This is a genomic window from Lysinibacillus telephonicus (assembly GCF_003966145.1).
Lineage (GTDB): Bacteria > Bacillota > Bacilli > Bacillales_A > Planococcaceae > Ureibacillus > Ureibacillus telephonicus.
Genome location: NZ_RXNR01000005.1, coordinates 1 through 57,671 on the forward strand (window position 1 = coordinate 1; position 57,671 = coordinate 57,671).

59 protein-coding genes and 1 pseudogene are annotated in these 57,671 nt (G+C 35.8%); 3 read left to right on the plus strand and 57 right to left on the minus strand.

The features are described from left to right. Positions 1 to 274: 274 nt before the first annotated feature. The 4 genes from rpoD to ccpN all read right to left on the minus strand — a co-directional run bounded on the left by rpoD (position 275) and on the right by ccpN (position 5,034). Positions 275 to 1,402, minus strand: a complete 1,128-nt coding sequence (gene rpoD, locus EKG35_RS02465) for an RNA polymerase sigma factor RpoD (RefSeq protein ID WP_126292736.1) — start codon at positions 1,400 to 1,402, stop codon at positions 275 to 277. Positions 1,403 to 1,433: 31 nt separating this feature from the next. Then, positions 1,434 to 3,254 (minus strand): DNA primase, encoded by a 1,821-nt coding sequence (gene dnaG / locus EKG35_RS02470; RefSeq protein ID WP_126292832.1) that lies wholly within the window; start codon positions 3,252 to 3,254, stop codon positions 1,434 to 1,436. Positions 3,255 to 3,571: 317 nt separating this feature from the next. Further along, positions 3,572 to 4,384 (minus strand): pyruvate, water dikinase regulatory protein, encoded by an 813-nt coding sequence (locus EKG35_RS02475; protein ID WP_126292737.1) that lies wholly within the window; start codon positions 4,382 to 4,384, stop codon positions 3,572 to 3,574. 11 nt (positions 4,385 to 4,395) lie between these two features. Beyond that, positions 4,396 to 5,034 carry a transcriptional regulator CcpN gene (gene ccpN / locus EKG35_RS02480; RefSeq protein WP_126292833.1) on the minus strand — a complete coding sequence of 213 codons (639 nt, stop codon included), beginning with the start codon at positions 5,032 to 5,034 and terminating at the stop codon, positions 4,396 to 4,398. Positions 5,035 to 5,441: 407 nt separating this feature from the next. Here ccpN and EKG35_RS02485 point away from each other — a divergent pair, with 407 nt between their 5' ends. Beyond that, the gene (locus EKG35_RS02485) at positions 5,442 to 6,830 is read left to right on the plus strand and encodes a glycine--tRNA ligase (RefSeq protein WP_126292738.1); all 1,389 of its coding nucleotides are present in this window, start codon (positions 5,442 to 5,444) and stop codon (positions 6,828 to 6,830) included. A gap of 263 nt (positions 6,831 to 7,093) precedes the next feature. Then, positions 7,094 to 7,573: a hypothetical protein gene (locus EKG35_RS02490; RefSeq protein WP_126292739.1), complete on the plus strand. Its 480-nt coding sequence runs from the start codon at positions 7,094 to 7,096 to the stop codon at positions 7,571 to 7,573. Positions 7,574 to 7,658: 85 nt separating this feature from the next. Here the strand turns inward: EKG35_RS02490 and EKG35_RS02495 are convergent, their stop codons facing one another. The 44 genes and pseudogenes from EKG35_RS02495 to EKG35_RS02705 all read right to left on the minus strand — a co-directional run bounded on the left by EKG35_RS02495 (position 7,659) and on the right by EKG35_RS02705 (position 45,263). Then, positions 7,659 to 8,429, minus strand: a complete 771-nt coding sequence (locus EKG35_RS02495; protein ID WP_126292740.1) for an IclR family transcriptional regulator — start codon at positions 8,427 to 8,429, stop codon at positions 7,659 to 7,661. A gap of 52 nt (positions 8,430 to 8,481) precedes the next feature. Then, positions 8,482 to 9,635, minus strand: a pseudogene (locus EKG35_RS02500) (CaiB/BaiF CoA transferase family protein). A gap of 21 nt (positions 9,636 to 9,656) precedes the next feature. Continuing rightward, positions 9,657 to 10,463, minus strand: coding sequence for an enoyl-CoA hydratase/isomerase family protein (locus EKG35_RS02505; protein WP_126292741.1), 807 nt, complete (start codon positions 10,461 to 10,463; stop codon positions 9,657 to 9,659). Beyond that, positions 10,456 to 11,532: an acyl-CoA dehydrogenase family protein gene (locus EKG35_RS02510; protein ID WP_126292742.1), complete on the minus strand. Its 1,077-nt coding sequence runs from the start codon at positions 11,530 to 11,532 to the stop codon at positions 10,456 to 10,458. The genes EKG35_RS02505 and EKG35_RS02510 overlap by 8 nt, the downstream gene beginning before the upstream one ends. Then, entirely contained in the window at positions 11,529 to 12,674 is a 1,146-nt protein-coding gene (locus EKG35_RS02515) for an acyl-CoA dehydrogenase family protein (RefSeq protein WP_126292743.1), read from the minus strand. The genes EKG35_RS02510 and EKG35_RS02515 overlap by 4 nt, the downstream gene beginning before the upstream one ends. 260 nt (positions 12,675 to 12,934) lie before the next feature. Then, positions 12,935 to 13,705 (minus strand): DNA repair protein RecO, encoded by a 771-nt coding sequence (gene recO / locus EKG35_RS02520; protein ID WP_126292744.1) that lies wholly within the window; start codon positions 13,703 to 13,705, stop codon positions 12,935 to 12,937. 97 nt (positions 13,706 to 13,802) lie between these two features. Continuing rightward, positions 13,803 to 14,888, minus strand: coding sequence for a zinc-binding dehydrogenase (locus EKG35_RS02525; RefSeq protein WP_126292745.1), 1,086 nt, complete (start codon positions 14,886 to 14,888; stop codon positions 13,803 to 13,805). A 146-nt stretch (positions 14,889 to 15,034) separates the two neighbouring features. Then, positions 15,035 to 15,949: a GTPase Era gene (gene era / locus EKG35_RS02530; protein ID WP_126292746.1), complete on the minus strand. Its 915-nt coding sequence runs from the start codon at positions 15,947 to 15,949 to the stop codon at positions 15,035 to 15,037. After that, complete coding sequence (locus tag EKG35_RS02535; RefSeq protein ID WP_185807617.1) at positions 15,927 to 16,349, minus strand: cytidine deaminase; 423 nt, start codon at positions 16,347 to 16,349, stop codon at positions 15,927 to 15,929. The genes era and EKG35_RS02535 overlap by 23 nt, the downstream gene beginning before the upstream one ends. A 181-nt stretch (positions 16,350 to 16,530) precedes the next feature. Then, positions 16,531 to 16,881, minus strand: coding sequence for a diacylglycerol kinase family protein (locus EKG35_RS02540; protein WP_126292747.1), 351 nt, complete (start codon positions 16,879 to 16,881; stop codon positions 16,531 to 16,533). After that, complete coding sequence (ybeY, locus tag EKG35_RS02545) at positions 16,868 to 17,353, minus strand: rRNA maturation RNase YbeY (RefSeq protein ID WP_126292748.1); 486 nt, start codon at positions 17,351 to 17,353, stop codon at positions 16,868 to 16,870. Before ybeY ends, EKG35_RS02540 begins: the two co-directional genes overlap by 14 nt. Before the next feature lie 14 nt (positions 17,354 to 17,367). Further along, positions 17,368 to 19,485, minus strand: a complete 2,118-nt coding sequence (locus tag EKG35_RS02550; protein ID WP_126292749.1) for an HD family phosphohydrolase — start codon at positions 19,483 to 19,485, stop codon at positions 17,368 to 17,370. Positions 19,486 to 19,800: 315 nt separating this feature from the next. Next, entirely contained in the window at positions 19,801 to 20,757 is a 957-nt protein-coding gene (locus EKG35_RS02555; protein ID WP_126292750.1) for a PhoH family protein, read from the minus strand. A 3-nt stretch (positions 20,758 to 20,760) separates the two neighbouring features. Then, positions 20,761 to 21,885 carry a sporulation protein YqfD gene (locus EKG35_RS02560; RefSeq protein WP_126292751.1) on the minus strand — a complete coding sequence of 375 codons (1,125 nt, stop codon included), beginning with the start codon at positions 21,883 to 21,885 and terminating at the stop codon, positions 20,761 to 20,763. Next, the gene (locus EKG35_RS02565) at positions 21,869 to 22,123 is read right to left on the minus strand and encodes a hypothetical protein (protein ID WP_126292752.1); all 255 of its coding nucleotides are present in this window, start codon (positions 22,121 to 22,123) and stop codon (positions 21,869 to 21,871) included. The genes EKG35_RS02560 and EKG35_RS02565 overlap by 17 nt, the downstream gene beginning before the upstream one ends. 90 nt (positions 22,124 to 22,213) lie before the next feature. After that, positions 22,214 to 22,708 carry a hypothetical protein gene (locus EKG35_RS02570; protein WP_126292753.1) on the minus strand — a complete coding sequence of 165 codons (495 nt, stop codon included), beginning with the start codon at positions 22,706 to 22,708 and terminating at the stop codon, positions 22,214 to 22,216. A 36-nt stretch (positions 22,709 to 22,744) separates the two neighbouring features. Continuing rightward, the gene (gene floA, locus EKG35_RS02575) at positions 22,745 to 23,743 is read right to left on the minus strand and encodes a flotillin-like protein FloA (RefSeq protein WP_126292754.1); all 999 of its coding nucleotides are present in this window, start codon (positions 23,741 to 23,743) and stop codon (positions 22,745 to 22,747) included. Continuing rightward, positions 23,740 to 25,071: an NfeD family protein gene (locus EKG35_RS02580; protein WP_126292755.1), complete on the minus strand. Its 1,332-nt coding sequence runs from the start codon at positions 25,069 to 25,071 to the stop codon at positions 23,740 to 23,742. The genes floA and EKG35_RS02580 overlap by 4 nt, the downstream gene beginning before the upstream one ends. A 274-nt stretch (positions 25,072 to 25,345) precedes the next feature. Next, positions 25,346 to 25,519, minus strand: coding sequence for a 30S ribosomal protein S21 (gene rpsU / locus EKG35_RS02585; RefSeq protein ID WP_004227078.1), 174 nt, complete (start codon positions 25,517 to 25,519; stop codon positions 25,346 to 25,348). Positions 25,520 to 25,629: 110 nt separating this feature from the next. After that, positions 25,630 to 26,298: a deoxyribose-phosphate aldolase gene (gene deoC, locus EKG35_RS02590; protein WP_126292756.1), complete on the minus strand. Its 669-nt coding sequence runs from the start codon at positions 26,296 to 26,298 to the stop codon at positions 25,630 to 25,632. Between the two features lie 250 nt (positions 26,299 to 26,548). Next, positions 26,549 to 27,898 (minus strand): tRNA (N(6)-L-threonylcarbamoyladenosine(37)-C(2))-methylthiotransferase MtaB, encoded by a 1,350-nt coding sequence (mtaB, locus tag EKG35_RS02595; RefSeq protein ID WP_126292757.1) that lies wholly within the window; start codon positions 27,896 to 27,898, stop codon positions 26,549 to 26,551. 200 nt (positions 27,899 to 28,098) lie between these two features. After that, entirely contained in the window at positions 28,099 to 29,238 is a 1,140-nt protein-coding gene (locus EKG35_RS02600) for a Ger(x)C family spore germination protein (RefSeq protein WP_185807618.1), read from the minus strand. Beyond that, positions 29,231 to 30,694, minus strand: a complete 1,464-nt coding sequence (locus EKG35_RS02605; RefSeq protein WP_126292759.1) for a spore germination protein — start codon at positions 30,692 to 30,694, stop codon at positions 29,231 to 29,233. Before EKG35_RS02605 ends, EKG35_RS02600 begins: the two co-directional genes overlap by 8 nt. Positions 30,695 to 30,704: 10 nt before the next feature. After that, positions 30,705 to 31,826, minus strand: a complete 1,122-nt coding sequence (locus EKG35_RS02610; RefSeq protein ID WP_126292760.1) for a GerAB/ArcD/ProY family transporter — start codon at positions 31,824 to 31,826, stop codon at positions 30,705 to 30,707. A 397-nt stretch (positions 31,827 to 32,223) separates the two neighbouring features. Further along, positions 32,224 to 32,982, minus strand: coding sequence for an N-acetylmuramoyl-L-alanine amidase (locus EKG35_RS02615; RefSeq protein WP_126292761.1), 759 nt, complete (start codon positions 32,980 to 32,982; stop codon positions 32,224 to 32,226). Beyond that, entirely contained in the window at positions 32,979 to 33,413 is a 435-nt protein-coding gene (locus EKG35_RS02620; RefSeq protein ID WP_126292762.1) for a phage holin family protein, read from the minus strand. Before EKG35_RS02620 ends, EKG35_RS02615 begins: the two co-directional genes overlap by 4 nt. A 105-nt stretch (positions 33,414 to 33,518) precedes the next feature. Next, positions 33,519 to 33,806 carry a hypothetical protein gene (locus EKG35_RS02625; protein ID WP_126292763.1) on the minus strand — a complete coding sequence of 96 codons (288 nt, stop codon included), beginning with the start codon at positions 33,804 to 33,806 and terminating at the stop codon, positions 33,519 to 33,521. Between the two features lie 77 nt (positions 33,807 to 33,883). Next, on the minus strand, positions 33,884 to 34,051 hold the full coding sequence (locus tag EKG35_RS20805) for a hypothetical protein (protein WP_185807619.1): 168 nt from the start codon (positions 34,049 to 34,051) through the stop codon (positions 33,884 to 33,886). Position 34,052: 1 nt separating this feature from the next. Next, positions 34,053 to 34,325 (minus strand): hypothetical protein, encoded by a 273-nt coding sequence (locus EKG35_RS02630; RefSeq protein WP_126292764.1) that lies wholly within the window; start codon positions 34,323 to 34,325, stop codon positions 34,053 to 34,055. A gap of 19 nt (positions 34,326 to 34,344) precedes the next feature. Then, positions 34,345 to 34,842: a hypothetical protein gene (locus EKG35_RS02635; protein WP_126292765.1), complete on the minus strand. Its 498-nt coding sequence runs from the start codon at positions 34,840 to 34,842 to the stop codon at positions 34,345 to 34,347. Beyond that, on the minus strand, positions 34,842 to 35,468 hold the full coding sequence (locus tag EKG35_RS02640) for a phage tail-collar fiber domain-containing protein (RefSeq protein WP_126292766.1): 627 nt from the start codon (positions 35,466 to 35,468) through the stop codon (positions 34,842 to 34,844). The genes EKG35_RS02635 and EKG35_RS02640 overlap by 1 nt, the downstream gene beginning before the upstream one ends. Positions 35,469 to 35,470: 2 nt before the next feature. Then, on the minus strand, positions 35,471 to 36,037 hold the full coding sequence (locus EKG35_RS02645) for a phage tail protein I (RefSeq protein WP_126292767.1): 567 nt from the start codon (positions 36,035 to 36,037) through the stop codon (positions 35,471 to 35,473). Then, positions 36,030 to 37,199, minus strand: a complete 1,170-nt coding sequence (locus EKG35_RS02650; protein ID WP_126292768.1) for a baseplate assembly protein — start codon at positions 37,197 to 37,199, stop codon at positions 36,030 to 36,032. Before EKG35_RS02650 ends, EKG35_RS02645 begins: the two co-directional genes overlap by 8 nt. After that, positions 37,189 to 37,488, minus strand: coding sequence for a GPW/gp25 family protein (locus EKG35_RS02655; RefSeq protein ID WP_126292769.1), 300 nt, complete (start codon positions 37,486 to 37,488; stop codon positions 37,189 to 37,191). The genes EKG35_RS02650 and EKG35_RS02655 overlap by 11 nt, the downstream gene beginning before the upstream one ends. Then, positions 37,488 to 37,886, minus strand: a complete 399-nt coding sequence (locus EKG35_RS02660) for a phage tail protein (RefSeq protein WP_126292770.1) — start codon at positions 37,884 to 37,886, stop codon at positions 37,488 to 37,490. The genes EKG35_RS02655 and EKG35_RS02660 overlap by 1 nt, the downstream gene beginning before the upstream one ends. Before the next feature lie 8 nt (positions 37,887 to 37,894). After that, a complete protein-coding gene (locus EKG35_RS02665; protein ID WP_126292771.1) occupies positions 37,895 to 38,329 on the minus strand; it encodes a phage baseplate assembly protein V in 435 nt (144 codons plus the stop codon). After that, positions 38,330 to 39,352: a phage late control D family protein gene (locus tag EKG35_RS02670; protein WP_126292772.1), complete on the minus strand. Its 1,023-nt coding sequence runs from the start codon at positions 39,350 to 39,352 to the stop codon at positions 38,330 to 38,332. It abuts the gene before it with no gap. Continuing rightward, the gene (locus EKG35_RS02675) at positions 39,352 to 39,561 is read right to left on the minus strand and encodes a tail protein X (protein ID WP_126292773.1); all 210 of its coding nucleotides are present in this window, start codon (positions 39,559 to 39,561) and stop codon (positions 39,352 to 39,354) included. The genes EKG35_RS02670 and EKG35_RS02675 overlap by 1 nt, the downstream gene beginning before the upstream one ends. Before the next feature lie 12 nt (positions 39,562 to 39,573). Then, complete coding sequence (locus EKG35_RS02680) at positions 39,574 to 42,234, minus strand: phage tail tape measure protein (protein WP_126292774.1); 2,661 nt, start codon at positions 42,232 to 42,234, stop codon at positions 39,574 to 39,576. 175 nt (positions 42,235 to 42,409) lie between these two features. Beyond that, positions 42,410 to 42,709 carry a phage tail assembly protein gene (locus EKG35_RS02685; RefSeq protein WP_126292775.1) on the minus strand — a complete coding sequence of 100 codons (300 nt, stop codon included), beginning with the start codon at positions 42,707 to 42,709 and terminating at the stop codon, positions 42,410 to 42,412. Between the two features lie 19 nt (positions 42,710 to 42,728). Then, the gene (locus tag EKG35_RS02690) at positions 42,729 to 43,247 is read right to left on the minus strand and encodes a phage major tail tube protein (protein WP_126292776.1); all 519 of its coding nucleotides are present in this window, start codon (positions 43,245 to 43,247) and stop codon (positions 42,729 to 42,731) included. 2 nt (positions 43,248 to 43,249) lie between these two features. Beyond that, positions 43,250 to 44,716: a phage tail sheath family protein gene (locus EKG35_RS02695; protein WP_126292777.1), complete on the minus strand. Its 1,467-nt coding sequence runs from the start codon at positions 44,714 to 44,716 to the stop codon at positions 43,250 to 43,252. Further along, entirely contained in the window at positions 44,716 to 45,030 is a 315-nt protein-coding gene (locus EKG35_RS02700) for a hypothetical protein (protein WP_126292778.1), read from the minus strand. Before EKG35_RS02700 ends, EKG35_RS02695 begins: the two co-directional genes overlap by 1 nt. Next, entirely contained in the window at positions 45,027 to 45,263 is a 237-nt protein-coding gene (locus EKG35_RS02705; protein ID WP_126292779.1) for a hypothetical protein, read from the minus strand. Before EKG35_RS02705 ends, EKG35_RS02700 begins: the two co-directional genes overlap by 4 nt. A gap of 327 nt (positions 45,264 to 45,590) precedes the next feature. Between EKG35_RS02705 and EKG35_RS02710 the strand changes: the two genes are divergently transcribed. Next, positions 45,591 to 47,519, plus strand: coding sequence for a recombinase family protein (locus EKG35_RS02710; protein WP_185807620.1), 1,929 nt, complete (start codon positions 45,591 to 45,593; stop codon positions 47,517 to 47,519). A gap of 20 nt (positions 47,520 to 47,539) precedes the next feature. On the opposite strand, the gene EKG35_RS02715 is transcribed toward EKG35_RS02710, so the two are convergent. The 9 genes from EKG35_RS02715 to hemW all read right to left on the minus strand — a co-directional run bounded on the left by EKG35_RS02715 (position 47,540) and on the right by hemW (position 57,324). Further along, positions 47,540 to 48,154 carry a GNAT family acetyltransferase gene (locus tag EKG35_RS02715; protein WP_126292781.1) on the minus strand — a complete coding sequence of 205 codons (615 nt, stop codon included), beginning with the start codon at positions 48,152 to 48,154 and terminating at the stop codon, positions 47,540 to 47,542. Positions 48,155 to 48,165: 11 nt separating this feature from the next. Then, positions 48,166 to 48,348, minus strand: a complete 183-nt coding sequence (locus tag EKG35_RS02720) for a hypothetical protein (RefSeq protein WP_126292782.1) — start codon at positions 48,346 to 48,348, stop codon at positions 48,166 to 48,168. 274 nt (positions 48,349 to 48,622) lie between these two features. Then, positions 48,623 to 49,366, minus strand: coding sequence for a 16S rRNA (uracil(1498)-N(3))-methyltransferase (locus tag EKG35_RS02725; RefSeq protein ID WP_126292783.1), 744 nt, complete (start codon positions 49,364 to 49,366; stop codon positions 48,623 to 48,625). A gap of 82 nt (positions 49,367 to 49,448) precedes the next feature. After that, a complete protein-coding gene (gene prmA / locus EKG35_RS02730; RefSeq protein WP_126292835.1) occupies positions 49,449 to 50,387 on the minus strand; it encodes a 50S ribosomal protein L11 methyltransferase in 939 nt (312 codons plus the stop codon). A gap of 54 nt (positions 50,388 to 50,441) precedes the next feature. Then, positions 50,442 to 51,563: a molecular chaperone DnaJ gene (gene dnaJ / locus EKG35_RS02735; RefSeq protein ID WP_126292784.1), complete on the minus strand. Its 1,122-nt coding sequence runs from the start codon at positions 51,561 to 51,563 to the stop codon at positions 50,442 to 50,444. Positions 51,564 to 52,547: 984 nt separating this feature from the next. Next, the gene (dnaK, locus tag EKG35_RS02740) at positions 52,548 to 54,383 is read right to left on the minus strand and encodes a molecular chaperone DnaK (RefSeq protein ID WP_126292785.1); all 1,836 of its coding nucleotides are present in this window, start codon (positions 54,381 to 54,383) and stop codon (positions 52,548 to 52,550) included. An 86-nt stretch (positions 54,384 to 54,469) separates the two neighbouring features. Then, entirely contained in the window at positions 54,470 to 55,042 is a 573-nt protein-coding gene (grpE, locus tag EKG35_RS02745) for a nucleotide exchange factor GrpE (protein WP_126292786.1), read from the minus strand. A gap of 13 nt (positions 55,043 to 55,055) precedes the next feature. Next, positions 55,056 to 56,090 (minus strand): heat-inducible transcriptional repressor HrcA, encoded by a 1,035-nt coding sequence (gene hrcA / locus EKG35_RS02750; protein WP_126292836.1) that lies wholly within the window; start codon positions 56,088 to 56,090, stop codon positions 55,056 to 55,058. A gap of 94 nt (positions 56,091 to 56,184) precedes the next feature. After that, the gene (hemW, locus tag EKG35_RS02755; protein ID WP_126292787.1) at positions 56,185 to 57,324 is read right to left on the minus strand and encodes a radical SAM family heme chaperone HemW; all 1,140 of its coding nucleotides are present in this window, start codon (positions 57,322 to 57,324) and stop codon (positions 56,185 to 56,187) included. Positions 57,325 to 57,671 lie beyond the last annotated feature (347 nt).

Below are 57,671 nucleotides of genomic sequence, written 5' to 3' on the forward strand. Positions count from 1 at the left end.
GGAAACGTGTAGAACAATACGTTCCCCCATCTCCTCCACCTTATGAACAGTTACACCTTTTAATCCTGGAATATTCATGTTAAAATTCATTTGCACGTATCACCTTTCATTGCTTGTTTCTAGACAATTCAAGTATATAGAAATCGGTGATTACGTGCTTTTTTATTTATGAAATTTTTTCAAACCCCAACAAATATTATAGAGCCATAATTTTAAGTAAATAAGGCACCCTTCAAAAGGATGCCTTAGCTTTATTAATAATTCAATTTTAGTTTTATTCTAAGAAATCTTTTAAACGTTTACTACGAGACGGATGGCGTAGTTTTCTTAGGGCTTTGGCTTCGATTTGGCGAATACGTTCACGTGTTACCCCAAATACTTTCCCAACCTCTTCCAAAGTACGAGTACGACCATCATCTAAACCGAAACGAAGGCGAAGTACATTTTCTTCACGGTCTGTTAATGTGTCTAAAACATCCTCTAATTGTTCTTTCAACAATTCATAAGCAGCGTGGTCAGATGGTGATTGCGCCTCATGGTCTTCAATGAAATCACCTAAGTGAGAATCATCTTCTTCCCCTATTGGCGTTTCAAGAGATACTGGTTCTTGTGCTATTTTTAAAATCTCACGCACTTTTTCAGGTGTTAAATCCATTTCTTCCCCAATTTCTTCTGGAGATGGCTCACGACCTAAATCTTGTAATAATTGTCTTTGAACACGTATTAATTTATTAATTGTTTCCACCATGTGTACTGGAATACGAATTGTACGTGCTTGGTCAGCTATTGCACGAGTAATAGCTTGACGAATCCACCAAGTAGCGTATGTTGAAAATTTAAAGCCTTTACGATAATCAAATTTTTCAACAGCTTTAATAAGCCCCATATTTCCTTCTTGAATTAAATCCAAGAATAACATCCCTCTACCTACATACCGTTTTGCAATGGATACAACAAGTCGTAGGTTGGCTTCTGCCAAACGTTTACGTGCTTCTTCATCACCTTGTTCAATACGTTCAGCTAGTTGAATTTCTTCATCAGCAGTGAGTAAATCTACCCGACCAATCTCTTTCAAATACATTCGAACAGGGTCATTAATTTTTACTCCAGGAGGAACACTTAAGTCGTTTAAATCAAATGCTTCTTCGCTCTCTTCTTGCTTAGATAACACTTCATCTTCAAACTCTTCTTTGCCTTCCACTTGAATACCGAAGCTTTTCTCGATATCTTCTGCAAAATGAAAAATTTCTTCATTTTCCAACTCGAATGGAGCAAGTTTGTTTGAAATTTCATTCATTGAAATTTCATTATCTTTTTTTGCTTTTTGTTGTAGAAGTGTTTTTACTTCTTCAACTGATTGCTCATTTAATACATCTTTTGACTGTTCTGACTTGTCCGCCATAAAACTTCCTCCTTCTAACAACCGAATCGGGTTAAATCGCCGATAATGATTTTCTTAATTGAATGATTTGTTGGGCGATTGCAAGTGCACGTTTATGCTCATGCATTTTTTCCGCTTCCTGTGAATCATGAAGCAATTTTTTTATTTCAGCTTCAATGCGATATTTTTTTAATTGTTTCAGACAGTCCGCGATTTCAGCTTCGGCATGATCTGGATCACTTTCTACTAACGCAGCTTCCATCACAATTTTTCTTAATTCCTGATCCTCGAGTATTTCTAAAAATCGGTGATAATCAGGAGAAGCGTGTTCCTCATAAAAACCGATTAAACGCACAAATACTGCTGCGTATTCGTCGCGGGCAAATGGTTGAGGTTCATCACTTTTCAATACTCTATCTACAATTTCGAAATTGTTTAGCATATGTGATAATAGTAATCGTTCTGCTCTTTCAGTTGCAGATAAAGTTTTTTTCGGTTGAAGATCAATTTGTTTTGTTTGATTTCTTTGTTCTACTCGGTTAAAATTCTTGGCATTATTAGCTTCGAATTTTCGAAACTGTGCATAAATTGCTTCCTCAGAAATATTCGTCTCACTTGCAAGCTGTTTAATATATAAATCCCGTTCTATTGGTGAAGATCTGCCAACAAGTTGTTCAAGTACTTCCTGGATATATTGCAACACATCATTTTCAAATTGAAAATTTTTATTGCGTCTCGCATGCATCATCATAAAAGTGATATATGCATGTGGCTTGTCTAAAATTTGCTGAACAAAAGATTCCGATCCGTATTTACGAATGTATTCATCGGGATCTAATTTTTCTGGCAAAAGAGCGACTTCAACTTTTAACCGCTCCACATATAACATTTCAGCTGCACGTTTTGCTGCTTCCCAACCAGCATTATCACCGTCATAACAAATTATAATTTGCTCACTCAAGCGCTTTAACTTTGTGATGTGCTGGGTTGTTAAAGAAGTACCCATTGTTGCAACTGCGTTATATACACCAGCTTGATTGGCTGCAAGAACATCCATAAATCCTTCCATCAGAATAACCTGACGATTTTTTCGGATTGAAGTTCTTGCCTTGTCCAAATTAAAAAGTACCTGGCTTTTATGAAAAATTGGCGACTCTGGACTGTTTAAATATTTAGCCTCATCCGCTGAATCGATAATACGACCTGAAAATGCAATCACCTTTCCATTTTCATCTCGTATTGGAAACATGATTCTTCCTCTAAAGCGATCATAATAAGTATGGTCACTTTCCCTATGGATGATGAGTCCGCACTCAGCCATTTCCTCTAGTGAAAAGCCTTTTCTCTTTAACAAAACAGACAGAGTATCCCATGCTGGCATAGACCAACCTATACCATTCGTTTCGATATGTTCCTTTGTAAATCCTCTTTTTAGAAGATAATTTAAAGCAAGTTCACCATCTTCCGTATTCACCAACAAATGATGATAAAAATCGGCAGCAAATTCGTGTGCCTCAAGCATTTTTTCTTCTTTTTTTGAATAAGATGGGCCAGAGTTTTGCATACTATTGCTTTGGATATCTAAATGTATACCGACACGTTCGCCTAACTTAGCAACAGCATCTGGAAATGGTATATTTTCAATATCCATGACAAAAGTAATAGCATTACCACCAGCACCACATCCAAAGCAATGGAAAATTTGCTTATCTTGAGACACTGAAAAAGAAGGTGTATTTTCACCGTGAAATGGGCATAATCCAAACCAGTTTCGCCCTCGTTTAGTTAATTGAATATACTCGCTAATACAGTCGACTATATCTACTTGAGAACGAATTTGTTCGATCGTTTCTTCAGGTATTTTCTGGTTCACTTTATCACCAACTTCAATTGCTAAATAACACAATTCGAGATAAATAAAAAAAATCCTTTAAATTACGACAAAAAAATAATGATTTTTATCATATTTAACTCTTAAAAATATTTTTACCACAATTTTTTTATTATAAAACAACTAGATGAAAATTTCCACTTTTTTTAAAAAAATATAAAAAAGTTCTTTCATAGTACACAGTTACTAGTTAGGAATAATTAAGGCTCCCATGAAAATTTATTTTTGATAGTATTTTCTTACGAACGTACTATAGGGGCAGTGTAGAAATTTCACTTTTCTAGACAGCCCCTTCAAGTTTATTTATTTTGTTCTATTTTTTCAATAATATCATTTGCCGTTTCTTCTACGGCCTTGTTTGTTACATCTATTACTGTACAACCAATTTGTTCAACTATTTTATAAAAATTAGCTATTTCTTGTTCAATGCGAGATTTTTTTGCATAGCTTGCATCATCACTTAAACCTAATGCGATTAATCGTTCTTTTCGAATGATATTTAACTTTTCTGGTGAAATGACTAATCCAAAGCATTTTTTAGGATTTACTAAAAATAATTCTTCAGGCGGATTAATCTCTGGAACAAGCGGAACGTTTGCTACTTTATATCGTTTATGGGCTAAATACTGAGATAAAGGTGTTTTTGATGTTCTTGATACACCAATTAAAACGACATCAGCTAATAATAGTCCTCTAGGATCACGCCCATCGTCATATTTAACTGCAAACTCAACGGCTTCGATCTTTTTAAAATAGTCCTCATCCAATTTATGAACGATTCCCGCTTCCTCTAGCGCCTTTTGTTCGAGCTTTTCCTCAAAAAGCTCAATGATTGGACCTAATAAATCAATATATGAAACATTTTGTTGATGACAATAGTCTATTAGTAATCGTCTCTTCTTTTCTTCAACTAAAGTAAACACAATTATTGCATCTTGTACTTTGGCTATTTCTACAATTTTTTCAATATGGTCATTATTTTCGATATGAGGAAATCTTCGAATAATTGTGTTATCGAAATCTGGACGGAATTGTGATACAGCAGCTTTTACAACTTGCTCACCAGTTTCTCCAACTGAATCGGAAACAACAAATATTTTTAAATTTTTCAAATTAGCACTCCTTATAAATCATGCGTTTCTGCTAAAGAAATAAATGCTTTTGTAATATTCGTTTTAGTTAATCGACCAATTATTTCAAGGCCTTTTTCTGTTTCATTAACAACAGGCAATGAATCTACTTGTCTGTCAATCAACTTTTTGGCAGCCATAATTAATGAATCTGTTTTATGACAATACACAATATTAGGCATTCGCGTCATAATAATATGAACAGGAATTGTAGTTAATGCTTGCGTTCCAATACTTGTTCTTAACAAGTCTTTACGTGATAATACACCTTGTAAAAAAGAATTATCATCAACTACAAAAAGTGTACCGACGTCTTCTAAAAACATATGAACAATTGCATCATAAACTGTCATATTTTCGGATACAACAACAGGCAATGATTGGAAATCTTTTACTTTTAAATTTAACATTGACTCTGTTAGTGATGTCATCGATTTTTTACCAGAATAAAAGTAGCCAACACGCGGCCTAGCATCTAAAAACCCTGCCATAGTTAATATTGCTAAATCTGGTCGTAGAGTAGCCCTGGTCAAATTTAGACGTTCTGCAATTTGCTCACCTGTAATTGGACCATTCTCCTTAACGATTTGCAGAATCGTGTCCTGACGTTTATTGAGTTCTATTGGACTCACCCGCTTCAAATAGTGTTATACTGAATACTAAAATATTATATACTATTTTAAAGCTCATTGCGAAGAAATAAACTACATGCTACAATATTGACACACTTATGGTGCTTACCATAAAATATCATATAGAACTTCATATAAGGCAATGACAGGACAATAAGTATCTTTTCAACACCAGCGAGTAGGAATTGGTGAAAGCCTACATGAAAAGTGAAACGGCACCCTTGAGCCATTTTAGATAAAAGAGGATTGTTTGGCAAATGATATGTTTCGCAGATTGCGAGCGCTTAACTTCAACCAAACAATCAAGCGGGGTGGAACCGCGGGTGTACATACGCACTCGTCCCCGGGCGTTCAAAAGCCCGGAGACGGGTGCTTTATTATTTTATACAAAACTAGGAGGCATTTTCATGGCACAAAAATCAATGGAAACAATCGTTAACTTAGCGAAACATCGAGGCTTTGTTTTCCCTGGATCTGAAATTTATGGCGGTCTTGCAAACACTTGGGATTACGGTCCATTAGGTGTTGAACTTAAAAACAATGTAAAAAAAGCATGGTGGCAAAAATTCGTTCAAGAATCTGAATATAACGTTGGATTAGATGCTGCAATATTAATGAACCCTCGAGCTTGGGTTGCATCAGGCCACGTTGGTAACTTCAACGACCCAATGATCGACTGTAAATCATGTAAAGCTCGTCACCGCGCTGATAAATTAATCGAGGAAGCATCACTTGAAAAAACAGGTAAAGAAATCATTGTAGATGGAATGAGTTTCGACCAAATGAAAGCGAAAATGGAAGAACTTTCTGTTACTTGTCCTGAATGTGGAGCTAGCGACTTTACAGATATACGTCAATTCAATTTAATGTTCAAAACATTCCAAGGTGTAACTGAAAGCTCAACAAATGAAATTTACTTACGTCCTGAAACTGCACAAGGAATTTTCGTAAACTTCAAAAACGTACAACGTTCTATGCGTAAACGTACACCATTTGGTATCGCCCAAATCGGTAAATCATTCCGCAACGAAATTACACCAGGTAACTTTACTTTCCGTACTCGTGAATTCGAACAAATGGAACTTGAATTCTTCTGTAAGCCTGGAGAAGATCTAGAATGGCAAAACTACTGGAAAGAATTCTGTAAAAACTGGTTATTAAATTTAGGAATGAAAGAAGACAGCATTCGTCTTCGCGACCACGAGCAAGACGAATTATCTCATTACTCTAATGCAACTACTGATATTGAATTCCGCTTCCCATTCGGATGGGGTGAATTGTGGGGTATTGCAGACCGTACAGATTACGACTTAAAACAGCATATGGAACATTCTGGTGAAGATTTCACTTATATCGATACAGTAACGAATGAGCGTTACGTACCATACTGCATCGAGCCATCACTTGGAGCAGACCGCGTTACATTAGCATTCTTATGTGATGCATATGATGAAGAAGAGCTAGAAGGCGGCGACTCACGTACAGTACTTCGCTTCCACCCTGCTCTAGCACCATTCAAAGCAGCTGTATTGCCATTATCTAAAAAACTAGCTGATGAAGCAGGCGAAGTTTGGGCTGAATTACGTAAATCATTCCCTGTGGATTATGATGAATCACAATCAATCGGTAAACGTTACCGACGTCAAGATGAAATCGGTACACCATTCTGTATCACATACGACTTCGACTCAAAAGAAGACGGGCAAGTAACAGTACGCCACCGCGACAGCATGGAACAAACTCGCATGCCGATTTCGGAAGTTAAAGCGTATATTGAAAAACATCTTCAATTCTAAAAGTTATAATTTTTAATATAGCTATGCGAGTTCTGCACCGAAAGTGAAGCGACAGGTGCAAATCCCGCTTTATCCGAATCTATTTCATTTACAGAAAAACACTTACAATTTTAGTATGACTTGGAGCTTATTTCGCTGTGCGAGGTAAGCTCTTTTTTTATTGTGACCGAAAATTCTAGTCTCCATTCTATTCCTTTAATGATTACTTTTTTTCAATTTTGTATACTACTGGTAGGGGGATCATAAAAAAGGGGGATAAAGAGATGTTCTTTCAATCGGCTTCAAAACTTAAAAAAGAAAATAAAAAAAGTTGCGATTCATTTGAGAAATTACAAACAATCGTCAACATTCTACTCAAACGTGAAGTTCCATCTTCAAATACAATGCATCATTTGTTATATCATGCAAATATGAAACTCGAACAGCTAAGAATCACCTATTCATACCATCGCAAACATATCACTCTTACAACAGCAGTAGGTGTTTACCATAAAGAGGCTTATGAAGAAACGTTCAAATATTTTAATCAGCTACAGCTTTTAGTTGATGCTTATATTTCTCTAAATATAGAAGAAAATCGGCAGCAAATAAACCACCGATTATCGTTTAAAGAACATTTTATAGAAAAACTTTCGAAAGAAATAACAGAGTTTAATAACCAACATATACTACCATTTTTAGAGGAAAAATTTTGGTATGCAATAAAAGAAGATATAATGCCAATTTTAGCTGAATTGAGATAACAAGTATTCATTACACAACAAATAAAATAAGGTATTTGCTATGAAAACGTAACACCTAAAGATTGATCATAGGTGTTACGCTTTTTTATAACTGTCGTTCAATTTGTAATTTTGCACTTAAAATCAAATCAATTAATTGTCTCTCTGAATATTGTTCAACCCGAGCTTCTGGAATAACAATTGAAATCGAAGCAAGAGGCCTGTTTGTTGGCAGCAAAATTGCTGTACTTACAGAATACGCTCCTACAACACGTTCACTGCGGGATAATGCATACCCTTGACTACGTATGGCTGTCAGCTCTTTTTTTAATGCATCCACATCAATAATTGTTTGATTGGTAATCGGAATTAATTGAACGCGTTCAAAGTATTCGTTCAACTCTTGGTCTGTTAAACATGCTAATAAGCATTTTGCAGAAGCGCCTGCATATAGAGGAGATGTATGGCCAACAAATGTTTTTGCACTTAATGGATGTGTAGTGTCAAGGTTGAATATACACCTACGTTCATCACCATCAATAATATTTATGCAAACACTCTCCCCGGTCTCATCATTGATTCTCTGTAAAATCGGCTTAGAAATTGTTAGTAAACTGGATTCCTGCTCTACTAAGTAACCTAAATACAATAGTGAAAGGCCCAGTTGATATTCTTTTGTTTTTTCGTCTTTATGCAAAAAACCTTCGTAAACTAAAGTTGAAACAAACCGCTGTAAACTTGAAATACCAATACCTGTTTTTTTATGCAATTCAGTTAAGGACAGTCTTGGTTGCTCTTTGCTAAATGCACGCAGCACATGTATCGCCTTATGAACTGATTGCATTGTATAGTTCTTTTGGAAGGTTATTTGATCCATCTTCTCACCCTGTCTATTTACCAGCTTTTTATTTCCATAAAAAAGTTTTAAGTTAATTACTATCTTTGTTTAGATAGCAAGCTAAAAAATCTTCCGTATCTTCTCCAAGTAATGGAGCAGCTCGATTATACTGGATGTTTAGGTCTGAATATTGTAATGGATTTTTTATAAACCTCATTTTTTCATATTGTGAATGCTCAATTACACCTATTAAATTTCGGTCTTCAACTTGTTGCTGTGCAAGAGCCTCTTCAATTGTATTGACTCGACCAGCCGGAATTTTATGATCCCTCAGCAGCTCAATCCACTCATCTCGTGTTTTTTGCTTCATTATTTCTGAAATATAACCTATGAGTTCACCTTCATTTTCCTTCCGTGCTAGATTGGTGTAAAATCGTTTATCTTCTATCCAATCTGTTCGATCAATCATGTTGCAAAACTGAACAAATTGTCGATTTGTACCTACACATACCATTAACGGTCCGTCAGCACACTCAAATACTTGGTATGGCGCCACATTATTATGACTGTTGCCGAGTCTTTTAGAAATAAATCCACCATTTAGATAACTGCTTGCGACATTCGCTAAACTACTAATTTGTACATCTAGCAACGATATATCGATAAATTGACCTTTACCTGTAATATCTCTCATCCTAAGTGCAGATAAAATACCAATCACTACATAGAGAGAGGTTAAAATATCTGCGATTGGAATACCTACTTTCATCGGCTCTCCGTCCTTATCACCTGTGACAGACATAAGCCCACTCATTGCCTGAATAACAGGATCAAATCCCGGTTCCTTTGAAAGTGCTCCTGATTGTCCGAATCCCGTAACAGCACAATGAATGATGCGCGGATTTATCGATTTTAACACTTCGTATCCTAAACCCATTTTTCCATATCGCCTGCTTTAAAATTTTCCAAAACGACATCCGCGTCTTTTATAAGTTCTAGGAATATATGAACATCTTTCTCATCTTTTAAATTCAGCAAAATTGATTTCTTATTTCGATTTGCGCATAAATAATACGTACTTTGACCATTCATATATGGGCCCCAGTCACGCATGCTGTCTGATCCATCTGGATGCTCTATCCGAATCACTTCAGCACCCAAGTCACCTAAAATCATTGAGCCAGCAGGTGCTGCGTAAATTCTTGATAAATCCAAAATACGAATATCCTCTATTGGTTGTGGCATCGTATCACTACCTTTTCTATTCTAATTAAATTCCGCCTTTCTTTTCTCAAGTACAGCCTGAACACCTTCCTTATAATCCGGCAATTCTGTAACTAACCCCATGTTTGAAGAAATATAATCTAGAGAAGAACGCAGTGACATCGTTTGACTCTGATAAACTGCACGTTTAATCATTTGAATAGCAGTTTGTGGACCTTGAACTAATTTTTTTACATACTCTTGTGTGAAATGCTCGAGATCACCATCTGGAACGACGAATGTAACCAAGCCTTTTTCTTTCGCCTCTGCGGCTGTTATTACCCGTGCTGTCCAAAGCATATCGAGAGCCTGGTCAATACCAACGAGCTTCGGTAAAAAGTAGGCAGCACCATCTCCAGGTACAATACCTACTTTGATATAGCTTTCCGAAAACTTGGTAGACTCTGCTGCAATCCGAATGTCACACATAAGCGCCATATCGAGTCCTGCCCCAAATGCAAATCCGTGTACTTGAGCTATAACCGGCTTATCAATCTCTTCAAGTAAAAGGGGTACACGTTGAACTTTTTTCCACAATGAATTTTTGCGTGCAAGAGCAGTAGATGCAATGTCTTCTGAACTTTCGTAAAAACCTTTCCCGGCAGCCATTGCTTTTACATCTCCCCCAGCGCAAAAGCATTTGCCGTTACCCTTTACAATCAGTGCTCGAATTTCGTCAGAATCTCGCACAGCTTCCAACGCTTTAATCCAGCTTATAATCATTTCTTCGCTAAATGCATTCATACTTTCCGGTCTATTTAATGTTATCGTGGCAACATAATCCTTAATTTCAAATAATAAATCAGCCATTTGTTTCTCCTCCTATTGGTTGAATCACATTATTGGACTTTGTAATGAATTCCCATAAATCCATCTCTGATTGCAATAGAGTTTGAGCTAAGACTTTTTTCCAATAGTATGATGTATAGCCTTCTTCACGCCATGACCACAATCTTCGTGTATAGTGATGTAAGTTATGCTCATGTGTAACACCAATCGCTGCATGTACTTGATGTGCGGAAGTTGCAACAATTCTACTGGATTCATCAATACGTAAGCGCGCTAAAGCAACCTCGTATTCTTCTCTACCTTCTGCTAACGCACTAATCATATTATCTACGGAAGTATTTGTGATAGCTGTTTCTCCTGCTAGAATCGCAATATGCTGTTGAATTAATTGAAAGCGATGTATTGGACGTCCAAACTGCTGTCTTTCTTTTGAGTATTGCACGGTTAATTCATTTGCTTTTTCAAGGGCACCGCTCATTTTCGCAATGTTTGCTGCTGTATTAATTTTCTTTAAGCTTTGAATGAGCTCATATGGCACAACAATTTTTTGAATAACTGCAGCATTATTAAATGTAATGCTATCTCTAGGTTCAGCTGCAAGGTTGATTTGTTTAGTTATGGCTGCATTTTCTAAAGGTATTTGAACGATATAGTAATCGTCTTGTTGTTTCGCGGCAGTAACAAGTTGCTGCATATGCCTAGCCCATGGTACATTGTGCAGCAGACCTGATAGACGATCTTCTTGCAATTCTAACATCTGCTCTTCATCGATTAGTATCGTAGCTCTTTCAGTAATAGGTGATAACCCGCTAGTTTCAAGTGTGAAATTAGCTAATGTATGTTCAACAAATGGTATAGGAACTGCATACCTTCCTACTAATCTATAAACATTAAAAATGCAATCGAGGTCCCCTCCAACCCCTCCATGCTCTTCTAAAAGAGCGAAATTCAGCATTTCATTTTCAGCCAATAGCTCCCATAAATTTTCTGCCCATTTTCCTTCTTCAAGTAAATCAACTGTTTCCTTATCAGCACAATCTTTAAAAATTTTATCAATTACTTCAATAAGCATATCTTTCATTTCACTCATCCAGCGACAACTCCCTTCGCTACTATGCCATATAAAACTTCAGAAGTACCTCCACGAATTGTAAATCCAGGCGAATGTAAAATTGCTTCAGCCATATATCGGTCAAAATTTTTATGTGCTTCTAAACATGGCATTGTTTGAACTAGCAAACGTGCCACTTCAGGAACTTTTTGCTCAAATTTAGTGCCAATACTTTTAACAAGTGCTGCTGGAATTGCAACCTCGCCGCCTTCCTCTAACATCTTTGCAACACCAATTGATAAATTTCGTAATCCCCACATTTCAGCAATTAGTTTTGATGCTTCCCCTAGCCCAATCAAATCTCCTTGCTTTTTTAGCTCTTCTACTAATTCATTTAATAGAGGGAAAGTACTTAAAATTCGTTCAGGACCGCTTCGTTCATAGGCAAGCTCCGCTAAACCCTGCACCCACCCGTTTCCTAAGGTTCCAACAACCATATTATCTGGCACAAAAACGTTTTCAAAGAATACATCATTGAAATGGTTTTCGCCAGTTAAATAACGAATCGGTTTTATTTCTACCCCGTCTGCATGTAAGTCAATTATAAGTTGGCTAAGCCCCTTATGCTTTTTCTCTGGATCAAGAGGTTCCGTACGAACGAGCGTCACCATGTAGTGTGCATCATGTGCGTTACTCGTCCATGTTTTTGCACCATTTACAAGCCAACCACCTTCTACTTTTGTTGCGCGAGTACTGACTGATGCTAAATCAGAGCCGCTATTTGGTTCACTAAGACCAATGGCAAAGAAACATTCACCCTTTACGATTTTTGGCAGGAAAAACTTTCGCTGCTCTTCTGTTCCAAATCGCAATAAAAGTGGCCCTGTTTGACGATCTGCAAACCAATGCGCCGCTACTGGTGCACCAACTGCTAAAAATTCCTCTGTCAAAATATAGCGGTCAATTGAACTTCTCCCCCCTCCACCATATTCCTCCGGCCATGTCATTCCAATCCAGCCCTGTTTAGCAATTATTTTGGAGAAAGAAGGATCACTTCCACTTAACCATGAATCACATTTTGTATTAAATGTTCCCAGCTCGATTTGCTTTTTTAAAAAAGATCGAACCTCTAAACGAAATTTCTCTTGTTGTTCAGTAAACTGAACTGTCGGTAACTTCATTTCCACATCCCCTTTACACGATTACGGTAATTATTATTATATATGCGTATATTTTTGATTTATGTCACCAAAGTAAATTTTCAGTTTTATGAGAATCATTTACAAAATAAAAAAACAATTCAGTATGTATCTGAATTGCTTTTTTCCTTCTTAATTGAGATGTGGGCGATTACTTCACAAATGAGGGCGATATTGCCACAAATCAGGGCGATAACCTCACAAAAGTGAGTGATGTTTTGGTTGTTTTATAAATTTTTTTACTAATTATCATTCTTCTTATTTTGTAATTCCGGTGTGCGTTCCAGCTGTTCAATAAAGGAGCGGGACTTTAATCGAATTCCGGTTTGCTCTTCATAAATTGTTGTAACAATTTTTTTAATAAAATGCTTCGTTCCTTTTTTTAAATCTAATTTGCCAACCTGTTCAATTGGTACAGTATAAAACATTCGGATTAATTTTAATTGTGTTGGGGTTAATCGAATAATATATGGATCTAAGTGAAAGCATCGATGGCATAAAAAACCGCCTTGAGAAAACGAAAAGGCAAATTCACCTTCTACTTGTCCACATGAAGCACATGCATGCAAAACTGGTTGAACACCTGTGTAGGGCAACAGTTTCCAATCTACAAAAAGAGCGATTGCTTCTGGATCATAACCTTCTTCAATAGCATGTAGTGCTTGCTGTAATACTTCAAAAGCAAAAGGCTGCGGACTTCCCTCATCTACTAGTCTATCCATAAGTTCTACAATATAACTCGCATAGGCGGTTGCCATAATTTCTGTTTGTATATTGCGCATGGAGCTAATATGTTCCCCCTGCTGCAACGTCCCCATACCACTAGTTCTCTGAACGACAAACATTCCATGCATAAAGGTTTGCGTTATACCAGCTAACCTACTTGTCGGCTTTTTTGCTCCGCGCGCCATTACTGCAACTTTGCCCGCCTCTCTCGTCATCAGCGTAACGATTTTATTTGATTCCCCATAGGAACGGGATTTTAATACAATGCCTTCCCATTTGTTTAGCATTGGCGGCACTTCCTTCAATTGAATTTCTACTTTCTATTATACATAAAAAAGAACACCTGCAAGAAATTCAGGTATTCATATTTATTAATTATTTTTGTTATTGTATTTCAATTGAGGCGCGAGTTACTCCTCTATTGAAAGATGCCTCTAATGCTTCTGAAATATCATCCAAGGTAAAATTGCAATTTAAAATATTACTAAATGGATATTGGTTTATATTGTTACTCAAAAATTGCAATGATTTATATAAATACCATGGCTGATATCGAATAATTCCTTTTATTTCTACGCCTTTTCTAGTCATAAGACCCGGATCAAATTCAGTTAATTTCCCAGGAGATATATTCCCTATAGAAATATATTTACCACCAGATTTAATTAAATGGATTCCCTCTGCAAAAGCAGCAGGTACACCTGTGAGCTCCATGACTACATCCGCACCAATGTTATTTGTATATGCTAATACCTTTTCGACACGTTCTTCCAATGAAGAGTAATCTGTCATGGATAAAGTTATATCCGCACCGAATTTTTTCGCCAATTCTAGTCTGTTCTCGACTGCATCAATTACAATAACATTTGCTCCAAAAGTCTTTGCTACTGCGGTTGCGTTCAACCCTAATCCGCCTGCCCCTTGGATGACAATTGTATCTCCATATTTCAACCCGGATTGTTCAATTCCATAATATACTTGAGACAGCGCACAATTGGCACTAGCTGCTACTTCATTTGGAATATTATCCGGTACTTTGTAAAAATATTGGTATGGATGGATATAGTAATGTGTTGCAAAAGATCCATGGAAATGAGGATATTCATGAGCTTCTTTGCTCCAATATTCATATGCATTGTCACAAATATTAAAATATCCCTGCAGACAATTTTTGCATTTTTTACATGTTAAAAAATAAGCGGCTGCTATTCGATCTCCCACTTTAATAGGTTGTCCAGCATAATCAGTCGTTACATCTTCACCTAATTCTATAATTTCGCCAACCATTTCATGACCCATTACACCTGATTTTTTTGTCGGATGAAACCCTTTCCAAATATGAAGCTCTGAACCGCATACATTTGTTCTAATTACTTTCACTAAAACAGAACCTTTTGAAGCTTTTGGCAGATCATACTCCTCAAAAATCATTTTTTCCGGCTCAGTCATTACTGCAACTTTCCCTTTCATTCCCATACCCCCATGCAATAGTCTTTCTTCTAACATATGAATGAAATGAAACAATTATTTTTCAAAGTAGATATACTTCAAGATTTGTTCAACAAAAAAAGCCTCAAAAGTATACATTCCAAACTTTTGAGACTTTCTTTTAATTTTTAGTATTCATCTTCTCTATAGCCAAAGTCGCGTAAAAACGTAGATTTATTGCGCCAATCTTTTTGAACCTTTACCCAAAGTTCCAAATATACTTTTGAGCCGAGAAGCATCTCTATATCTTTACGTGCAAGTGTACCTACTTCTTTTAATAGTGCACCACGTTTTCCAATAACAATTCCTTTTTGGGAGTCCCGTTCTACCATGATTGTTGCCTGTACTCGGATCTTGTTGTCATTTTCTTCATCACGTTTAATTTTATCAATAACAACAGCAATCGAATGTGGAATCTCCTCACGTGTTAAATGGAGAACCTTTTCACGAATTAACTCCGAAATAATAAAACGTTCGGGATGATCTGTTACTTGGTCTGATGGGTAATATTGAGGCCCTTCAGGCAAATATTTCTCAATTGTTTCTAATAAGTTTTCCACATTATTTCCTTGTAGTGCAGAAATAGGGATAATTTCTGCAAAAGGAAGCTTTTCTTTATATGTTTCAATGATGCGAATAATCTCATCAGGGTGAATTTGGTCGATTTTATTTATTATGAGAAAAACAGGTGTTTCAGTTCCCTGTAGTAATTCAAGAATGAACTCATCACCTTTTCCAAGTTCCTCTTCAGCATTAACCATAAACATAATTAAGTCAACTTCTCTTAAAGTATCCTTTGATACTTTAATCATGAATTCACCCAGTTTATGCTTTGGTTTATGAATCCCAGGTGTATCAATGAATATCATTTGAGAATGTTCACGTGTAAGAACACCTTGAATTTTATTTCTTGTTGTTTGAGGTTTATCTGACATTATGGCAATTTTTTGGCCAATAACTCGATTTAAAAAAGTTGATTTACCGACATTCGGTCTACCAATAATGGAAATAAACCCTGATTTAAAGCTTTTGTTTTCCTGCATTATCTAAATCCTCCGGTGTAAAGGCGCCTGGTAATAACTCGCCCACTGTCGTTTGTTGTAAGTCTCCTTTTAAGTTCGTTAAGTAAACCGGCATATCTGGTGAACAAAACTCTGAAATCACTTGTCGGCATGCACCACATGGGGAACATGGACGGTCAGTATCTGCTACGACTGCAAGCCCAGTAAATTTAGTTACTCCCTCGGAAACTGCTTTAAAGATAGCTGTTCTTTCTGCACAGTTTGCTAAACCATAACTAGAGTTTTCAATATTACAGCCAAGATAAACTTGTCCATCCTCAGTTAATAAAGCTGCTCCTACCGGAAACTTTGAATACGGTACATAAGCTTTTTGTCGTGCTATTTTAGATTGCTCAATTAATGATTTCATATCCACTGTCATAATAATGGATACCCCCTCTTTATAAACTCTTTATTTTTAGATGTTAGCGCAAGAACCCAGCCATCTCGGGTGGAAAGCTTATCGATTCGGGCTTTTATCCGCACATGGATGTGCATGTACCAACAACGGCACACGTGACACTTGCACCAACTTATTGCTAATCAGACGCTTCCCGCTTTTCTTAGAACCATTTAGGAAGAAAGATAAGTAAACCGATTATAACACTTGCAAGCGCAAATACAAGTACAGCGCCTGCCGCAATATCTTTTGCTTGTTTTGCAAGTGGGTGAATTTCAGGTGAAGCTAAATCGACTATACTCTCAATAGCAGTATTCATCATCTCAGCGCCAATAACTAAGACAATGATAATAATTAATACTAGCCACTCTAAATAGCTTAACCCAGTAACTAACCCTGCTGCTACAACAATAAATGCACTTAAAATATGAATGCGCATATTCTGTTCTTTCATTGCTGAAAAAATGCCATAAAGTGCATAACCAAAAGACTTAAAAAGTTTACGAACGTCCATTAAAATCACGGCCTAAACCAAATGAAGATAAAATTTCATCCTGTTTGCCAAACATAACTTTCTCATCTTCTGGTGTCATATGGTCGTACCCTAAAAGGTGGAGAAAACCATGAACTGCTAGGAAGCCTAGTTCTCGTTCAAAAGAATGTCCATACTCGTTTGCCTGTTCTTTTGTGCGATCAGTCGAAATAATGATATCTCCTAATATTCTCGGAATATCCTCTCCAACGATTTCCACTTCACCCTCCCCTAATTCTTCTAAAGCAAATGAAATAACATCTGTTGGCTGATCTTTATCCCGATATTGACGGTTGATTTCATGAATCGCTTCATTCGTTACAAATGTAATTGATACTTCACTTCCATCCTCAATATTTAAAGTGTCTGCTGCATGTTGAAGAAGTTTTTCAACCAGTTCGAGATGTTCTTCTTTTACTTCATTTGTTTCATCTAAAAAATCAATATTTAACATGACTTCCTCCTAATTTAATCCTCTTTCGGATACTCAATTCGAGAATGGAAAATTCCATTTAATGTTTCACATAGTACTTTTTCAATAATCTTCAGTTCTTTTATTGATACATCACATTCATCAAATTGATGTTCCTGTACACGACTTTGAATGATGGAGTGTACAAGTTCCTGAATTTTTTCGATATTTGGCTGTTTCATAGATCGAACTGCCGCTTCAACACTATCAGCAATATTAATTACAGCTGCTTCTTTCGTTTGAGGCTTTGGTCCTGGATAGCTAAATTTACTTTCGTCTATCTCTTTACCCTGTTCTTTTGCTTTAAATAAAAAATACTTTAATGTACTTGTTCCATGATGTTGCAATGCAATATCTACAATTTCTTTAGGCATTTTATATTTTTGTAATAGCGCAGCCCCATCTGTAGTATGAGATATAATGATTTCTGCACTTCTTTCCGGCGGTAAAGAATCATGCGGATTTATGCCAGACATTTGGTTTTCAATGAAAAACGCAGGTCTTCTCGTTTTTCCAATATCATGATAGTAGCAGCCTACCCGAGCAAGTAAACCGTCAGCTCCGATCGCTTCACAAGCAGCTTCTGCGAGGTTTGCAACCATGACACTATGATGGTAAGTTCCTGGAGTTTCCGTTAATAATTTTTTTAGTAACGGGTGATTTGGATTCGATAATTCGATTAACTTCATTGTCGACAATAATCCAAATGCTGATTCAAAAAATGGCAATAATCCCATTGTTAAGGCGCCAGATAATATACCAGACGTAATACCCGCAATGCCATAAAATAGCAGTTCAAATACTTCGAAATCTGATTGTGCCATTAAAAGATAAAATGCAATAAATGATGTGTTAACAATGGATACTATAATGCAGGCTTTTAATAAATCCGATCTTTTCTCAATACTTCTCATAAAGAAAATGCTTGCCAACCCACCAAAAATAATATAAAGTGCAATATCCATCTGCAGTACCGCAGCGTAACCTTGATGGAAAATAACACCTGCTGAAGCAGCTGTTAATATCGTCACTAATATTGCGACTTTTTCATTTGCTAAAAGTCGTAAAAGCATCGTTGCTAATGCAGTCGGATATAAAAATGCAATCGTAGTATCGAATTCGTTGGACAACATGCTTAATATCTTCATAAGAATAATGGACATAGAATACACTATAGCTGTAACAAACAAGGCATTTCTTCTTTTCGTAATATCCATTTCCGAACGATCAAATAAAATATACAAAAAGATCATTTGTAAAATAATGAATATTACTAGCCCTATAAGTGGTTCATTTGTCGTATTGTTATTAAGCAATCCTAATAATTCAAGCTGTCGATATACTTCACGGTCAATTAATTCCCCTTCTTGAACAATAATTTGCCCCTGTAAAATACGAGTTGGTTCAACTTCTTCACGGGTTTGTTGTATTAATTCATCCGTTTTTACCTTATCTAAAACCTCTGTTTCAGTAATTGCAGCTCGTCCTATAACAATTACAGAATTTAAAATATGTTCATCAATCGATGTATTTTGACGGATTTTTGTTTCTATTTCATTTCGTTTTTGTGTTACTTCATCAGCCCTAATAGATTCTGATAATAACGTATCTACAAGATTAACAAGAATACTTTTTGTACTAGTTAAACTTGATTCATCTGCAGTTAATAATGATTGTAATTGGCTTTTTGTAAAAATAAGTTGTGATTGGCTATCTGTAATATCTTTTAATTTTTCTTGCAATAGTTTGACTTGCTCTTCCAGTGTCGGTTCTTTTTCTTTAGATTTTATATCTTCTCGAACATCGGTTACTATATCAAAAAGTGATTCAACAAGTGAAACTCGATGCCCTGCTGTTTCTTCATTGAACACGTAAACAGGCTCCACTGCATTTTCAGCTTGTTTCCGTTCTTCTTCTGTTTTCACAGTATCTTCTACTGTTTTTACTGCTCGTATTGTTTCAGGTGCAAGCTGAAATGGTTGAATATCATATGTAGTACTCCGCACATTTCCTAGCATTAAAAAGAATTGCAGTAATCCAGTCAATAAAAGAACGATTATTATTAAAGTTCTAAAACTGAACATATTCATTAATTTATTAAAGTGCCTGTTCATTGTGCACCCCCACCAAGTCTATATGTACTAGTTTACCAATTTATGAGGATAATTTCATGGATAGTTGACAGAAAGTGAAAAGAGACTTATATAAATTGTACTTTTTTGCTTTTTGAATTTTTGTTTTAATATCACATTTACTTAAATTGAAAGGTACTGTCATGTAAATTCGCTGCATTTTATTAACAATAATTAAAAATCTGCTCATTTCTCCATAATTAGAATGAGCAGATTCTTATTAACGAGTTTGTAATTTTTTTGAACTGGACTTATTTGATTACCCATTTCAAAATCTTGGATTGCTTCATTTTAATTTTATAGTTCCTGCTCTGTGTAGGCTTGGATTACTTTTGCTACGAGTGGGTGACGAACAACGTCTCCAGCTTCGAGAGTTTGAAAATGTATATCCTTTACATATTTCAATGTACGTTCCGCAACAATTAGGCCTGATTCGGTATTCTTTGGTAAATCAATTTGTGATTTATCTCCCGTAATGACCATCTTTGAGCCAAAACCTAAACGTGTTAAAAACATTTTCATTTGCATATGTGTTGTATTTTGTGCCTCATCTAAAATAACAAATGCATCGTCCAACGTACGGCCGCGCATATAAGCAAGTGGTGCAATTTCAATTGTTCCACGTTCTATTAGCCGTTGTGTTTGTTCTGACCCATATATATCATGCAGCGCATCATATAGGGGACGTAAATAAGGATCCACTTTTTCCTTTAAATCACCTGGTAAAAATCCTAGTGATTCCCCTGCTTCTACAGCAGGTCGTGTTAAAATAATTCGTTTAACATGGCCATTTTTCAAACTTTGTGTTGCCATTACAACAGCTAAATACGTTTTTCCTGTACCTGCTGGACCGATACCAAAAACTAGGTCATTATGACGAATCGCTTTTATGTACTCGCGCTGACCAATTGTTTTTGCTCGAATTGGCTTTCCTTTATGATTTCTTGCTATTTCTTCCTCATATAATTCAGCAAAATATTCAATTGTCCCTTTATTCACCATTTCAATTGCGGTTGCAACGTCACGCAAATCTATATTAATTCCTTTTCGAATTACTTTAAGCAGTGCCAGCATAAGTTCGGTAACCTGCTGCTTATGAGCTTCTTCTCCAGCTATTTGAATTACTTCACCACGAGTAATAATTTGAACATGAAATGTTTCTTCAATTAGTTTTAAATTCGCATCAGACATACCAAGTAACATTACTGCTTCATTTGGGTTTTCAACTTGTAATTCCGATAATTGTTCTGACATAAATCAATCTCCTTGGTCAATTGGGTAATTTCTCGCAATATTTTCATTTACCAAAAATAGGACTTTCCCTTTAACTTTATCATCATCGAATGTAACGTGCAAAATGTTTTCTTTTTTTATAACCGTTTTCGGTGGTAAAGATTTTAAAATTTTTTCGTGCAATAGTGGCAAGATAAACGATTCGATTTGTTCTTCTGTTATCTCTTCCGTAACAGCAATATACTTTTGAGTCCTTTTGATTTCGATAAATCTTGAAAGCCATTCTGGTAAATCGACTTTTTGAAACGATTTTCCCTGCTCCTTTTCATTATTAATTTTGAAATCAAATGTCCACTCTCTATTACTAGCTGAAATGAATTTTACAGTTCTAGGAATCGTAAATTCTGTTTCTAGCCAGTAATCAGCATACACTTCACCTTCAGCACCAACTACTATAGATTTATCTCCAACTGTAATTACCCCTGAAACAAGTGTATCCCCTTCATATACAGTTGTATTCGGTGAAACGCGACGTTCTCCACTAGAAATTTCGAAATGTGTAATAACACCGCTTTTTGCAGCCACTAAATGATTTTTCTTATTGCTTATATTATCTTTATTATCAGTTATTGGTGCGAGCTGTGGTGCTATCGTCATGCTGCTGCCATTTTTTAGAATATGCACCCAAGATAGATCTCTAATCTCTTCCATAATAGTTTGTCTAATTTCAAAATCCGACTTCACTTGATGTTTAAAAATAGGCCCTTTTAAAGCTAGCTTCTCTTCAATAACCTCTTCAACCGCAACTCTCATTTCAGGTGTTTCTGCCTCAACACTTATTTTCCAAACAATTTGTGAACAAATAATCGGAATACTAATTAACAATAATAATCCAATTACTGTCCAGCTATTTTTTTGAAAAATTCGAGATACTTGTAAATAACGAATTTTAACCTTAAGTTCATACTTTTTTCTTGAAGCACGTACGATTGAAAGATCCTTTCTCGCAATTTCAAATTTTATCTCATTCTCTAGATGTGTTATATTTTTAATTTTAACTTTTTTTGAATGTAGATGCTGTATAAAAGCATTTGCTGCTCCTTTTCTTGTAACACTTATTTCAACAGGACGATTATCGTATTTTTTCATATGGACTCACCTGTCGTTTCATTTCAATATTTAACAGCTCTTCTACATGTATTATAAATTCTTCTTCTTTTAACACATCTATATGTACACGTTTTGCTTTTATTAACACAGAAAAATCCTCATAAAGAAATGAACAATGTTTTTCTGAAGCCTCCAGAAATTTATATGTTCCAATTATTCGCAATTGGCGACAATTTATCATTTCAATTAATGGATCAGTTTGAAATAACTTTTTCAATTAAAATGCCCCCTTTCGCAAAGTATATGCTTTGAAAAAGGGGGGCATGAATTTAATAATGTAAATAATAGTTTCGAAACCTCTTCATCATTACCGCTGCTTTGCCTTTGGAGGACCTAATATTTCTGTAGTAATAATTGCTTGCACCAATGCTTCTCTTGTAGTTGGGACAATGCTTCCAATTTCTTTCTGTTTAATCTTATCCAATGAATGATTTGAAGGTGCTTCTTTCGTTGACCGAACCGAACGATTAACATCAAGTGTTGGTCTAGTAACAGATCTAGTTTGATTCGATTCTACTTCATTGAAGGAATTATGAGATTTTGCATCCTCCAGTTTTTCTTTTGCTTTTCCAGAAGTTTGTGTATTTGTCGTATCACTTAGCTTCTGAAAAATTTCACTGGCAAAATCCTCGAGCGACTTTGTTGTCGTTCGACCGGTCTCTTTTTGTTTCGGTTGATCGAACATTTGGGTATTTGGTTTATTATTAAATGGAGGCATAGGCTTTTGCTGTTTCGTCTTTTTATTTCCACTTAATAAAGAGCTAATGACAAAAAGCGCCACCATTAACAATATAGTTCCCATCTCGCTAAACACTCCCTTCAAAGGTGTGTATTGTGATTATTTTTCAGGTGCATCAGGTTTATCGTTCGTTACCTTTGCAATTGAATCTCTCATGGAAGTATCTGCTTGAATATTTTTATAATTCATGTAATCCATAATTCCAAAATTACCAGAACGCAATGCCTCTGCCATCGCCATTGGAACCTCAGCTTCAGCTTCGACTACTTTTGCTTTCATTTCCTGAACTTTTGCAACCATCTCTTGCTCTTTTGCAACAGCCATTGCTCGGCGTTCTTCAGCTTTTGCTTGTGCAATGTTTTTATCTGCTTGCGCTTGTTCTATTTGTAATTCTGCACCAATATTTTTGCCGACATCAACATCTGCAATATCAATGGATAAAATTTCAAAAGCTGTTCCAGAATCTAAACCTTTCGATAGAACAGTTTGTGAAATTAAATCTGGGTTTTCTAATACTTTGGAATGACTTTCAGATGACCCGATTGTACTAACAATACCTTCACCAACACGAGCAATAATTGTATCTTCACCAGCACCACCAACTAATCGGTCAAGATTTGCACGTACTGTAATACGAGCCTTAGCTTTTACCTCAATCCCGTTAATTGCTACACCAGCAATAAAAGGTGTTTCAATTACTTTTGGGTTTACTGACATTTGAACAGCTTCTAATACATCACGTCCAGCTAAATCTATAGCTGCACAACGCTCAAAGGATAATTCAATATTAGCACGCTGAGCTGCTATTAAAGCGTTAATTACGCGGTCTACATTACCACCAGCTAAATAATGTGATTCTAATTGGTTTATTGTAACATTTAAACCTGCTTTATGTGCTTTGATTAATGGGTTAATTATACGTGCTGGAATTACACGACGTAATCTCATCCCAATTAATGTGAAAATACTAACTCGCACACCAGCTGCAAGAGCACTAATCCATAGTGCAATTGGAACAAATGTTAGGATTACAGATAATACAATGATAATTAAAACGATTGTTATAATTAAACTAATTGCTGCTGCATCGATAATCATTCTTCTTCAACTCCCTTATTTATTTCTCTTACTACAATGCGTGAACCTTCTACTTGAATCACTTCAACTTTTTTATTGGAACCGATAAAGCTTCCTTCTGACACTGCATCGATTCTTTCATTATCAACTACAATCGTTCCCGCTGGGCGAAGAGGTGTTATTGTTGTGCCTGCTTTTCCTAGCAAGTCGATACGATTCACATTGGAAACATATCCTTCCTCAGTAGTTGTAGCATCCCTCAAAATGAGCTTATTAAAGACATGTAAGTTTTTCCCTAAAAACTTCATTATTATCACCATCCCTATTACTGCAATAAACAGTGCGATTAAAATTGAATACGCCATATGAACCACACTTTCACCTGCAAATAATAAACTAATAATCATAAGCGCCCCGCCAATTATACCAATAATTCCTCCTGGTACGAATAATTCAGCAATAAGCAATATAAACCCAATAACAAATATTAAAATAGATTCATATCCTGCAAACCCAGCAACTGTATGACCAAAAAAGAATGCAGCGAAAGACAAAAGTCCAATTAGTCCGGGTATACCGAACCCTGGAGAAAACAATTCAATTACTAAACAAAGGCTCGCAATTGATAATAGAACTGTTACAACAATAGGGTTTGTTATAAATCTTGCCAATTTTTCTGCAAAGGTCGGTTCAATGGACACAATTTCACTATTAGAATGCCCTATTTTTTCAAGAAGCTCATCAAAATTTGCAACAGTTGCTTTTGAATATTCTACTTTAAATGCTTCTTCTGCTGATAATGTCAAAAGTTTTCCTGAAGGAGCACGATATTCAGGCAAATGCACTGACTTATCAGCCATTGCTTGAGCATATCTAGTATCTTTCCCTGAGGATTCTGCTGCTGCTACCATTGCACTAATCCATGCACTATTCGCCTTTTCATGTGCAGTATTTCCTTGTCCATCAATAATTGCAGCTGCACCAATTGTTCCATTTGGCACCATATAAATTTCATCAGCATGAAGAGCTAAGAAGGCACCTGCTGAATACGCTTTCGAATTAATAAATGCAATAGTTTCAATATCAGCTTCATCGATTAATTTTGCAATGTCTTCTGCAGCATCAACATAGCCGCCAGGGGTATGTATTTCTAAAACAATTGTTTCTGCATTCGAATCAATCGCTTCCTTATAAGCTCTTTCTAAAAAAGCTTTTAAACCTTTTTCAACTTCATTCTCAATTTTAACATGACAAACTTTTCCATCTGCATGAGCAGTTAAGGTTGGTGATAATAATAAAAAAGAAATAAATAATAATATAATCCAATGTATGCCTTTTGAATGTCTCATTTCCACCCTCCTTCCATAGAAACCCGCTGATAGTTTATTTACGGATTAAAATTGAAAAGGTTTCAAAAAGTATTTATCTTACTTTATTTTATACATTTTTCAATATAAATTCTAAAATTATCTATAATATATCTATAAAAAGATCAATCATTTAATTTTTCCATAAATGTAAAATACCCTAGTATCTGTAGATCTACAAATACTAGGGTATATCATTTTTTTCCTTAGTGAATCATAAAATTGCGTGTTATGAACGTAGGGATTGTCTAGGAAATTACCACTTACGTTTACGTGCAGCTTCTGATTTCTTTTTACGTTTTACGCTCGGTTTTTCATAAAATTCGCGTTTTCTTACCTCTTGAATTGTACCACTTTTAGATACAGTACGTTTGAAGCGGCGAAGAGCATCTTCAAGCGATTCGTTTTTTCTAACGACAGTTTTTGACATCTCTCTTTCCCTCCCTCCGAACACACGTCAATACACAAAAAACTCTGGTTACTTGTGTACTAAAGAATTATATCGTATCCTCTACCTACAGTCAATAGTAAGAATTCGATTTAATAGTTAGATTCGGAAGTTAAGCCATTCATGATTGCTACACCAGAGCTTGCACCAATTCGAGTAGCACCTGCTTCTATCATTTTTTGCATATCTTCTAGACTTCGCACTCCACCAGAAGCTTTAACACCGAGTTCTGGCCCAACAGTTTTACGCATAAGCGCTACATCTTCACTAGTTGCACCGCCAGTTGAAAACCCTGTTGAAGTTTTAACAAAATCAGCACCAGCTTCTACAGAAAGTTCACATGCTTTTACTTTTTCTTCATCTGTAAGTAAACAAGTTTCAATAATTACTTTCACTAAAGTACCATTTGCCGCATCTACTACAGCTTTAATATCATCACGAACGACTTCAAATTCTTTATCTTTCAAGGCGCCGATGTTGATAACCATATCTATTTCTTGCGCACCATTGGCAATTGCATTTTTTGTTTCAAACGCTTTTACTTCAGACGTTGTCGCACCTAATGGGAAGCCAATAACAGTACAAACTTTTACATTTGTATTTGCTAATAGCTGCGAGCTTAAACTAACCCAAGTTGGATTTACACAAACTGAAGCAAACTCATATTTTTTTGCTTCTTCACATAATTTTTCAATTTGATCTCGAGTTGCATCTGCTTTTAAAAGTGTATGATCGATCATTGAAGCATAATTTTGAGTCATAGATATTACTCCTTTTTATTTTTAAGTTGTCCGTACCTCTCCTATAATACCATTATTTTATAGAATTGCGAAATGACAGAAATTTAAAAGAAATTAAATAAGCTAGTTCTAATGACAACCTTTACGCTTATTAATAATTTTATTCATAAAAACAGGCAAAACCATAATTCGGTTTTACCTGTTTTTAGTAGTAATCTAATTGTTTTTAATAGATAATCTCAACTTATTAAGCTAAGAATTTTCTAGTTTTTTATTGAACTTGTTCTTCTAAAACTCTTACAAACTGACCTTCGTTGTATGGGTAGCCAGCCTTTACAATTTTCACTTTAATAAGTTTTCCTATTAAATCTTCGCTGCCTTCAAAGACAACTCGTAAATAGTTATCTGTGTATCCCACGAAAAGATTATCTTGTTCGGATTCCTTATATTGCTCTTCAGGTATTATTTCTAGTACTTCTCCTTCAAAACGAGAAGCATATTCTTTAGCTAATTGATCGTTTAATGTTAACAAACGATGTACACGTTCATTTTTAACTTCCTCATCTACTTGGTCTTCCATACGTGCTGCAGGAGTTCCTGTACGTTTTGAGAATGGGAATACATGAAGTTCTGCAAATTTATGTTTTGCAATAAAGTTATACGTTTCCATAAATTCCTCTTCAGTTTCGCCAGGGAAACCTACAATTACATCAGAAGTAATTGCTAAATCCGGCAGTGCTTCATTTAAACGTTCTAAACGCTCTGCGAAGAAATCCATCGTATATTTACGACGCATACGTTTTAACACTGTATCTGATCCAGATTGAATTGGAATGTGCAAATGTCTAACAACAATCTTCGAATTTTTTAATACATCAATTACTTCGTCTGTTAATTGAGAAGCTTCAATTGATGAAATACGTAAACGTTTTAAACCTTTTACATTTGCTTCTAAATCACGAAGCAACTGTGCTAGATTATAGTCTTTAAGATCTTGGCCATAACCGCCTGTATGAATACCTGTAAGTACGATTTCATAATAACCAGCATCTACAAGTTGTTGTGCCTGTTTAATTACTTCTTGTGGGTCCCGTGAACGCATTAAACCACGTGCCCAAGGAATTATACAAAATGTACAGAAGTTGTTGCAGCCCTCTTGAATTTTAAGTGATGCACGTGTACGGTCTGTAAAATAAGGTACATCTAATTCTTCGTAAACACGATTTTTCATAATGTTGCGGACTGCATTTATTGGCTGGCGTTCTTGTCTGTATTGGTCAATATATCCAAGCATTTTTTGACGATCTTGGGTACCGACAACAATATCAACACCTGGGATTGCCATAATTTCTGCAGGAGAAGTTTGTGCATAGCATCCTGTTACACAAATGACAGCATCAGGATTTTGACGAACAGCACGACGAATCACTTGACGTGATTTTTTATCCCCTGTATTTGTTACAGTACATGTATTGATTACATAAACGTCTGCTTGATGTTCAAAATCAGTACGTTCATATCCTTGTTCTTTAAAAAGCTGCCATATAGCTTCTGTTTCGTAATGGTTTACTTTACAACCTAAAGTATATAGAGATACGGTTTTCGGACGCTCGTAACTCATAATCTATATCATCCTTTCAATAGTTCACCTACAAATAATAACGTTTTTAATAATAACATAAAATTTTGTGTTGAGCCTACTTTTGCATCATTTTAAAAGAAAACCCTATTACTCGTTCTGTTTTCTGGTTAAAGTATCCGTATCTGATTATTATTACTGGTATAAGCAATTTTTTAAAAAATCTATTTTATCCCATTCTCTTATTCAATTGTGTCCCTAAAGTTCTTTCTACCCGATGTTAGCTTCTCAATGTTTATTTTTATATTAATTGAATCTTCATCTAATTCAATCTGACCATCTTTTTGTAGTTTCTTCCATGTCTTTATTTCCTTACGATATAAAATTTCTGATAATTTGAAAACGTCGACATTCATTTCAATAGCAGTCTGGTAGGTTTGTTCAATTTCTTTTTTTACTTTCTTCATAATAAGATTCTTAATTTTATCAGATGTTAAATTCCCTTCAAAGCTTCCTAATGAGGCCGTTAAGCGAACATTTATATCAAATTTGACATCATTTCCATTAATAATAGGATCTATTTTTACTTTTACATTGCGAAGAACTGCAGAAAAATATTTATCTTCCTCATAAATGGTTGTAATTTCTCCTCTTATCGTTTTATTTGATATCCATTGAAGACCGTTCGCTTGATCATCTTTAATATAACCTTTAAATTCATTTGGTGTAATAATGCCAATACCACTTATTTCAACGGAAGAAAGCGGTTCGTTCTGAGTTTTCCAGTCTTCCTTTAATTTTATATATGGAATATTCGCTTCGTGAGCAGGCTCGTTAAGATTAATAATTAAGTTTCTTATATCTAAAGGTTCTATATATGATTCCTGTTCGAAAGAATTTAAAGGATCTGCAATTTTCGTCAATGTAATCGATTTTTTTAATAATGGAAGTGCAAGCAAAAATTCATCTAAAGGTTCATCTGTACAATAAAGCCAAATATTGTACCTCGTATCACTAAAACCAGTTATTGTATTAATAACAGAGTCAATTCTCCCTTGTTTTAAAGCCGATTCACTAAAAATAATAAATGAAAAATGTCCCCAATAAACCTTTTCATCGATTCCGTGATAAAGTTTGAAAAGTGCTTCATCAAAAGTTTTTCCTGATGCAGATGACACTTGTGATTGAAAAAGATCTTGATTAGGTTGATCTGTTTTGGCGACATTTGCAAAACTAATAATTTGAATCGTTGCTTTATATTCTCCATCTTTAAAATCGATACCAGCACCGAAAACATAATACATACGTTCGTTTTCATCCAAATCCCAACAGCCAGCTAGTAAAAAGGGGATTAAAATAACAAGTAAATATTTTTTAGTCATTGGAGTTCCTCTCATTATTACGACTTTCATCTTGAGGGTCTAAAAAATTAGGTCTAAATTTATATTTATACTTTGGAAGTCTGAATAAAGTTTTTTTCAAATTATTAAAGCTTAAATCTGCTGAAATATTTAAATATGGTACTCCAAATACACGAGTATTCGCGACATATAGAATGAAAAGATAAAAACAAATAAAAAATCCAAACAATCCTAAAAATGCGGTTACAATTATAAAAAGTATTCGTATTATGATAACAAAGTTCTCAAATTGTTGGTTTACTAGGGTATAGGATGCAATTGTTGAAGTTGCGATCACTACTACCAATGCCGGGCTTGTAATACCAGAACGAATTGCAGCATCCCCAATAATTAGTCCGCCAATCACACCGATAATGCCGCCAACTTTTGATGGGAGACGTAAACCAGCTTCTCGGAGTATTTCAAACATCATAAGAATGATAAGCATTTCTAAAACTGCTGGAAACGGTAATCCAATGTTTGTTATAACAACTGTTGCAAGTAATTGTAAAGGTAATTGATCTTGATGAAAATGTGTCAATGCAAGCCAAAATGAAGGGAGGAGAATTCCAACTATACCACCAATTAGTCTAATAAATCTTTCAAATGTCCCATAAATAATTGAGCTTTCGTAATCTTCCCCTGTTTTTAATAAATAAAAAATATTTACAGGTGTAATAACGCCATATGCTACACCGTCAACTAAAATTAAAAACCTTCCGCGAATTAATGATTGTATGGCAAAGTCAGGTGTTCCCGTATAGTTTGTAGCCGGTAATAGCCAATTTTTTTCGTTTACAAATTCCATTAATGAATCAGCGCTAATAATAATATCTGTATCAATTTTTTTTAACTGTTTTTTTAATTCAGTTAAAATATCCTTATTGGCAATATCGTCAAAATAGAGCAGGGCAATTTTCGTTTTAGAACGTCTACCTAGCTCCATTTTTTCTACACATAATGAATTTGTTGGAATACGTTTCCGAATGAGCGCAATATTTGTAGCGAGATCCTCGATGAAATTATCTCTAGCCCCTCTCACCATTACTTCCATATTTGTTTCTTCGGGATTACGATTCGGTTTTTGTGCTATATTGCAAGAATATAACAACTGAGATTCCTCGAAAAATAGGATGAGATTACCGTTGAAAACAGCTGTAATGATATCATCATTTTTAGTTAATTTTTTTATTTCTGGAATAGGTAACTGCTCAATAGCTTCTTCAGTGATTGTTTGATTTGAAGAATTTAGATAAAGATTTTCAATATTAGGAAGAACGACAGTATATAAAATTTGCTGATCAATCATTGATTCACATTTTATTGTAAAAACCTTTGATTGTTGAAAAAAGTATTCTTGGAATATTACATCTTCAGATTTTTGAAAAAGTTGCTTCAATTTTGTAACCATTGGTAATGATTGTCCAGCTGTGTTCATTAATGTTTCACTACCTTCTGTTTAGTTTTATCTTGGACGTTGGACGAGTCTTTTTGTTATTCTTTTTACTGAATGCAGCAATTCCTCCTAATATAAGAGAAAGAGTAAAGAAATAAATCAATGTTGTAATTAGCATTCCACCACTGTTTAAATCAATAAACAAATTGTCATCTAATAAAAAGATGATTAAGCTAATAATGAAAAAAGGAGGAGCTAAATAAGACCATATTTTTTTTCTGTTTCCAGTTATATTTAATATGTCCGCTGCAATGAATAATAATAACCCAACTCGAATAAATGTACCTGTTAACCATTGATAAATTGATAAGAAATCCACATGTTCAATGAAACGACCAATTGTAACAAGTGACCATTCTTCATAAGCAGGATATCGTTGCTTAGTTGCTTCTTCTGGTCCAAATGCTGTAATTGCAACTATGAGTGGTCCCAATGTTAACCCCATTAAAATAAAGACCATAATTGCAAGATGATACCATTTGAATTTTTGTTTAAAATGATGCTGCAGAAAAAGAAGTAAAGTTAACTCAATAAATCCAGAAACCGGATACACTATTCCTTTTATGACAGGCAATAAACCATCTTCAAATAAAGGAAACAGGTAATTGTAATCTTTCACTTGAATATTTGCAAAAGCGACAAAAAAACCAAAGACCACAACAAAAAATAATACAAAAGCATTCACAATAACAAGTGTTACAATGTTTGTAGAAACGAGTAATAGACAAACAATTATATAAATCGATAATAGTAACAGGGGAGGTGTTTGAACTAAAAATGTTGTAGAAATCCATAAAACGGTTTCACGCATCGTGAATGCAGCTAAAATAAATAGAAATAGCACAGTGCTGTATAAAATAATAGATGAGCCTATTTGACCTATTTTTTCCTTTAACCAATGCTTAATTGGTTGCTGATTTGATTTATTTTGTATATAGATAATTAAAAATAGCCATGGTAACATACATAAAACTGCCAATATAACAGAAGCCCATCCATCTCTTTTTACATTGTCTATAATAGGTGGTAGGATGGTCACGTGATTTTTCAACCCAATAAATGTCATAACTAAAAAAACAACATGTAAAATACTAATTTTCCCAACCCTACTCATACAATCCCCCTAAAACTAATTAGTTAATTATTAGTTTTGACATAATTGCAGAAAATTAGTATTAATTTGGAGATGAAAAGTCAGGACAAAGCAAAAAACATCCTTTTTTTAGATAAGAAAAAGCTCGTGGTACTTTATTTTGGAAGAAACTTCAAAGAAACGTACGTTGTGGGAATGTGTGATGCTTTTTAAATAATTTTTAAGCACCTATTCAAGAAGAAAGGTGAGGTAAACTCGCTCCAATTATAGAATTAAGTCGTGATAAGTTATTTTTGAGGAAAGATGTAGAGCGTCGTAAAGATGAATCAAAAGAGTTACATTCTAAGTACAGACCTTATGATGAATAAATGAAAAAGGACCACCCTCCACAATCGATGGAAAAGGCGGTCTGATTTGGTTATTTTTTTAACTGCGGATCAATGATTGCTTTTAACGCAAGTCCTTTGTAATCGTCTTCTGTCATTTCACGATTTTCATGTTTTTGACGCCAACTTTCATGAGCACCTGCTTTAATAGCGGCTTCCACAATCATAGTTAAGCGGGCTTTACTATTTAGCGTTAATTCTGTTTCAGCTTTTAAAGAGGGGCTACTAAATGACATTATTTCATCGCTTTCCTTTGCATTTGCGTTCAAAGACTTACCAACGAATTCCGCTAAACATTCGGCAATTGCATAGCAGATTTCCTCGAATTTCCGTTTGTAAATGGCTGTGTCAGCTGCAGAGGAAACAAAGCATACTTCGATAAGTATTGCTGGTTTGTTCGTACCATTTAAAAAAGCTAAGTCTTTACGCAACTTAGCCCCACGATTGATTAATCCACTTACATCACTGATTGCTTTTGAAATTTTGGCAGCTACATCTTTTATTGTTAGATAAAGTACCTCAACACCTACCCCTCTATCAGTACGACTGGATGAATTAAAATGAATCGATACATCAAGTTCACGGCTAGTTGAGTTGTGTTCATTGACCAGATATTTTAGGTTTTGTGACTGATTTTTCGATGAGTCGTCTACAACATGATTAGTTGTGATTTTATTTGCTCGTAGTATTTCTACGACTCTTTTAACTACTTTTCGCGCTTCTGTTACTTCATCGATTAAATCACTTGCCCCTGTGCCCGGCAACCAGTGTCCTGGACTAATTGTTATCATTTTAATTCTCCCTCCTCATTGATACCTGTTTTTTCTTTAACTATTTTCAATAAATTTTTTACAAACGGGGGCATTGGAGCTCCCATTTTCACACCATTTTCAGCGATTGAGATAAACTCGATTGCAATATAAGCAAAGGCTGCACCATCACCGATGTAACCACCCAAAATATCAAAGTCTACATATTGACTTGTCATAAACTCAAGGGCATAAATCATTCCGATAAGCACCAAAATATAAAGTTTTCGTACAAATCCAGTCCAACCTACACGACTATTAAGTTCTTTATTTATTCCTGCTGCAACTAGCCCTGTTGTATAGTCTGCAAGCATAAATAAAATGAGGATTGACACTGCAACCCCCACTAAGTCAAACATATACGATACAATTGCCCCTAAAATTCCTGTGATTAATGCTATTTTATTCTCCATTTTATACACCTACTTTTACATAAAAATAGCACTGCTCGGCACAGTGCATTGCTTAGGTCTTGTTCCAATATAAAAAGCACTCTCAAATGGGAGCGCCTTTAAAACTTAAATGTTATATAACTCGTCAACAATTCTCTCAAATGCCTTCAAGTTTCCTATATTTTGAGTCAGTGTAGTTTGTAATTTAGTTATTTCATCTTTCAGTGATTGAATGTCATGTTCAATAATTAGTTTTGCTGTAGATTCTTCTAACCTAGCGTTTACATCATTTAGAATACCTAATCTTATTTCTGATTTTTCAATTTCCTCTTCGTTCTTTTGGAGTTCTACTTTAAAATAATTAACTTTTGATTCATAGTGTTGTCTTTCTGCTAATAAGGTTTCTGCTAACATATTTATCCCTTCCTTTCATCATTCCATTTCGACAAAAAGGGAGGAATTCCTTTTAAACATAAAAAATAACGCTAGCTTTATGCTGCGTTTTCTGAATATTTTTGTTCAATTAGTTGAATTAAGTCTGTGTATTCTTCTGGTGTTAATTGATTAACTGCAAACACGGTATTTACACGAGTTGTTACTGCATCTTCTGTATAAACTTTACCATTAATCATTCTTTTCCAAAGATCGTATGGTCTCATCTTAATTTCCTCCAATCGTGTTCGTTTCCAGTAATGCTGTTTGGTATTGAGTTTCTGCTAAAATTTGTTCTTCGATAGTTGGTAGTTCTTGCGCTTGAGTTGGTTCTGCTGGTTGCGACAAAATAAAATTCTCGCCATCATATGTTGCTCCTAATAAGCTGTCGGGGTTTTCGTGTTCCGATACATCAATTAAGTTTTCACCCTCTAATTCACCTGCTGGGTAGGTGATAGCTACTACTTTATTTTGCTTATTCAATTGAGCGTAGGTATACATATTTTCTTTCCTCCTCTAACTAATAAAATTCAACAACTTGCCATTCTATAGTAATAGTACTAGGATACTCACAAGTAAATGTAATAGTTGTAGAATTGGTTATTCTTGCAGTAGTGTTACCATTATATGCATCATAACCACCCCTACCTCTACCAATAGTAATTAAAAGACTCTTATTAAGATTTACTGCTGATATTGTTGTTGTAATTGTCGTACTAGAAGTGCTACTAAATGTTACTGTCCCTCTCTGTACGTTCTTCACAGCACCCGAAGAAGCTTTAATAGTTGCAACATCCGACTTAATTGCATTTACATTCGTATTTATCGTATTAACATTCGTATTTATCGTATTAACATTCGTATTCATCGTGTTAGTTCGAGTATCTAACGTATCGACTTTGGTTTTAACACTGTCAACAACTGTCTTAATACTATCAACAACCGTTTTTGTAGCGTCTACGACTGCTTTTATGGCATCTTGCATTGCCTTTGTTGCTAAATCAATAATAGTAGCCATTACTCAACAACCTCCTCGTACCAAATTTGTGGTTCGCCAGCTGCTGATAAAGAAAATCCCCAGCGGTATAACACACTTTCATGCACGAATGTGTTAATATTTTTTATTTCTTGTTTTATCTCATTTATCTGTAATAATATTTCTCTCTCTAGATTTTGCAATTCAGCTACGCTTGCAAATACCAAAGAAGTGTCGATTTTTGCTGTGACGTTTGTTGCATTGCCAACAATTGTAACAATATCTAGGTTACGTTCAATAATGTCCGTTCCGCCACCTGCAGGAATATATTCTGCTAGTGCACCTGCGTTTGCGTAACAGTATAAAATTTCTCCTAGATCTGGATCCTGGGCAAATACCCCGATTTCTCTAAAATAAAATCCTTCAGTCAAATCATTATTGGACCAAGTCGTTCCGACTGTAGCTTTGCCATCCGATTGTACTTTTAGCTTTGAAATGCTTAGTGATTTCTTTTCACTTATAAGTCCGTTCAAAGCCAAAATTGGTGTAGAGCCTAATTGACCATCACCCATTGCGATTCTTGTGTAGTGTAAATTAACACCTGTTTGAGCTTTTGATTGAAGGAGTTTACCTTTATTAGTAAAAATTAATCCTCCGAATGCCCCCATACTTAATTCACCTGCCCATAAACTTCATGTATTCCTTGGTGTACTATTCCAGCAAGCTTAAAGTCCATCTGCTCAGTTTGAAGAATAATAACACTATCTAAATGCGATCTAGTATTTTTCACAGTATTCAATGCTCGTAAAAATTCCTCAGCTCGCTCTTGAGTTACAGATTGATTACTTGTGACTACTCTGAATCGGTACGGATTACCGCCATAATCAAACCATTCTTCGACAGTGCCTTCATCAAAGAGCGTTTCTATTAAAATCTCGACTGCTGCAGGTGTACCTTTAATTTGATGGATATAGACACTCTCTTTAATTAATTTTCTCTTTGTCTCGATATCTAGTGATCTATCGTAAAAATCGACATGAAAAAAATAAGCAACGTGGTCTAACACGTCACTTTCTAACTGATCTATTCGAGGTAAAATCAAAGATTTATCAACAGCATTTACAACCACAGAGAAACCTAAATCCACCGCTTTTGAAGCAGCAATAATATCAGGATCATTTTTTAGACTTTCAGGAAGAAGGTCCATTAATTGAACTTCATAAATGGTTTTACTCATCCTCAAAACCTCCAAATGTCACTGTTTTTATATTGGCCACGGCCACTTGATTATCGTTCAATGTCATGTATGTTGGAGAAACAATTTCAACTCGTTTAGCTCCTCGCTGTTGTTTATTATCCTGTGTACCTACAAAAATCATTTTTGCTATTGCCTCGGATGGATTTATATCCCTTCCTATTTTTGAGCGTTGCCAAATGATGTAGTCATCAGTTGCAGCTTCCACTCTATTTCTCAAATCTTGCTCTACGCTGATATCTGAAGAGTTAAGATAGTAAACCACATCTAAATCGTAATTGACAATCTCCGGTGCCCCTACCTGCACTTTATCAGTTAAAGGTCTTCTGTTTTTGGCGCTTAAATATTCAAGTAGTCCATCTAAAAATGTTTGATCGGGAATTTGACCGTATTGCAAAAGAACTCGAATATCTATAACACCATCGCTAGGGGAAGTTACTTTAACATCTGCAACCAGCGGACTATATTGCCTTACAAAATATTCATATGCCCCCTCTGGACCAGCTGTCGAAAAACCTTCGGGAGCAAGATGAATTCTATTTTTATAATTTTCTTCACTTTCTTCCTCTACTCCACCGCCACTAGTTTCGATATTTTCAACAGTTGCATTGTAAGGTAAAGGATCTACTAAAATATTAATTTGCCCTGGGGTGAAATCATTTCCTATAGTTCCTGGCTGAGTGCACTCTGTTAAAACGTCAACAAACGTTGCACCTGCTGGGATAACAGTATTCTCTTTCGTAGCAAAATAAATCTCATTACCAGGACTTACCCTTGTACCTGCAGGGATTGTTTCATCAGTCGGCCGCGCACTACTTAATACAAATCGCATTAAAACTTTAGCAGCTCGCGCTTCTAGTTGATCAGTTCTGAAAAAAGCACCAAGGTTCTTTAAGTTCGCTCCTCGAGCATATTTCAATAGATTTTGTTTAGCTGTATCATTCAGCATAACTCTCAATTGCATTTCTTTTAATGCTTGTGAGTACAAAAAAATTCGAATCGGATCCCCAGGGTAAAGTTTTTTCACTTCCCCCGTCTGCTCAAAATAAGCAGCTTCATAACCAGCAATTGCATCATTAAGAATTTGGTTAACATCTGTTTCAATAAAATTCACTTCTGGTAAATCGTTAAGATTAAGGGACAATTTCAATCACCACCTTAGGAAAAATCTTGCCGTTTTTAGGATTAACCTCAAAATTCACCTCTTTTACACTTGCTCTCGGTTCATATTTTTCTGTTTTTTCCGTATATTCGACTATCAATCTACCTTGAGCAAGAGGTATTGGTGCATCCAACAATTCTATGTTTATGCCGAAATCTCTATCAAATGGGACAGTACCTGCCGGAGTTGTGTAAAGTGTTTTTAAATTTTGATAGATTTCCGTATTTCCCTCAGCTCCAAAATCTATATTTACCAATGTATAATCTATCATCATAATCTCTCCACATACTCTTCTAATTCGATATCAACTTTGCCTGTGACAACTTCACCTTTATTCAGTATGACTCCCCACATTTGAGAAACAGACTTCACTACCCATTTATCAACACCTATCCTTTTATTTCCAATGACAAACGTTTCAGCAGTGCCAGATCTAGCCTTAATTAACCATCTATTCATCTCATCGCGTGGATGTACTCCATATTGCCCATTGAGGTTTACCGTAAATGAAACCGTATCTAAGTCCGGACCTATAAATTCAGATGTCGGCTTTTTCCCAATAACTTCATGTTTAGCCCACCTACTGGCAGTACTTCGCTGTAATTCCGAAAAAGTTAAAATACGAGAGTTACTTGTTTCAAAAACTATATCTCCATAAAATCCAATCATAAAATCACCTAACTTCCAATATTGGTTGCTCTGACGGTCCCAGTGGCAACAATATTTCCTTCTACATTAAAATCCCCTTTTACTGTGAGTGGTTTACTCGATTGGATAATCAGTTCACTAGAATCCTTCTTATATTCAATAAATGTTCCATCGCTAAACTGTTTTCTATATATTTTTTCATTTGCTACAGGGGGATGATGAACATCCGAATAAAAGGTCTTTAGACAAAAACCTTGTTCAATATCATTGCCTAAAAAGAGACATAATGCTTGTTGACCAATTTCAGGTATATCATAATCAGACGCCATTAGAGGTAAGTCACTAATGATTTGATTGTCCTTATCTTCAAAGAGAATATCTACAGTACCTGCTACTGCATTTACTGAATTGATTTTTCCTACTCTAATTAGATTTCTAACTAACGCTAGGGCTTCATTACTCAATTAATAACCCTCCAATACTCTTCTGATTTCTAAATCTGTTGTTGATCCACCACCAACGTTATGTGTTGCCTTGGTAATGTAATACTTTCCGTCAAAGACTCCAAATCCTTTTAAATTGATACAAGAAGCACCGAGCAATTCAATATTTAATGTTACAGAAAGTGAGCCTGTATACTCTGTTTTATTTAATTTTCTGAGAGTTTTCTGTGCTAACCTTCTAGCTTCATCTCCGGTTCTTACCTTGGCATTTAATTGATATACCTTGTCCTTTTCCTTATCAATGTCACGAATACTAAAAAGAAACTCGATATTTCTACCGAGCTTCGAATCATAGTATTTTACATTTACACCTGCGTAGGCTGTGTTGGAAAGAGTGGTTTTGAATGAATAATCCAACACTGTCGAGCTGGATTCATCATAAGTAGCAACAGCCTTTCTTTTTTCGAACTCTTCTTCATCAAAGATAACGATTTTGCGATCAGTTACCTTCATGGCCAAACCTTCTTTTTCGCACAACTCAGATAAAAAGGCAGAATCTGTTTTTTCTGTTTGCTGAATACTTGGATAACGAGGGTTATTGATACCAATAAATTGAACTGTCAAACCTGCCCGTTTCGCAATATCTGTAGCAATGGCTTTTAAAGTAATATTCCGCCACGACTTACTTCGCTCTGTATTTGAAAAGTTACTGTTTAGTGGTGAAGATATCGCATTTATAGTTATAACTCTTGGTCGACCAGAGAACTCTGGTTCATCTACAAAAAAACGACCACAAGGTAAATGCTGCTTGTCGCCGTTTTTTCTCCAGTTAGTTGTGTGAATAACAGTGTTGATAACATCCCCTTTAGTAGGAAACCAGGGTCCACTCCATTTTTTCTTCTCATCTTTGAGCGAAATACTAATATTATCAGCTTCACCCGATGCATTATCGGTATAAGAGAAACTAATAAGATCCGACGACACCTCTTTGCTTATGTCAATGCCGGAGTAATTTATCTCTATATACGATTTTCTAGCATCCATTAATCAACAGCTCGCTTCCAAGGAGGTAGATTTTCAGAAATCGAGGCCTCTATTTCCGGAATGATTAACGTAATACCTGCAGGGAAAATTGTGTAATGTACATAATCGATGTTTTGCTGCATTAACTTAGCTGTCTGAAGTGCGTCTCCCATTTGAAAATGGGCAATTGAATCCCATGTGTCACCGGAAACCGTTGTATAAGTACCCAATACAATTACCTCCTAGCTAAATTTTAAACGTTTCTTTTCTGCCTCGTATTGCTTCATAAATTTTTTAAACTCATTAAAGCCAATCCTTGCAGCTTGTTTAACTTCCGATTCATCAATTTTCCCATTACCATGATAATGAAAATGAAATTCATATCGTTCATCGCTATCACTGTATGAATCTCCTGTTTTATTGCCTCCATTTAGAAGGGCATCTAATTTGGATAGTGGTAGTACAGCTTCCTGTTCTGCCCCCTCCCCAATCATTGCTAAAGTTGGACCTGTTGTAATACCGCCTTTCGCCAACATTGGGATTTTCGGAATGCTCAATCCAAATGACTTACCTCCGACTTTTGGTACCCAATCTGGAATGTCTACACTTAAATCATTCAACCCACCTATTACAGTATTAGCAGCCGAAATTAAACCATTTATGGCTCCACGGCCTACCGAAACCACACCGTTAAACATTCCCCGGATTAATCCAGAAATAAAGCTCACAATCGTACTTACGATAGATTTTAGGGAAGAGAATGGACTTGACATCACTGATTTTAGTTGTCCAAAAATCGAAACAATATTGGACCATAATAATTGCAAGGAGCTCCATATCTTGCCGAAAAATCCACCTACTGTAGAAACTAAACTACCAAAAACATTTCGAATTGCTCCAAAAGCCGCAGCAAAGACATTTCTAACGGCACTAACAATAGACATAAAAATATTTACTCCAAAAGTACGCGCTATATTGAACACCTGAATAAATAAAGTGACTCCATTTTTTACTATGCCTATCATTTTTCCAATGGCTTTAAATATGGTTTGAACGATATTTCCTGCAATTCTATAAAATCCTGAAACAAATTGATGATAGTAATATTGAACATTGGTTGCTATTTTTTGTCCTAAACCTTTTAAGAAACCCCAGAAAGTTTTGGCCAACGCTTTAATGGAACCTATTAATTTACCAACAATAAGTAAATTCCATAGATTCCAAAGTAATTGAATGGCTCCACCTAAAAGTTGCTTCACTCCTTCCCACAATCCAGACCAATCACCTGTAAATAAGGAAGCGAAAATCTTAACCAGACCAAGGATAACGTTTAGAGCTCCTTGGATTACCCCTTTTACATTTGCCCATAAAGATTTCAGGATAAAAAGAGCTATAGGAGCTAAAACTTGAACAACTTTTGCTATAAATCCAAAAACATTTTGGACAGCCTTGACAATTTGGGCACCATCTTTTTCAAAAAACTCTCGTATTTGCCCCCATATACTAGTAAAAAAGTTAACTGCATCTAATAAAATAGGACCTATAATGCCCGCAATAGATTTAATTATCGGCGCTAATTTGCTTACAGTATTCAAAAATGCGTCTTTAATTTTAGAGAGAGTTCCCTGTATTTTGCTTGCGTCAGGTAATATATTGCTTATCGAACCCGCAAAACTTGAAAATTTTGAAAATGCTTTCCCAGCTTTGTCTAAAGAACCTTTCACAAACTTTTCGATTTTAGGCATATGGGTTGCGAATCCTTTTGAAACGTTGGTAAGCACTGGTAATAATTTTTGACCAATAGGTATTAATACACCCGTTTCTACCTGCCTTTTTATCCCTTGAAATGCCAAACTTAACGAATCGTATTTGATATTCTTAATTTGTTCCATTGTCATTTTCGTCATATCAAACTGACTTCTGACGTTGGCCATGGAAGTAATTACGTTCATTTCCAAATCTTCTGCTTGAGTACCAAATAAACCGACTGCGATAGCATTTTGTTTTGCCGGATCTTTCACTTTTTTTATTGCTTCAACTACCTGATTAAATGCTTTCTGTGCCGCTGGGCCTCCTGCAGCAAAGGTTTGAGTCATTTTTTCTCCACTCATTCCTAACATTTCAAAGGCTTCCATACTCGTTTTGGATCCATCCTTGGACCGTATACCGAATTCTTTTACTGCATCTCCAACTTTATCGAGGTTAAATGCACCATTTGCTAAACCTGTTGAAAAAATGTCGAACATTTGATTTGCATTAAAGCCTAGTTTCGCAAAATATGGTGCATATTCATTTGCTGAATCAATCAATTCATCTGATTTATTTAGACCATTCTTCGCACCTTGAGCAAGTAAGTTATAAGCTTGTTGGCTAGTAATTCCAAAGTTACGCATCATGGTGTCTGAAGCTTTGATAGATTGATTGATTTCTTCTCCAAAGACATCCCGATAGATAATCGCATTTGCTGTTGCAGTTTCTAATTCTTTACCAGCTAACTTTGTTACACTTTCTGCAGTAGAAATCGCTTGAGCAATATCTTCCCAATTCTCACCAAGATTTTGATTATAAAGATTCTTTGATATTTCTCTCATTTCGGCCATCTTAGACGCTGAAACATCAGTTGAAGCTTCTACTTGCCTCATGGCATCTTCGTATTCACTTGCTGCCGAAATCGCAGCTCCTATGCCAGCTGATAAGGTTACAAAAGCTGCGCCAGCAGCAATCGCTGTCGCACTTAACACTCCCATGGTTTTGTTAAGTTTTACCGAACCACCGTTTAAATCATTAACTTCATTTCGGGTATTTTGAAAGTTACGGGTAGTATTAGCAAAAGCTTTTCTCATGGATGAATTCATTGAAGCGCCGAGTTGAAAAGCAATTTGATAAGTAGTTGTATTACTCATTTTTTCTTCAACACCGCCTCTGCATCTTCAATGGTTTCTCCGAGTTCAAAGAAATTCATTTTGACAAAGTAATCCAAGCTCGTTTTTAGAGAAATAGAAAGACGAATGCAAAGTTTCCTTAACATTCGTCCATCAATTTGCTTTATATATTTGTGCCCTTCTCTTTTTATAATTCCTAGGCGTTCAAAAAACCCATCACCATATTTTTCACTTTTAAGCCCTCACTTGCCGGAAGATGCTCAAAGAACTCTATTGGCTTACTTGAAGCTTTTGCAGCAACAATTACGGCATATCCGATTGTTACTTCATTCATTACAGAAAACTGTCCAGACGTACTAAATTGTTTATCAGCTTCAATTAAGTCACTCGTAGTTAGATTTTCAAGGCCACTTAAATCAACTTCTGTATACTCTTTTCCTTCAAAAGAAACAGGTTTTTTAAATACAACTTTCATATTTTCATTTACTGCGTTCATAATTCAATCATTCTCCTTCTTAAATTAGATTTCTAACATCAGCAAGTAGATCTTCGCCGTCTACAATATAAATAGAGTTGAGCTTGTCCAGTTCTAAAAGTACTTTTCCATTCTCTTCTACTTTTAGATAAAGAACCTCAATGGTATTTTTAGTTTCTGTTTGAGTACCTGCCGCTAACTTTCCTAATTCCAAGGCCTTTGGAATACCTCTAATGGTAATTTTTAAACCTCTTTGTCGTATACCTCCGCCGGATACATCGTAACTTTGTTGTGCAGCTCTTAGTACTATAGATCTTCCTTTATTTTTTAGAAGACTAAATGATTTATCCGTTAATGTTCTAAACGGAATTTCCATCGTGATACTACCGAAGTGTCCAGGGGTTGGACTTTCATACTCACCTAGCATACCTGCACCCGAAACAGCTTCAGACATTAACTCTAATGTCGGTAATGTAACTTCTGCAGATACTCCAACTAATTTTTCTGTATCATCATATACGTTATAACTATGGACTTTCTCTGGAATTGGATTACTCATTATTACTCACCTCCGAAAATTGCTTCACTAAGCATATTAGGATCAAATTCTAATTCGTTTTCTATTAATTCTGCAGGTGTATAAAACGCCATTTTTTGAACAAATTTAATTTTCCCATTTAGGATATTTGAAATTGAGTTTTCTTCTTGGTTAAATTCAATTTTAGCTCCGGCAATTTGCCCTTTCGCCTTAAATCCATTTGCTCGAATATTCTCGCTGTCTACTACACTCTCAATTAAACGATAATTAGTAGAATCATCGACTTTATCGAAGTATTCCTGGATGAAAGAATTTCCCCACCAATCGAACATACGTCGTACAGCTATAAAGCGATCTTTAGGATCCATCACACTCGAGTCGTTAGGGTCAAACGAATAAGCAGCTGTATTATTACCCCAAGTTCTCCAACCGCCCATATTAATAGCAGTAACAATACCCATACCATTCAAGACGTTTCCTTGAATTTGGTCTAAAAATACTGAATCGCCATTATCATTCACCATATCGCTAATAGCGATTTTTAAGTTAGAAGGTGATTTATACGGAACGTTTTCGTTTTCTGAGTCTCTTTTTGCAATAGCTGCTGCAACAATCGTGCTAAATCGATATGTTTTTTCTCCTATTTTTGCTTTTGGCCAACAAACGATTGATGTTTTATCGTTGAATCCGTTGGCTTTTTTGTTTTCTCCTGCAATTTCTTTTGTTGTTCCAAGCACATCTAAAATATTAGTGGCATTAAAACTTCCATTAATCTTAGTAGATTTTGCAACCAATACGTTTCCTACTTCGGCTTGCTGTGAAAATCCAGGAGCCAACAAAGTATTTGGAACAACACCTAATGTTGGATAAATCGTCTGGATAAGCTCAAATCCTTTATATTTATTCGTAGCAGCATCATAACCTCCAATAATGTTGGCATTAGTTACTGCACTCGGATTTAACTCATCGAACGTTACCTGAATTTCTGTTACATTCGCCATTTGTCCAGATGACAGCACAGAAATTAAAGGTTTTCCATTTTGATTAAAAGAGACTAAATAATCTTGGCCCTTCATATAAGTAGTCGCTCCGTCCGCGCTTTTAACAACTAGCGTGGATAAAAGAACACCTTCTTTATCGATTAATCCTTCTTTGTTGGTAATTTTAATTGAAGTAGGTTCAGAGCTCTTTTTATGAATTGAAGGATCTAACACGTTAATAAATACAACAGGTCCTACTTTGAATTTCTTAAAGCTCGCGTCCATAACCTCACAAAGAGTGAAATCCTTCCAATTGTCCGAATATCCGAGTTTTTCTTTTGCTTCATCAAAACTTCGAATTAGTAACGGTTTATTACATACATCAGTTGGATTTTCTACTAAATTGATTGGCGCTGTCCCGAAAACCACTTGGACTGCAGAAAGTGACTCTTCCGGTTGTGGAATGGAAGTTGGCTTTTCAATAACCCCAATACCGTGTTGATAGACCATTATTTATTACCTCCATTTGCATAATTAAGAGCTTTTTCGAACAATAGTTGTTCTCGAGTGCCCTTTTGATAAATTCTGTTTTTTACTGCAGCAAAATCTTGTACAGGAATTAGAAGTTCTTTAACTGCTGCTTCTGCTTCAAGATGTTTTTTTACATGTTCAGGTAAATTCCCTTGAAAAACAGCATATTGTGAAATTTCCCCGTTATTTATTGTGGGTCCACAATAAATAAGTGTCTTAGGTTTAGATAAAACCTTAGACACTTGCTCAGTAGTTGCCTTTGCATTTTTTAGTATTGTTTCATTTTTATTCATATTAGATGTTCAACATCCTCTCGTAATGGTATAGGTACCTCCCAATTGGTTTCAAGACCTGCAAAATAGTAAGGAGCTGAGTCCTCTTCTTGATAGGTTGCACGAATTGGGTACACTAATTGAAATTGATCTTTTATTATGGGATTTCTAATTAGACTCTCATAAACTTTTTGGATAACAGTTAGTGCATCTCTGTACCCTTGATTATCTTCAGAACGATCAAATACCCCCACTATGAAAAGTATCCTACTTTGACCTGGTTCACTTTCTGTTAAACCTTCTACATCCGCAAATCGTATGCAAAGATATGGATATAGAGATACATCAGTGCTTTTATTTTTATGAAAATCATACGAAAGAAGAGTATATTAACGAAGAACTTGAAAGCTACCGGCTAGAACTAGAAGCAGAGCAAAAGGGGTAACATCATTAGCTTCCGAAGAGCGAAAAGGGAACGCAGGTTAAGAAACAAATCTAAAACACTCTAAAATAATTACTAAAATTCGCAAAAGGAGCAGACAAACAAGTCTCGCTCTTTTCTTATTAAGGTGGTAGAAACAATGAAGAAAGCAGCATTATATGTCCGTGTAAGTACGATGCACCAAATCGACAAAGATTCTTTGCCTTTCCAACGTCAGGAGTTGCAAAATTATGCTAAGTACGCTCTGGGTATTGATCAGTGTGAAATATTTGAGGATGCTGGGTATTCCGCAAAAAATACGGATAGACCTAAATACCAGCAAATGATGAATCGTATTCGGCAAGGCGAATTCTCTCATTTGCTAGTTTGGAAGATTGATAGGATCTCGAGGAATTTAAAAGACTTTTCAGAGATGTACGATGAATTAAAAAAATATAAAGTTACTTTTGTTTCGAAAAACGAGCAATTTGACACTTCTACAGCGATGGGAGAAGCAATGCTTAAAATTATTCTTGTTTTCGCAGAATTGGAACGTAAAATAACTGCTGAACGTGTATTTTCTATCATGCTTTCCCGTGCTGAACAAGGTTTGTGGAACGGTGGTTCTGTACCTATCGGATACGAATTACCGAGTGTAAGCGAAGGTGATAACGAGAAGCCATTCCCAGTTGTTTGTGAAAAAGAAGCTTCTGTTGTTCGTTATATTTTTAATTTGTACGAAAAACTTGCTTCTACATCAAAAGTGGCTTTTGTACTAAATAACAAACAAATCACGACTAAACAAGGTAGTAATTGGACGGCCAAGGCTGTTAGGGATGTTCTACGGAACTCTTTTTACATCGGAACATACGAATATAACAAAAGAGAGAGTGAAGGTAGCAGACGCTTAAAAGATAAAGAAGAGTGGGTAGTTAAAAAGGATAATCATACACCCATTGTTTCTAAAGAACAATACTATCGTGTAAATAAAATGCTAGATGATAATTACAAAGGTATTGGAGATGCACAGCGAGCAAATATTCATACTCATATCTTTTCGAAAATGCTCTATTGTGGTAAATGTGGTATGTTACTCACTTCTGGTTTAGACGTTGCTCGAAAAGATGGTTATCGCCCCTCAAGGTATACGTGTTCAACAAATAAACAAGTAGAAAACATACACAACTGTAACAACTTCGTGAGTGATATTACAATTACTCCTTTTATATTGAATTATATATCTAATCTCATTAGGTTTCAGGATAAAGCGACACCTAAACACACAGTAAAAGATATGGAAAGGGCGTTGCTTCGTGGTAGAGTTTTTGTGGATGTACTAGGAATTGACAAGGCTGCATTAAAAGAAACACTTACTATACTCATAAACGGTTCAAGCAAACAAGTATACTCTCAAAACTCAACTAGTGAATCCATAAATATCAATTTCGAACTCGAGGAATTAAAAAAAGAAAAGACCAAATTCGAAAAGGCTCTTAGTCGCTTAGAAGATTTGTATTTATTTAGCGATGAGGGGATTAGTCAAAAGGATTATATTTTTAAGAAACGCGAATTAATTGATCGTGTAGAAAAATTAGATGCAGAAATAAACGTAATATATCAGAATTCAGTGAACGAAACCCATAATAAATTTGTTGATAACGCGAAATATTTCTTAATCACACAAGAACTACAACAAAGTAGAGATGTTGATTATCGCGAAATGTTAGATGTAGTTGGAATTGAAGTGTTGGCAGATTTCGTTCAATCAGTTATCGATAGAATCATTATTAAAGATAAAAAAGTGGCCGCTATTACATTCAAGAATGGGATTACTCATAAATTTGCTTATAAGCCACTTCAGGAACGCAAAGCACACGGACGAGAGAAATTTTTATATCAGTCATACGAGGAAGTAGTACTTAATTATTTAAGAGAGCATGGTTCTGCCAGTCGTACTGAAATCGAAAATCTTACCAATATGAAACGCAGCAGCACGCTCGCACTTCTTAATGAATTGATGGAGAAAAATTTAATTGAGAAACGTGGAAATTCTGTTGCTATAAGGTATTTTATTATAAATAAAAAGTAGATTCCTTTAATATTAGGAATCTACTTTTTATCATGGATTCTTCTTATAAAAATACAGTATCCATTTTCAGATTTATAATCTTCTATTTCCCGGAATCCTTCTCCATGATAAAACTGCTTTAGTTTTTCTATATCTTCACATTCTAAGTAAAATATCCGTCCACCAGCAAGCTTATGTATTTGGAGCATTGATTCAGTGGCTAATGCCAACAAGTCTCTTCCTGAAACTGCTCTCGTTGCTATAGCATCTTCAGAATAGTTTTTCCCCAGTTGACCTAGTAAATATCCTTTTATTTCATAATTTTCTCTTTCAGTTTTATGACCAAACCCTAATAATCTCTTCTTAAGGCTTGTACTGAATTTAGAGAAGTTTCTTTTTGAAATAATCAATGGTTTGTTGGATAGTGAATAGTATCCAACTAATACTGGATAACCTTTATATGAGGAAAATACTAAATACGTTCTAGCAATATCATTTTTTTCAAATTCTATTGCTTTATTATGTAAAAAGTCTTCAACGTCGTGTATTTGATCGCCGTTCCGAAGTGAACAAAAAGAGAGGAGAATTTGTTTAATTTCTTCCTCTCTTCTACCGGATCGGAGCATATCATACAATTGAACAATTTCTAATGCCACTTAAACATCACCTAGTTTTTACGAGCACCTAAAAAAGAGTCCATTAAATTGTTAATAGATCCAGTGTCTCGTACTATCTCTACTTTTTGCTGCAAAACATGTTCACGTGTTTTAGAATTTTCAATTGCATCAACTATTTTCTTGCCTGACTTAGCTGAAAATTTAAATTCAGTAAGAAAACTTTTAGTTGCCATACCCGCTTCACCTCATAAATAGTATACGTAATATTAAAAATAAAATTCGGGTTATTTTGGTAAATATAACTTTAACTTACGTTTAATTAAACAATAAAAGTGGTAATTTTGCAATACATATGGCTAAATATCTGTAATCCAATTCATTATTTAAAGAAATTGCCCAAGCCTTCAAACCTTGTCCTCATTGAATTTGTACGCAATCATAATATAATTTACTCACGCACAGCCTAATGTATGAAAAGCCACCGTTGACAAGGCTAGTACACCTCTTTCATTCAAATTCATATGAAATTGCAGACAACGCATAAAGTGGAGCTGTTTCTGCACGTAATATTCTAGGTCCTAAAGACATTGTTATTGCACCGGCTTCTATAAAGCTTTGTGCTTCCTTACGAGATATACCACCCTCTGGACCAAAAATTAATAAAATAGACTTCGATTCATTATCATACACTTTTTTTAGTTTATCCGCAAATCTTGTGCGTTCTTCTTTTTTAGCATCCTCTTCATCTGCAATAAAAACTGCATCATATTTTGAAAAGATGGATATTAATTCTTTAAACGAAATGGGATTCATAATTTCGGGAATATGTGTACGATGGGATTGCTCAGCCGCTTCTTGAGCGATTTTTTGAAGCCGCTCTGTCTTCTTTACACCTTTTTTATCATCCCACTTGACGATGGAACGTTCAGCCGCAAATGGGATTAGAGCATGCATTCCAAGCTCTGTTCCTTTTTGGGTAATCAAATCTAATTTATCACCTTTTGGAAGGCCACACGCAATATCAACTTTAATTGGCATTTCCGGTGATGGAATCGTTTCCCCAGTGCTTTTTGCTACCACTTCTTGACCTGCTTCGGCAATTTCACATATATGGGCAATTCCATTTTGTACAATAATAATTTGATCGCCTATTTGCATTCGCATTACTTTTAAAATATGGCGGGCATTGTCACCCGTAATCGTAACTTCATTATTTTCATTAAAAGTATCCTGTACAAAATAACGCTGCATTTTATACCTCCAAGGAGATTTAAATTAAATTATATAAATAAAATGAGAAGGAGTTGACCTCCTATAGGACAACTCCTCGCATTTATGGTCGGCGAGCAATAATCGCAACCCAATCTTCCATCATTAATACTTCCTCAATAGTAAAGCCTGAGTTTTCAAGCGCTGCTTTGACGTCGTCTTTCTTCGCTGTGATGATACCTGATGTTATGAATAATCCATTTGGTTTAACAATAGAGAAGGCATCATCTGTAAATGTCATAATGATTTCAGCTAATATATTTGCCACGACAACATCAGCTTGCTCTTTAACAGTATCTAATAGATTTCCATGGAAAACTTCCACTATATCTTGGACTTGATTTAATTCAATATTTTCACGTGCCGCCTTTACAGCTACTTCATCTAAATCTAGTGCATGCACTTTTTTCGCATCAAGCAAAGCTGCTGCGATGGATAATACGCCAGAGCCTGTTCCAACGTCTACAACGACGTCACCTGTTTTGACAACCTTTTCTAAAGCTTGCAAACACATAACAGTTGTTGGATGTGTACCCGTACCAAATGCCATACCTGGATCTAATTCGATAATTAATTCGTCCGTACTTACAGGTGTATATTCTTCCCAAGTCGGAACGATTGTAAAGCGTTCAGAAATTTTTACAGGGTGATAATATTGCTTCCATGCAGTAGCCCAATCTTCTTCATTTACTTCAGAAGTTGTAAAAATATTTTCCCCAAGGTTAATATCAAAATTGATAAGATTTGCGATTGCAAGCTTTATTTCTTCAACAGTTTCAGCTAAAAAACTAGAGGCTGGCAAATATGCTTTTACCACTACACCTTTTGATGGAAAATCATTTGGATTTAGTTCATAAATCTCACCAAATTGATCTTCTCTTTCTTTGTTTATTTCTGTTGAATCTTCAATGACAACACCGCTTGCGCCTGCTTCATGAAAAATATTTGAAATCGCTTCAACCGCTTCGTTAGTTGTTAAAAATGACAACTCCGTCCATTTCACTTGCAATCAGCTCCTCTTATTCATTTTGTCAAAATGGATAACAATCGTATCCATTTATTCACCCTTTAATGTTTTTTTTATTTTATCAAATAGTGAGCTACCATGTTCTTCTGGTATATCACCGCTAATTTCTGCAAAGTCACGTAATAATTGTTTTTGTTTTTCTGTTAGTTTAGTAGGTGTTACTACTTTCACAATTACATACTGGTGTCCTGTTCCATATCCATGAACGTTTTTAACACCTTTATCTTTAATACGGAACTGAGCACCTGATTGCGTTCCTGCTGGTATTTTTAATTTGACTTTACCGTGAATCGTCGGAACTTCAATTTCATCGCCCAGTGCAGCTTGAGGGAATGTTAATTTTAATTCGTAATATATATCATCGCCGTCTCGTTCAAAATACTCATGATTTTTCACGTTGAAGACGATATACAAGTCTCCAGCAGGGCCGCCATTTATGCCTGGTTCACCTTGACCAGAAACTCGTAGTTGTTGGCCATCATCTACACCTGCAGGAATGGTAACTTTAATTTTCTTGCGTTTTTGAACTGTACCAGCTCCATGACATGTTGAACATTTTTCAACAATAATTTTACCTGTACCACGACATGTGCTACATGTACGTCGATTTACCATACGACCAAACGGCGTATCAACGGTTTGATTAATTTGCCCAGAGCCGTTACATGTTGAACATGTTTTAGGACTTGTGCCCGGTTTTGCACCAGAGCCGCTACACGTATCGCAAGTTTCGTCCTTAGGAATTTCAATCTCAGTTTGCTTCCCAAATACTGCATCCTCAAAGGAAATATTCATTCGGTATTGAAGATCATCCCCTTTTCTTGGTGCATTCGGGTCTGAACGACGTCCACCGCCGCCAAAGAATGAGCTGAAAATATCTTCAAATCCTCCAAATCCAGCTCCGCCAAATCCGCCACCGCCGAAGCCTTGATTTGGTCCTTCGTGTCCAAATTGATCGTATTGAGCACGTTTACTATCATCACTTAATACTTCATATGCTTCTGCAATTTCTTTAAACTTTTCGTCAGCACCAGCTTCTTTATTAAGATCTGGATGATATTGTTTTGAAAGCTTACGATAGGCTTTCTTTATTTCATCTTTGCTGGCACTTTTGCTGACTCCAAGCACTTCATAATAATCGCGTTTACTCATCGCTCACACTCCGCTCTTTTTACATAACGTATATTGTACCACATATACAATTAGGTCTGTACATTGAAAAAGTCAAAGCCGAGAAACGGTCTTTGACTTTTTCTTTTTCTTAGTTATACAGTGCAAATACATTTCTAGTGTCGGCGGTTACCCGCTCCTCTAATTTTTAAGCTAACAACGTCCGTACCTTCGACACACTTGGATTTGCTTGTGTCGACATTGCCACAAAATCCTTTTGCGACGAGTAATCACAAAATAGCCGACCAGTTGTTGGGGCTCACACGATGTGAGTCATGCATCTGACGCTTCGCTTTCGATGCAGATGAATTGCATCTGACGCTTCGCTTTCGATACAGATGAATTGCATCTGACGCTTCGCTTTCGATACAGATGAATTGCATCTGACGCTTCGCTTTCGATACAGATGAATTGTCGACGAGTGCCACAAGGAAGTGTGGCTTTCGTCGACGCGTAGCTTAACGAGCCGCCTTCGTTCGCTTTTCTAATGTCTAGCTATGAACGCTAGCCCCTCGACAACTTCGGTGCTGGCTACAAGGGCAAAACGAGCCCTTTTGCCAACCCCTCCAGTTGTTGTCGGAGCTTAACAAGCGTTCTCCGCTTTTCTTATTGTCTAGCTACGGCGGCTAACTCCTCGGTCACTTCAACTTCCTTCTGCGCGTGCAAGCACGCTTGGCGGAAGTCTCCAGTGCCTGTCGGAGTTTAGCGAGCCGCCTTCGCTTTTCTTATTGTCTAGCTACGGCGGCTAACTCCTCGGTCACTTCAACTTCCTTCTGCGCGTGCAAGCACGCTTGGCAGAAGTCTCCAGTGCCTGTCGGAGTTTAGCGAGCCGCCTTCGCTTTTCTTATTGTCTAGCTGCGGCGGCTAACTCCTCGGTCACTTCAACTTTCTTCTGCGCGTGCAAGCACGCTTGGCGGAAGTCTCCAGTGCCTGTCGGAGTTTAGCGAGCCGCCTTCGCTTTTCTTATTATTTATTGTCGTCTTTTACTTCTTCAAAGTCAGCATCTACTACGCCGTCTTCTTTTTTCTCAGAACCAGCGTCTTGACCGCCTTGTGCAGCTTGTGCAGCAGCTGCTGCTTGTTCATACACTTTCATAATAAGTGGTTGTAAGACACCTTCTAATTTTTCTTTAGATGTTTTGATTGCTTCGATTTCTCCAGCTTCTAATGCTTTTTTCAATTCTTCTTTAGCATCTTCAACTGATTTTTTCTCTTCTTCAGTAATTTGCTCTCCAAGATCTGCAATTGTTTTGTCAACTTGGAATACTAATTGGTCAGCTTCATTGCGTAATTCAGCTTCTTCTTTACGCTTCGCATCTGCTTCTGCATTAGCTTCTGCATCTTTAACCATACGTTCAATCTCTTCATCACTTAATCCTGAATCTGATTGAATTACGATAGTTTGTTCTTTCTGAGTACCAAGGTCTTTCGCTTTAACAGATACGATACCGTTTTTATCAATATCGAACGTTACTTCGATTTGAGGTACACCACGTGGAGCTGGTGGAATATCTGTTAATTGGAAGCGTCCTAAAGTTTTATTGTCAGCAGCCATTGGACGTTCACCTTGCAGTACGTGGATGTCTACTGCTGGCTGATTGTCAGCTGCAGTTGAGAACACTTGTGATTTTGAAGTAGGAATTGTTGTGTTGCGTTCAATTAATTTTGTGAACACGCCACCCATTGTTTCAATACCAAGTGAAAGTGGAGTTACGTCAAGTAATACGATATCTTTAACATCACCTGTTAATACGCCACCTTGAACTGCTGCACCCATTGCAACAACTTCGTCAGGGTTAACACCTTTATGTGGTTCTTGGCCAGTTTCCTTTTTCACAGCTTCTTGTACTGCTGGGATACGAGTAGATCCACCAACTAAAATTACTTTATCAAGATCTGAAGCTGAAAGACCAGCATCTGATAACGCTTGACGAGTTGGGATAATTGTACGCTCTACTAAATCACGTGTAATTTCATCAAACTTAGCACGAGTTAAGTTTACTTCTAAGTGAAGTGGACCTTCAGCTCCTGCTGTAATGAATGGTAATGAAATTTGAGTAGAAGTTACACCTGATAAATCTTTTTTCGCTTTTTCAGCTGCATCTTTTAAACGTTGCATTGCCATTTTATCTTTAGATAAATCAATGCCATTTTCTTTTTTGAACTCTTGTACTAAATAATCTATAACTTTTTGGTCGAAGTCATCTCCACCAAGTTTGTTGTCACCTGCAGTAGCAAGTACTTCGAATACGCCATCCCCTAATTCTAGGATAGATACGTCAAATGTACCACCACCAAGGTCAAATACTAGAATTTTTTGGTCTTGATCTTGTTTATCTAAACCATAAGCAAGGGCAGCTGCAGTAGGCTCGTTAATAATACGTTCTACCTCTAATCCTGCAATTTTACCAGCATCTTTTGTTGCTTGGCGTTGTGCATCGTTAAAGTAAGCTGGAACAGTAATAACTGCTTTTGTTACTTTTTCACCTAAATAATCTTCAGCATAACCTTTTAAATATTGTAAAATCATTGCTGATACTTCTTGTGGAGTATATTCTTTATCTTCAATTTTCACTTTTTCAGAAGTACCCATTTTTGATTTAATTGACAAAATAGTATTTGGGTTAGTAATAGATTGGCGTTTTGCTACTTCACCTACTTGGCGTTCACCGTTTTTAAATGAAACAGCAGATGGAGTAGTGCGGTTACCTTCAGGATTTGGGATTACTTTTGGTTCCCCACCTTCTAATACCGCAACACAAGAGTTTGTTGTACCTAAGTCAATACCAATAATTTTGCTCATATTAAATTTTGCCTCCTAATTATTTAAACACCATTTAGTGTTGTTTACTATCAATTACACATTTACGAAATCAGCCAAAGGCTTTATTATTCGTTTACTGAAACCATTGAAGGTCGTAGCACGCGGTCTTTCAATTTATAACCTTTTTGAAGCTCGCGCAATACAATTCCTGATTCTTTATCAGAATCTGATTCTTGCATTACGGCTTGATGAACAGTAGGATCGAAAGTTTCACCTTCTGCAGCGATTGCTTCTAAACCTTCTTGTTTTGTAGCTTCAATAAATGTACGATATACCATTTCAATTCCTTTATATAATGAAACGGCATCTTCAGAAGTAACCTCAACCTGCAGTGCACGTTCAAGATTATCAAGAACAGGAAGTAATTCTGTAAGCAGTTTTTGTGCACGATATTTTTCCGCCGCTTCGCGATCTAGCTGAGAACGGCGTCGCAGGTTATCAAAATCTGCCCGCAGACGTAAAAAGCGATTTTCTTCTTCTTCCAGTTTTGCTTCAAGTTCTTTAATTTTCGCCTGTAATTCCTCTTCTACAGATAAAACTTGTTGCTCTGATTGCTCATTTACCTTTTCAGCAACCTCTTCATTAGTTGGTTCAGTTACTTCTTCTAATTGTTCTTTGTTTTCTGTCGTCTCAGACACGAATGTCTCCTCCTTATAACCCATCATTAAGTTTATTAGAAAGCACACGAGAAAGTCCGCTACGAATAATATCCAGCAACGAAACTACCCGTTGATAATCCATCCGAGTTGGTCCAATGATTGCAATGGAACCCTCCTGCTCTTTGCCTACTGAATAAGTAGCTGTAATGACGCTTAAATCCTCCATTGCTAAATGATTATTTTCAGACCCTATTCGAATATGGATTCCAGTATCACCAGGGTGGAATAATGAAATTACTTGGCTTTCCTTATCCATTAGTTCCATCAGTGCGCGAACTTTATTTAAATCGTGAAACTCGGGTTGGTTTAACATATTTGTTTTTCCGCCGAAGTAAATTTTCCCTTCATTTTGAACGGTTACAACATTTTTTAATGACTGGATTATGGAATCCGCCGTATTAATATGCTGTCTTAACACTTCAAAAGTTTCTAATTCCAATCTTTTTTGCAGCTCTATTAAAGGAGCTCCTACTAAACGCTCATTTAATATATTAACCGTTTTTTCAATATCTGACGGAGCAAACCCTTTCGGTAGCGTAATCGTACGGTTTTCTACATGACCGTTATCCGTTACGATAATTGCAACCGCAGTTTGTTCAGTTAATGGAACAATTTGAAATCTTTTTACACGATGCTTACCTACATTTGGTCCGAGTAATATCGTAGTATAAGATGTTAAATCTGATAAAATGTTAGCAGATTCACGAATCACTTGCTCCATTTCAACAATTTGATTTTGAAATAAAGATTGAATTAATCCAATCTCTTGAATAGACATCGTTTTTGGCTGCAATAAATGGTCAACGTAAAAACGATAACCTTTTTCTGATGGGACACGACCAGAAGAAGTATGTGTTTTTTCTAAAAAACCTAATTCCTCTAAATCAGCCATCTCATTTCTTATCGTTGCAGGGCTATATGTGATCCATTCTTTTTTTGAAATTTGGCGTGATCCAACTGGTTGAGCTGAAAAAACAAAATCATCAACGATAACTTGCAAAATTTGCAATTGTCGATTTGTTAACATTGTCATCACCTCTGTTAGCACTCTCTTGTTCAGAGTGCTAATGCTATAATTAAATTATCAAATCTCTCATATTATGTCAACGGAATCGCACATTCTACATTAAAAAATGTTGAAAGACTTCATTTCCTACAAAGCGCCCTTTTCGAGTTAGTCTCACTCCTGCTTCATCTTCAACTAATAATCCATCATTTACAAGTTGGCGAATGATATCTCCATAAATGCTTTTCATAGGGATTAGATATTTATTTTCAAATTCTTTAAAAGATACCCCTTCGTTTTTTCGCAACCCTAAAAACATTTGCTCCTCAATTTTTTCTTCTTGAGAAACCTGGTGGGAATGTATGACAGGTCTTTTTCCTTCTGTAATCGCCTCTAAATATCTTTTTATTGGACCATGATTTGAATAGCGAATCCCGTTCAAGTAGCCATGTGCTCCTGCTCCAAAGCCCGCATATTCATCATTATCCCAATAGATTTTATTATGTGTTGAAATATGTCCATCTAACGCAAAATTACTAATTTCATATTGACGAATTCCCTTTTCATCCATTTTTTTCATCAATAAGTCATACATATCTGCTTCAGAATCCTCTGTCGGTAGGTTTAACCTCCCTTTTACGTATTGTATATAAAAAATGGTCTTTGGTTCGACGATTAATGAGTACGCCGAATAGTGCGGTAAATTTAATTGCAACGCTTTTTCTAAAGTATCTTCCCATTGAGCAAATGTTTGACCTGGTAAACCATACATCAAATCAATACTTATATTATGAAAACCAACCTGTTTTGCTTTATTAATCGTTTCATAAACGTGCTCATTGGAGTGTGTTCTACCCAACTTTTTTAATAAACTTTGATCAAAAGATTGAACTCCCATACTTAAGCGATTCACACCGCCATTTATTAAAGCTTGTAATTTATCTTCTGATAATTCATCCGGATTTGCCTCTGAGCTAAATTCAATCAGCTGTTTTGTCGGTAAAAATGTATTTATAAGCTGCAAAAGCCTTGTGATTTGATTTGCAGATAGTGCTGTTGGAGTTCCACCTCCAAGGTAGATTGTTTCTATTTCGTTAAATTGTTCTGGCATTTGTTGAACTGCCAAAGCAATTTCTTTTCCAATTGCTTCAATATACTCGTCAACTGGCTGATTTTTAAAAAATACTTTATTAAAATCACAGTAATTACAAATTTGATGACAGAAAGGAATATGTATGTAGACACCTCGCGCCATGTGTAATCCCTTCTTTCTTTTTAATCATTTATGCCTGTCGCTTCACTTTCGTACAGAAGTTCTATCGCATCTGTCACTTTTCTTTCGTTTCAACTTTATTTTAGATCAGCATGGTACTAATAAGTTATCCGTTGTCGCACGGATTTGACGAACTGCTAAACGAATATTATATCATTTTCCCTCTATTGTACCCTTTCAGTTTAAAAATTCAATTTTACCGCACAAAGCTAAAGGCCTTTCTAAGACGATGATAATATTGTTAAGTGTGAGAAATCTCAATAGGACTTTGTCTAAACATTCACTTAACCATAGAATAAAAGGGATGTCCAGAAAATCAATCTTTCTGG

Excerpts from the sequence above, each read along its gene's own strand:
- EKG35_RS02680 (WP_126292774.1), bottom strand. The coding sequence starts at position 42,234 with ATGAGTAATACAACTACTTATCAAATTGCTTTTCAACTCGGCGCTTCA.
- EKG35_RS02485 (WP_126292738.1), top strand. The coding sequence starts at position 5,442 with ATGGCACAAAAATCAATGGAAACAATCGTTAACTTAGCGAAACATCGA.
- EKG35_RS02540 (WP_126292747.1), bottom strand. The coding sequence starts at position 16,881 with ATGGACGTTCGTAAACTTTTTAAGTCTTTTGGTTATGCACTTTATGGC.
- rpoD (WP_126292736.1), bottom strand. The coding sequence starts at position 1,402 with ATGGCGGACAAGTCAGAACAGTCAAAAGATGTATTAAATGAGCAATCA.
- EKG35_RS02700 (WP_126292778.1), bottom strand. The coding sequence starts at position 45,030 with ATGAATAAAAATGAAACAATACTAAAAAATGCAAAGGCAACTACTGAG.
- EKG35_RS02615 (WP_126292761.1), bottom strand. The coding sequence starts at position 32,982 with ATGATAACAATTAGTCCAGGACACTGGTTGCCGGGCACAGGGGCAAGT.
- hrcA (WP_126292836.1), bottom strand. The coding sequence starts at position 56,090 with ATGTTAACAAATCGACAATTGCAAATTTTGCAAGTTATCGTTGATGAT.
- EKG35_RS02695 (WP_126292777.1), bottom strand. The coding sequence starts at position 44,716 with ATGGTCTATCAACACGGTATTGGGGTTATTGAAAAGCCAACTTCCATT.
- hemW (WP_126292787.1), bottom strand. The coding sequence starts at position 57,324 with ATGGCGCGAGGTGTCTACATACATATTCCTTTCTGTCATCAAATTTGT.
- EKG35_RS02645 (WP_126292767.1), bottom strand. The coding sequence starts at position 36,037 with ATGAGTAAAACCATTTATGAAGTTCAATTAATGGACCTTCTTCCTGAA.
- mtaB (WP_126292757.1), bottom strand. The coding sequence starts at position 27,898 with ATGAGTTACGAGCGTCCGAAAACCGTATCTCTATATACTTTAGGTTGT.
- EKG35_RS02560 (WP_126292751.1), bottom strand. The coding sequence starts at position 21,885 with ATGAAAAAATACGATAATCGTCCTGTTGAAATAAGTGTTACAAGAAAA.
- era (WP_126292746.1), bottom strand. The coding sequence starts at position 15,949 with ATGCAGGAAAACAAAAGCTTTAAATCAGGGTTTATTTCCATTATTGGT.
- ybeY (WP_126292748.1), bottom strand. The coding sequence starts at position 17,353 with ATGTTAAATATTGATTTTTTAGATGAAACAAATGAAGTAAAAGAAGAA.
- EKG35_RS02625 (WP_126292763.1), bottom strand. The coding sequence starts at position 33,806 with ATGTTAGCAGAAACCTTATTAGCAGAAAGACAACACTATGAATCAAAA.
- EKG35_RS02570 (WP_126292753.1), bottom strand. The coding sequence starts at position 22,708 with ATGGGAACTATATTGTTAATGGTGGCGCTTTTTGTCATTAGCTCTTTA.
- EKG35_RS02550 (WP_126292749.1), bottom strand. The coding sequence starts at position 19,485 with ATGAACAGGCACTTTAATAAATTAATGAATATGTTCAGTTTTAGAACT.
- dnaK (WP_126292785.1), bottom strand. The coding sequence starts at position 54,383 with ATGAGCAAAATTATTGGTATTGACTTAGGTACAACAAACTCTTGTGTT.
- EKG35_RS02620 (WP_126292762.1), bottom strand. The coding sequence starts at position 33,413 with ATGGAGAATAAAATAGCATTAATCACAGGAATTTTAGGGGCAATTGTA.
- EKG35_RS02635 (WP_126292765.1), bottom strand. The coding sequence starts at position 34,842 with ATGGCTACTATTATTGATTTAGCAACAAAGGCAATGCAAGATGCCATA.
- EKG35_RS02720 (WP_126292782.1), bottom strand. The coding sequence starts at position 48,348 with ATGGCAACTAAAAGTTTTCTTACTGAATTTAAATTTTCAGCTAAGTCA.
- dnaJ (WP_126292784.1), bottom strand. The coding sequence starts at position 51,563 with ATGAGTAAACGCGATTATTATGAAGTGCTTGGAGTCAGCAAAAGTGCC.
- EKG35_RS02495 (WP_126292740.1), bottom strand. The coding sequence starts at position 8,429 with ATGGATCAAATAACCTTCCAAAAGAACTATACAATGCAATCAGTTCAT.
- EKG35_RS02630 (WP_126292764.1), bottom strand. The coding sequence starts at position 34,325 with ATGTATACCTACGCTCAATTGAATAAGCAAAATAAAGTAGTAGCTATC.
- deoC (WP_126292756.1), bottom strand. The coding sequence starts at position 26,298 with ATGACTCAAAATTATGCTTCAATGATCGATCATACACTTTTAAAAGCA.
- EKG35_RS02605 (WP_126292759.1), bottom strand. The coding sequence starts at position 30,694 with ATGAACACAGCTGGACAATCATTACCAATGGTTACAAAATTGAAGCAA.
- EKG35_RS02725 (WP_126292783.1), bottom strand. The coding sequence starts at position 49,366 with ATGCAGCGTTATTTTGTACAGGATACTTTTAATGAAAATAATGAAGTT.
- EKG35_RS02510 (WP_126292742.1), bottom strand. The coding sequence starts at position 11,532 with ATGAGTGAAATGAAAGATATGCTTATTGAAGTAATTGATAAAATTTTT.
- EKG35_RS02640 (WP_126292766.1), bottom strand. The coding sequence starts at position 35,468 with ATGGGGGCATTCGGAGGATTAATTTTTACTAATAAAGGTAAACTCCTT.
- EKG35_RS02490 (WP_126292739.1), top strand. The coding sequence starts at position 7,094 with ATGTTCTTTCAATCGGCTTCAAAACTTAAAAAAGAAAATAAAAAAAGT.
- EKG35_RS02660 (WP_126292770.1), bottom strand. The coding sequence starts at position 37,886 with ATGATTGGATTTTATGGAGATATAGTTTTTGAAACAAGTAACTCTCGT.
- EKG35_RS02535 (WP_185807617.1), bottom strand. The coding sequence starts at position 16,349 with ATGACAGTGGATATGAAATCATTAATTGAGCAATCTAAAATAGCACGA.
- EKG35_RS02685 (WP_126292775.1), bottom strand. The coding sequence starts at position 42,709 with ATGAACGCAGTAAATGAAAATATGAAAGTTGTATTTAAAAAACCTGTT.
- floA (WP_126292754.1), bottom strand. The coding sequence starts at position 23,743 with ATGATTATCGATGCAGCAGCAATTAGTTTAATTATAACAATCGTTTTA.
- EKG35_RS02505 (WP_126292741.1), bottom strand. The coding sequence starts at position 10,463 with ATGGCTGATTTATTATTTGAAATTAAGGATTATGTTGCCACGATAACA.
- recO (WP_126292744.1), bottom strand. The coding sequence starts at position 13,705 with ATGCTAAACAAATGGGAAGGCATTGTATTAAAATCCCGTTCCTATGGG.
- EKG35_RS02690 (WP_126292776.1), bottom strand. The coding sequence starts at position 43,247 with ATGAGTAATCCAATTCCAGAGAAAGTCCATAGTTATAACGTATATGAT.
- EKG35_RS02580 (WP_126292755.1), bottom strand. The coding sequence starts at position 25,071 with ATGAGACATTCAAAAGGCATACATTGGATTATATTATTATTTATTTCT.
- EKG35_RS02610 (WP_126292760.1), bottom strand. The coding sequence starts at position 31,826 with ATGAGTAGGGTTGGGAAAATTAGTATTTTACATGTTGTTTTTTTAGTT.
- EKG35_RS02710 (WP_185807620.1), top strand. The coding sequence starts at position 45,591 with ATGAAGAAAGCAGCATTATATGTCCGTGTAAGTACGATGCACCAAATC.
- EKG35_RS02670 (WP_126292772.1), bottom strand. The coding sequence starts at position 39,352 with ATGGATGCTAGAAAATCGTATATAGAGATAAATTACTCCGGCATTGAC.
- EKG35_RS20805 (WP_185807619.1), bottom strand. The coding sequence starts at position 34,051 with ATGAGACCATACGATCTTTGGAAAAGAATGATTAATGGTAAAGTTTAT.
- rpsU (WP_004227078.1), bottom strand. The coding sequence starts at position 25,519 with ATGTCAAAAACTGTCGTTAGAAAAAACGAATCGCTTGAAGATGCTCTT.
- EKG35_RS02515 (WP_126292743.1), bottom strand. The coding sequence starts at position 12,674 with ATGAAGTTACCGACAGTTCAGTTTACTGAACAACAAGAGAAATTTCGT.
- EKG35_RS02555 (WP_126292750.1), bottom strand. The coding sequence starts at position 20,757 with ATGTCAGAACAATTATCGGAATTACAAGTTGAAAACCCAAATGAAGCA.
- EKG35_RS02525 (WP_126292745.1), bottom strand. The coding sequence starts at position 14,888 with ATGAAAGGGAAAGTTGCAGTAATGACTGAGCCGGAAAAAATGATTTTT.
- EKG35_RS02655 (WP_126292769.1), bottom strand. The coding sequence starts at position 37,488 with ATGATAGATTATACATTGGTAAATATAGATTTTGGAGCTGAGGGAAAT.
- EKG35_RS02600 (WP_185807618.1), bottom strand. The coding sequence starts at position 29,238 with ATGACTAAAAAATATTTACTTGTTATTTTAATCCCCTTTTTACTAGCT.